This window comes from Alteromonas gilva, assembly GCF_028595265.1.
GTDB classification, from domain to species: Bacteria; Pseudomonadota; Gammaproteobacteria; order Enterobacterales; family Alteromonadaceae; genus Alteromonas; species Alteromonas gilva.
In genome coordinates, this window is sequence record NZ_JAQQXP010000001.1 from 1786900 (window position 1) to 1844570 (window position 57671).

General features: G+C 50.1%; 50 protein-coding genes (2 of these 50 only partly in view). 26 read left to right on the forward strand and 24 right to left on the reverse strand.

The annotated features are described in order from the left end of the window. From OIK42_RS07920 to OIK42_RS07930, 3 genes are all read right to left on the reverse strand, one after another. A protein-coding gene (locus tag OIK42_RS07920) for a PepSY-associated transmembrane domain-containing protein (RefSeq protein WP_273639605.1) crosses the window boundary here: on the reverse strand, positions 1-634 show its 5' portion. The gene continues 71 nt to the left of window position 1, outside the view; the window shows 634 of its 705 coding nt (coding positions 1-634); it begins with the start codon at positions 632-634; the stop codon falls past the left edge of the window. Between the two features lie 57 nt (positions 635-691). Beyond that, complete coding sequence (gene dld / locus OIK42_RS07925; RefSeq protein WP_273639606.1) at positions 692-2395, reverse strand: D-lactate dehydrogenase; 1704 nt, start codon at positions 2393-2395, stop codon at positions 692-694. A 288-nt stretch (positions 2396-2683) separates the two neighbouring features. After that, positions 2684-3361, reverse strand: a complete 678-nt coding sequence (locus OIK42_RS07930; RefSeq protein WP_273639607.1) for a hypothetical protein — start codon at positions 3359-3361, stop codon at positions 2684-2686. A 477-nt stretch (positions 3362-3838) separates the two neighbouring features. Here OIK42_RS07930 and OIK42_RS07935 point away from each other — a divergent pair, with 477 nt between their 5' ends. The 7 genes from OIK42_RS07935 (at position 3839) to OIK42_RS07965 (ending at position 10627) form a co-directional block, all read left to right on the forward strand. Beyond that, positions 3839-4375: a hypothetical protein gene (locus OIK42_RS07935; RefSeq protein WP_273639608.1), complete on the forward strand. Its 537-nt coding sequence runs from the start codon at positions 3839-3841 to the stop codon at positions 4373-4375. A gap of 131 nt (positions 4376-4506) precedes the next feature. Next, complete coding sequence (locus tag OIK42_RS07940) at positions 4507-5073, forward strand: BON domain-containing protein (protein ID WP_273639609.1); 567 nt, start codon at positions 4507-4509, stop codon at positions 5071-5073. A 69-nt stretch (positions 5074-5142) separates the two neighbouring features. Beyond that, positions 5143-5505 carry a hypothetical protein gene (locus OIK42_RS07945; RefSeq protein ID WP_273639610.1) on the forward strand — a complete coding sequence of 121 codons (363 nt, stop codon included), beginning with the start codon at positions 5143-5145 and terminating at the stop codon, positions 5503-5505. After that, positions 5495-6391 (forward strand): MlaA family lipoprotein, encoded by an 897-nt coding sequence (locus OIK42_RS07950; RefSeq protein WP_273639611.1) that lies wholly within the window; start codon positions 5495-5497, stop codon positions 6389-6391. Before OIK42_RS07945 ends, OIK42_RS07950 begins: the two co-directional genes overlap by 11 nt. Then, complete coding sequence (locus OIK42_RS07955) at positions 6366-8831, forward strand: efflux RND transporter permease subunit (RefSeq protein WP_273639612.1); 2466 nt, start codon at positions 6366-6368, stop codon at positions 8829-8831. Before OIK42_RS07950 ends, OIK42_RS07955 begins: the two co-directional genes overlap by 26 nt. Beyond that, positions 8821-9282 (forward strand): hypothetical protein, encoded by a 462-nt coding sequence (locus tag OIK42_RS07960; protein WP_273639613.1) that lies wholly within the window; start codon positions 8821-8823, stop codon positions 9280-9282. The genes OIK42_RS07955 and OIK42_RS07960 overlap by 11 nt, the downstream gene beginning before the upstream one ends. Before the next feature lie 160 nt (positions 9283-9442). Continuing rightward, positions 9443-10627 carry an endonuclease/exonuclease/phosphatase family protein gene (locus tag OIK42_RS07965; protein ID WP_273639614.1) on the forward strand — a complete coding sequence of 395 codons (1185 nt, stop codon included), beginning with the start codon at positions 9443-9445 and terminating at the stop codon, positions 10625-10627. Between the two features lie 187 nt (positions 10628-10814). Here OIK42_RS07965 and OIK42_RS07970 read toward each other — a convergent pair whose 3' ends face one another. Both OIK42_RS07970 and OIK42_RS07975 read right to left on the reverse strand, forming a co-directional pair. Next, a complete protein-coding gene (locus tag OIK42_RS07970) occupies positions 10815-11015 on the reverse strand; it encodes a hypothetical protein (RefSeq protein WP_273641554.1) in 201 nt (66 codons plus the stop codon). A gap of 29 nt (positions 11016-11044) precedes the next feature. Continuing rightward, a complete protein-coding gene (locus OIK42_RS07975) occupies positions 11045-11221 on the reverse strand; it encodes a DUF1328 family protein (RefSeq protein ID WP_273639615.1) in 177 nt (58 codons plus the stop codon). A gap of 254 nt (positions 11222-11475) precedes the next feature. On the opposite strand from OIK42_RS07975, the gene yfbR reads away from it, so the two are divergent. Then, complete coding sequence (yfbR, locus tag OIK42_RS07980) at positions 11476-12123, forward strand: 5'-deoxynucleotidase (RefSeq protein ID WP_273639616.1); 648 nt, start codon at positions 11476-11478, stop codon at positions 12121-12123. 207 nt (positions 12124-12330) lie between these two features. Here the strand turns inward: yfbR and OIK42_RS07985 are convergent, their stop codons facing one another. The 9 genes from OIK42_RS07985 to OIK42_RS08025 form a co-directional block, all read right to left on the reverse strand. Beyond that, positions 12331-12741 carry a hypothetical protein gene (locus OIK42_RS07985; protein WP_273639617.1) on the reverse strand — a complete coding sequence of 137 codons (411 nt, stop codon included), beginning with the start codon at positions 12739-12741 and terminating at the stop codon, positions 12331-12333. A 58-nt stretch (positions 12742-12799) separates the two neighbouring features. Further along, complete coding sequence (locus tag OIK42_RS07990; RefSeq protein WP_273639618.1) at positions 12800-13399, reverse strand: CC0125/CC1285 family lipoprotein; 600 nt, start codon at positions 13397-13399, stop codon at positions 12800-12802. A gap of 224 nt (positions 13400-13623) precedes the next feature. Then, entirely contained in the window at positions 13624-15579 is a 1956-nt protein-coding gene (locus OIK42_RS07995; RefSeq protein ID WP_273639619.1) for a response regulator, read from the reverse strand. 10 nt (positions 15580-15589) lie between these two features. Continuing rightward, on the reverse strand, positions 15590-16009 hold the full coding sequence (locus tag OIK42_RS08000; protein ID WP_273641440.1) for a response regulator: 420 nt from the start codon (positions 16007-16009) through the stop codon (positions 15590-15592). A gap of 19 nt (positions 16010-16028) precedes the next feature. Continuing rightward, positions 16029-17543: a sensor histidine kinase gene (locus tag OIK42_RS08005; RefSeq protein WP_273639620.1), complete on the reverse strand. Its 1515-nt coding sequence runs from the start codon at positions 17541-17543 to the stop codon at positions 16029-16031. Next, positions 17540-17773 (reverse strand): hypothetical protein, encoded by a 234-nt coding sequence (locus OIK42_RS08010; RefSeq protein ID WP_273639621.1) that lies wholly within the window; start codon positions 17771-17773, stop codon positions 17540-17542. The genes OIK42_RS08005 and OIK42_RS08010 overlap by 4 nt, the downstream gene beginning before the upstream one ends. Positions 17774-17777: 4 nt before the next feature. Beyond that, complete coding sequence (locus tag OIK42_RS08015) at positions 17778-19121, reverse strand: sigma-54-dependent transcriptional regulator (protein ID WP_273639622.1); 1344 nt, start codon at positions 19119-19121, stop codon at positions 17778-17780. A 79-nt stretch (positions 19122-19200) separates the two neighbouring features. Further along, positions 19201-20115 carry a LysR family transcriptional regulator gene (locus OIK42_RS08020; protein WP_273639623.1) on the reverse strand — a complete coding sequence of 305 codons (915 nt, stop codon included), beginning with the start codon at positions 20113-20115 and terminating at the stop codon, positions 19201-19203. A gap of 78 nt (positions 20116-20193) precedes the next feature. Further along, positions 20194-20541, reverse strand: a complete 348-nt coding sequence (locus OIK42_RS08025; protein ID WP_273639625.1) for a rhodanese-like domain-containing protein — start codon at positions 20539-20541, stop codon at positions 20194-20196. Positions 20542-20778: 237 nt separating this feature from the next. Between OIK42_RS08025 and OIK42_RS08030 the strand changes: the two genes are divergently transcribed. Beyond that, on the forward strand, positions 20779-21075 hold the full coding sequence (locus OIK42_RS08030) for an ArsR/SmtB family transcription factor (RefSeq protein WP_374211844.1): 297 nt from the start codon (positions 20779-20781) through the stop codon (positions 21073-21075). Positions 21076-21128: 53 nt separating this feature from the next. On the opposite strand, the gene OIK42_RS08035 is transcribed toward OIK42_RS08030, so the two are convergent. Further along, the gene (locus tag OIK42_RS08035; RefSeq protein ID WP_273639627.1) at positions 21129-21806 is read right to left on the reverse strand and encodes a PRC-barrel domain containing protein; all 678 of its coding nucleotides are present in this window, start codon (positions 21804-21806) and stop codon (positions 21129-21131) included. A 153-nt stretch (positions 21807-21959) separates the two neighbouring features. After that, positions 21960-22316 carry a MaoP family protein gene (locus OIK42_RS08040; protein WP_273639628.1) on the reverse strand — a complete coding sequence of 119 codons (357 nt, stop codon included), beginning with the start codon at positions 22314-22316 and terminating at the stop codon, positions 21960-21962. A gap of 399 nt (positions 22317-22715) precedes the next feature. Here OIK42_RS08040 and OIK42_RS08045 point away from each other — a divergent pair, with 399 nt between their 5' ends. From OIK42_RS08045 to OIK42_RS08065, 5 genes are all read left to right on the forward strand, one after another. Continuing rightward, positions 22716-22886 (forward strand): hypothetical protein, encoded by a 171-nt coding sequence (locus tag OIK42_RS08045; protein WP_273639629.1) that lies wholly within the window; start codon positions 22716-22718, stop codon positions 22884-22886. Positions 22887-22982: 96 nt separating this feature from the next. After that, positions 22983-23825 (forward strand): LysR family transcriptional regulator, encoded by an 843-nt coding sequence (locus OIK42_RS08050; protein ID WP_273639630.1) that lies wholly within the window; start codon positions 22983-22985, stop codon positions 23823-23825. Positions 23826-23867: 42 nt separating this feature from the next. Next, a complete protein-coding gene (locus tag OIK42_RS08055) occupies positions 23868-24224 on the forward strand; it encodes a DUF2750 domain-containing protein (protein ID WP_273639631.1) in 357 nt (118 codons plus the stop codon). A gap of 168 nt (positions 24225-24392) precedes the next feature. Further along, entirely contained in the window at positions 24393-25787 is a 1395-nt protein-coding gene (locus OIK42_RS08060; RefSeq protein ID WP_273639632.1) for a ribonuclease J, read from the forward strand. Between the two features lie 378 nt (positions 25788-26165). Further along, positions 26166-30275 (forward strand): EAL domain-containing protein, encoded by a 4110-nt coding sequence (locus OIK42_RS08065; RefSeq protein WP_273639633.1) that lies wholly within the window; start codon positions 26166-26168, stop codon positions 30273-30275. A 14-nt stretch (positions 30276-30289) separates the two neighbouring features. On the opposite strand, the gene OIK42_RS08070 is transcribed toward OIK42_RS08065, so the two are convergent. Both OIK42_RS08070 and OIK42_RS08075 read right to left on the reverse strand, forming a co-directional pair. Then, entirely contained in the window at positions 30290-32548 is a 2259-nt protein-coding gene (locus OIK42_RS08070) for a xanthine dehydrogenase family protein molybdopterin-binding subunit (RefSeq protein WP_273639634.1), read from the reverse strand. Beyond that, on the reverse strand, positions 32545-33003 hold the full coding sequence (locus OIK42_RS08075; protein WP_273639635.1) for a (2Fe-2S)-binding protein: 459 nt from the start codon (positions 33001-33003) through the stop codon (positions 32545-32547). The genes OIK42_RS08070 and OIK42_RS08075 overlap by 4 nt, the downstream gene beginning before the upstream one ends. A 230-nt stretch (positions 33004-33233) precedes the next feature. Between OIK42_RS08075 and OIK42_RS08080 the strand changes: the two genes are divergently transcribed. Continuing rightward, on the forward strand, positions 33234-34907 hold the full coding sequence (locus tag OIK42_RS08080) for an AMP-binding protein (protein ID WP_273639636.1): 1674 nt from the start codon (positions 33234-33236) through the stop codon (positions 34905-34907). Between the two features lie 99 nt (positions 34908-35006). Here OIK42_RS08080 and OIK42_RS08085 read toward each other — a convergent pair whose 3' ends face one another. Further along, the gene (locus tag OIK42_RS08085) at positions 35007-35663 is read right to left on the reverse strand and encodes a dUTP diphosphatase (RefSeq protein WP_273639637.1); all 657 of its coding nucleotides are present in this window, start codon (positions 35661-35663) and stop codon (positions 35007-35009) included. A 589-nt stretch (positions 35664-36252) separates the two neighbouring features. Here OIK42_RS08085 and recC point away from each other — a divergent pair. Genes recC through recD form a run of 3 tightly spaced genes read left to right on the forward strand, consistent with a single transcriptional unit; the run spans position 36253 to position 45082 of the window. After that, the gene (gene recC, locus OIK42_RS08090; protein ID WP_273639638.1) at positions 36253-39543 is read left to right on the forward strand and encodes an exodeoxyribonuclease V subunit gamma; all 3291 of its coding nucleotides are present in this window, start codon (positions 36253-36255) and stop codon (positions 39541-39543) included. Beyond that, positions 39543-43199 carry an exodeoxyribonuclease V subunit beta gene (recB, locus tag OIK42_RS08095; protein WP_273639639.1) on the forward strand — a complete coding sequence of 1219 codons (3657 nt, stop codon included), beginning with the start codon at positions 39543-39545 and terminating at the stop codon, positions 43197-43199. The genes recC and recB overlap by 1 nt, the downstream gene beginning before the upstream one ends. Beyond that, on the forward strand, positions 43196-45082 hold the full coding sequence (gene recD / locus OIK42_RS08100; RefSeq protein WP_273639640.1) for an exodeoxyribonuclease V subunit alpha: 1887 nt from the start codon (positions 43196-43198) through the stop codon (positions 45080-45082). The genes recB and recD overlap by 4 nt, the downstream gene beginning before the upstream one ends. Positions 45083-45127: 45 nt before the next feature. Here recD and OIK42_RS08105 read toward each other — a convergent pair whose 3' ends face one another. Together OIK42_RS08105 and OIK42_RS08110 are read right to left on the reverse strand one after the other, a co-directional pair. After that, positions 45128-46159, reverse strand: a complete 1032-nt coding sequence (locus OIK42_RS08105; protein WP_273639641.1) for a M14 family metallopeptidase — start codon at positions 46157-46159, stop codon at positions 45128-45130. Between the two features lie 2 nt (positions 46160-46161). Further along, the gene (locus tag OIK42_RS08110; protein ID WP_273639642.1) at positions 46162-47628 is read right to left on the reverse strand and encodes a glutamate-cysteine ligase family protein; all 1467 of its coding nucleotides are present in this window, start codon (positions 47626-47628) and stop codon (positions 46162-46164) included. A 369-nt stretch (positions 47629-47997) separates the two neighbouring features. On the opposite strand from OIK42_RS08110, the gene OIK42_RS08115 reads away from it, so the two are divergent. Next, complete coding sequence (locus tag OIK42_RS08115; RefSeq protein ID WP_273641442.1) at positions 47998-50295, forward strand: zinc-dependent metalloprotease; 2298 nt, start codon at positions 47998-48000, stop codon at positions 50293-50295. A 140-nt stretch (positions 50296-50435) separates the two neighbouring features. Here OIK42_RS08115 and OIK42_RS08120 read toward each other — a convergent pair whose 3' ends face one another. Continuing rightward, complete coding sequence (locus OIK42_RS08120; RefSeq protein ID WP_273639643.1) at positions 50436-51566, reverse strand: M14 family metallopeptidase; 1131 nt, start codon at positions 51564-51566, stop codon at positions 50436-50438. A 15-nt stretch (positions 51567-51581) separates the two neighbouring features. Beyond that, the gene (moeB, locus tag OIK42_RS08125; protein WP_273639644.1) at positions 51582-52337 is read right to left on the reverse strand and encodes a molybdopterin-synthase adenylyltransferase MoeB; all 756 of its coding nucleotides are present in this window, start codon (positions 52335-52337) and stop codon (positions 51582-51584) included. 80 nt (positions 52338-52417) lie between these two features. On the opposite strand from moeB, the gene moaB reads away from it, so the two are divergent. Genes moaB through OIK42_RS08160 form a run of 7 tightly spaced genes read left to right on the forward strand, consistent with a single transcriptional unit; the run spans position 52418 to position 56702 of the window. After that, complete coding sequence (gene moaB, locus OIK42_RS08130; protein ID WP_374211845.1) at positions 52418-52930, forward strand: molybdenum cofactor biosynthesis protein B; 513 nt, start codon at positions 52418-52420, stop codon at positions 52928-52930. After that, positions 52931-53407 carry a cyclic pyranopterin monophosphate synthase MoaC gene (moaC, locus tag OIK42_RS08135; protein ID WP_273639645.1) on the forward strand — a complete coding sequence of 159 codons (477 nt, stop codon included), beginning with the start codon at positions 52931-52933 and terminating at the stop codon, positions 53405-53407. It abuts the gene before it with no gap. 11 nt (positions 53408-53418) lie between these two features. Continuing rightward, positions 53419-53661: a molybdopterin converting factor subunit 1 gene (gene moaD / locus OIK42_RS08140; RefSeq protein ID WP_273639646.1), complete on the forward strand. Its 243-nt coding sequence runs from the start codon at positions 53419-53421 to the stop codon at positions 53659-53661. Further along, positions 53661-54143 carry a molybdenum cofactor biosynthesis protein MoaE gene (locus OIK42_RS08145; protein WP_309568757.1) on the forward strand — a complete coding sequence of 161 codons (483 nt, stop codon included), beginning with the start codon at positions 53661-53663 and terminating at the stop codon, positions 54141-54143. Before moaD ends, OIK42_RS08145 begins: the two co-directional genes overlap by 1 nt. A gap of 2 nt (positions 54144-54145) precedes the next feature. After that, a complete protein-coding gene (gene modA, locus OIK42_RS08150) occupies positions 54146-54997 on the forward strand; it encodes a molybdate ABC transporter substrate-binding protein (RefSeq protein WP_273639647.1) in 852 nt (283 codons plus the stop codon). Positions 54998-54999: 2 nt separating this feature from the next. Further along, a complete protein-coding gene (gene modB / locus OIK42_RS08155; protein ID WP_374211846.1) occupies positions 55000-55674 on the forward strand; it encodes a molybdate ABC transporter permease subunit in 675 nt (224 codons plus the stop codon). Further along, positions 55659-56702 carry an ATP-binding cassette domain-containing protein gene (locus tag OIK42_RS08160; RefSeq protein WP_273639648.1) on the forward strand — a complete coding sequence of 348 codons (1044 nt, stop codon included), beginning with the start codon at positions 55659-55661 and terminating at the stop codon, positions 56700-56702. The genes modB and OIK42_RS08160 overlap by 16 nt, the downstream gene beginning before the upstream one ends. A gap of 28 nt (positions 56703-56730) precedes the next feature. On the opposite strand, the gene hemN is transcribed toward OIK42_RS08160, so the two are convergent. Then, positions 56731-57671: the 3' portion of an oxygen-independent coproporphyrinogen III oxidase gene (gene hemN / locus OIK42_RS08165; protein WP_273639649.1), read on the reverse strand. It continues 430 nt past the right edge of the window; only the last 941 of its 1371 coding nucleotides appear in the window; its start codon lies beyond the right edge, outside the window; it ends in the stop codon at positions 56731-56733.

Genomic DNA, 57671 nt, shown 5'->3' on the forward strand with positions numbered 1-57671 from the left:
AGCCCAGTATGGCAATGGCGCGTAACAACAGGTTGGTCACATTTTCGCCGTCGTCGTAATCCATAATATGAAATCGCCATGCCCAGTCAAAGGCATGCCAGTAAGAATGGCGGCGGCGAACGATCTCGCCGCTGTGCTGATGGATATAGAACGTTGAGCGGGCAATGTCATCAAAGGTCACTATCCATAGCGAACGCTTGCCAGGCGCGGCCGGATTAGCGGGAATTTGCTGACGCACCGCATCAATATTGGCTGTGCCGGTAAATTGCTGACGGGCAATCATGGCAGCCTGTTGCTGCGAGATTGGCGGCAATACCCGGCCATTGTCAGCACTTACCAAATGCCAGCGGCCATTGACGGCCGGCGCACGAAAGCGGTAAACGGTTTGATCTAACAGCCGGGTCAGCACGACGTTTCCGGCATCCGGATAGTTGCTCAGTAAATCGGACAGCGAATAGTTCACCGAAGACAAGGTCAGCGTATCATTTTGACTATGGCTCAACGATTCACCGTGAATAAAGTGAATGTCCATAGCGACCATATATAAGCCCGTCAGGGACCATATCACAAACTGTAAGCCGGCGATTCGCATTAACCATTTATGCGAAGCTCGGGCTTTACCCATCGACAGCATTATGGGTTTCTCCTTTAACTGCTATTGTCGCGTTTTTACCTGACAACGCTTTTGTGACTAACAACAATGACAATTGCGTTTATGCTTTTCCATTTTACCAACGCCGGGATTAAAGGTGTTGGTCGGGTCGATATCACGATAAAACTGTGCAAGGCCTTCTTCGGCTTTATATAAATGCCCGACATTATGTTCAGCCGGATATCTGGCCCCGCGCTTATCGAGTAACGCCAACATTTCTGCTTTCACCGCACTGGCGTCAACGCCCTTTTTGAGAACGTAATCCTGATGAAAAACATGACAAAAAAAGTGACCGTAATACAGTGATTTGTCAATTTTATCCAGTAAGGACGGTGGTAGTTGTTCAACCCATTGTATGTCATTACGGCGCAGGGCAATATCCAGCGCCAGAATCTCCCCGGCAGTGTGTTTATGCATTAACTGGTAACGTATCGCGGCGCCGGCGGCGGCAAACCGATGTAAAAACGCGCTGCTGGATTCTTCACTGCTGCATTCAAAAAAGTCACCCACTGCGTTGTTATCGGCAAAAAACGCAGGTAAAAATGCCTGTGCTTCGCCAATCCCTTCATCGCTCATTTTGAGCACCAGGTGGTGTTCGTATTGTTTGCGAAAGTCCAGCATACGCCGGGGTAAATGCGGGGGCAATACCCTGGCAATGCCCTGCATGATCCGATCCGTTAAGAATTTGGGGAGCAAGGGCCATTTATTGAGCACCGCGTCAACCCGGCCTTTGATGGCAAACAGTTTAGGTAATCGGTCGGTACCCAGGTGTTTGACACTTAAAAACGTATCCTTGCCATACTGTTCAGCGACATCAAAACAGTCGCGGTGAATGTATTCGCCCACTTCAGGCAGGTTAGTAAACTCGCTAAGAATTCGCCGTCGCAGTTGAGTGAGTGTCTCGGGATTGTTGGTGCCTATATAAAATGTTTTTTCCTCTTTAGCTACCGCAAAGGTATCCAAACGCACTGCAAACACCGCCAGTTTACCAGCGCAGCCACTGGCCTCGTACAGGCGCGTTGGATCGGCATTAAACCGGCTTGGTGTGGGCGCGTCGATGTCGCGCAGTCGGTCAGTATAATCGGCGGCACTGGCGTGTTTGTCTGTGTTGCAACAGGTCTTGTCAAAGCGGCCATTTTCCAGATTGCTGAGTATCTCTTCAGGGGATTCGCCCAGCGCTATACCCAGATGGTTGACCAGTTCCAGTTGCCCCTTGGCGGTCACTCGCGCAAATAAGGCGAGTTCGGTGTATGCCGGGCCACGTTTGACCAGCGCACCACCGGAATTATTGGCGACACCGCCAACCACTGAAGCGCCTAAACAGGATGAGCCAATGACCGAATGCGGCGCGCGAGAGAGAGGCTTTAAGGTTGTTTCAAGCTTATGTAGGGTGGTGCCCGGAAAGCTCACTACCTGTTCACCCTGGCCAAGTACAATCAGCTTATCCATGGCCAGCGTATTGATCACCACAACATCGCGATCGTAATCGTTGCCGCTGGGCGTAGAGCCCTCCGTTAAACCAGTTTTCGCTGCCTGCATAATAATAATGCAGTTGTTATCTACACAAATTTGCAATACCTGCCACAGCTTGAGCAGGGAGTCGGGAAATAAGACAGCCAACGCACTACCTTGCCCGGAGCGCCAGCCTGAACGGTAGTGCTCGGTGCGCCTGTCACCGGTGGCAACTTGTGTGTCAGATAGCACCGTTAAGAACTGCGCTATGACAGGGTGATGATGGCTCATAATTAACTCCTGTGTTTGCTGCGAGCAGAACACGAAAACGGGTTGTAGGCGATACAACTATTTGCTTCTGGGTGACTGCATTGCTCAATAAAATAGGGCAGCGGGCGTTTACAGCATGTTTGCCGTTGGCAATGTAGATGCGTAGCATGCAATGAACTGCGGGAGTTATCAATACTCAGGCGGCAGGATATTTTATCGCTGTCGTAGGAGGGAGAAACGGGCAATGGCAAGCGGGCAGCAAAAAAGTAAAGCTAACTGCCCGGTAGGCAGTCAGCTTCGAGGGGGGAACTAGGCCTTTTTGCAGCGGATCCGGCGTAGAAACACCAATGAGAGTGCCGCTAATACTGCCATCAGCGGAGGCTCTGGCACTTCAACATTTACATCGGCAATATCGAATTCAAACAGGCGTGCTTCAAGTGAACCAAACGAGTAGCCTGCACCAAAACCCGAGGCCTGAATAACGCCTTGCGTGGTATTTAAAGTGGGTGACATCCAGGCAAAACCCGGTGATGAAAATGCACTTTGCACGTCAGTAAGTATGGCGTCATAGGTACCATCTTCGACGGCTGCGTAAACAGTATTAGAGCCTGTAAAATATGCTGTGCTGTCATACCCGGTCAGAAACGAAGCAATATCACTGCTCATACGCACTGACACTGAAGGGTCTGTCATATTTACGCCGTTGATTAAGCCGCTGATATTCTCGGCTTCCGTACCACCACCCATGGCCAGTATATAAAACTTATTATCTCCAGGTGCCACGTTAAACGTGAGGGAAGACAATTCGTTGATTTGTTCCGTCCAGGTGACATCGTTTTGATACAACAAGTGATGGATATTTGATTCTGTACCGGTAAATACAGCGAAATCATTATCAGCAACAATTTCAATTGTAAAAGGTGCGGCGATTGTGTTGCCTGCAAGCACAGAGGCACACAACATGATTGATCTTAAAACACGCTTCATTGTTAATCCTGCTTCCACGGTATTTAGTCCTTATTACACTAAGTCTCTATTATATTAAGCAGTTTTCAGGCCAATAATCTTCCGCGTTTTATGGTTTTCAACTAGCTGTTTTTAATGAGTTTTTAATTTTGCTCGAGAATTCATGTTATCGAAATGTAAAAATATCCGACACTTTATAAGTGACTTCCAGCTCATAGCGGTGTCGAAACGAGCGCCGCAAATTCAACGCAGAAGCGCATCGGTGATTACCTTAATGCTTGTCTGGTATGTGTCGGTTTTACTGATCTGGCACTTTTCCTCACAATAACAGCCAGGCTGTTTTTCCAGATAGGGTGACTACCATTGAGCCGGGAAATATCCGCAGCAATAATAGTTTGTGCTGCGCCGTCAATTAGGTAACATACTGTTAATCATGAACGAATTTAAACGCAGATAATTTAAAAAGTGAATAAACGCGCAGCAGTTACTCTATTTCAAATGGAGCCACAGGAATTAAAACACGCCAGAGTCATAGCGGGTGTATCGCCAGCGGTGTTAAGAAGAGTATTCGGATTTTGGGTATTATTTGTGGCGTCGATCTGCGGATTAGTCAGCGTCGCGCCTAATCTCTCGTTGTTTTTCGTCAGTATGACCGGCGCTGTGTTGCTATTGTTTACCGTTCTTATCTTCTATCAGAGTCGGGTTTCTGAGGGCTGGCCCGCTGTCATTCATTATCATAACCGCATAGGGGTTGTGCAGGAGCCAATGTTGCGGCAGTTTTTAATGGTCGACGACAGCATTGTTGTGGGGGCAGAGCCGCATACCCTTAAACCTAACAAGAATGCCGTGGCAATTACGATTGATGACTCGCAGTTAAGCGATGACGACAAAGCGCTCTTGCAGCAAGCCATATGGCCGGACGAAAAGCGTTTGATCGCATTGAGTTACTTTAAAAAGCGCGAGGATATATGTGCTGCGATCAGGCACATTGTCGAGACGAAACGGACACGTTCAGTGACCAATGCCGCTGGGTAAAATATTCAATGTGTATGGAAAACACTACACCTCAGCGTGCTACAAATTTAATAAAATCATTACAAAACAAGTGTTTAATTGTGGCCTGAATGTCGCATAAGTATCTTTGAACTCTCAATCGGAGATACGTTATGAAACGCTCAATACTTTCTGTAGTGGTTTTTGGCGCAATTACTTCATTCGCAGCGGCTCCTGCTTTAGCAGAATCAAAGTGGGAAGACACAGCCAAAGATGCCTGGATTGATGGCAAAGCCGAATCGACGCTACTGTTTAATACTCACCTGAATTCCTTTGATATTAATACCGACGTCCAGGATGGCGTCATCATCCTCACCGGTAAAGTGGATAATTCAGTAGATAAAAAATTGGCTGAAGAGCTGGTGGTAGGTATCGACGGTGTTGCCAGTGTCGACAATCAGCTCACGATTATCAGCAATGATAACGATGACCCTCTCATTGATGAACAAACCTCCGCCCAATTGACCGATGCTAAAATTGCCACTGTGGTGAAGTCCCGCTTGTTGATGGACTCAGACATTTCGGGTCTTGATATCGACGTAGATGTAACCGACAGCAATGTGGTGCTTAAAGGCACTGTAGAGAGCGAATCGGAGCGCGCTCTGGCAATCCAGATTGCTAAAAACACGGCTGAAGTGGCATCGGTCGACAACCAACTTACTGTAACCAAATCTGAATAAATTAGCGCGCAACGGCGCTTCGCACGGAGCCGTTGCCGTTTTTCTTAACACAGGTAAATGGGAATACCCATGCAAAAATTAACTAAATGGACATTAGGCGCCCTGGTGGTATGCAGCGGCGTTTTTGCTGGACCTCAAACAGCATCTGTGACGCGCCTGGTAAATAAGGAATCGGCGGCGCCTCTTAAATCACCGGATGAGCCTTATCGCAGCCCGGTCATAGTGCAATTAGAACAACAAGTTAAGATGACTCATTTTGATCCAAAGCAAAGGCTACACGGCTTACGTTTTAAGCGTATAGTGCATTATCTGAGTGAGGCGCGCGGCTACGATGAAAAGCACTCGATGTATAACCGTGACGAGGCATTAACCCGGGCGGCTAATATATTGCGCCACCATCAGGTAAAAACCGGACAATACTATGAATTATAAGTCGACGTTACTTACATTTTTATTGTTCGTCGTGGCCGGGTGCTCGTCAATACCGCCACCCGACCAAGTATCCCCAGTCAGTGTCTCAACGGCCCGGGCTCCCGGCGAAGCTCAGCAAGGCGTTTCTGACAAAGCAGAACAACTCAGCCAGGGAAAACCGGTGAGTATTGCCACCTCTCAGGGGCAGATAGATATCGAACCTGCTGTTGTGGCGGTAGCAAATGCCAATTCGGCCACTGACCCGGTGGTGCCCGCGCAGCCGGATTACTACGACCCGTGGGAAGGCTTTAATCGCTCTGTATTTGCCTTTAATCACAAAGCTTATGAGTACGTACTTATTCCTGTTACCGACGGCTACAAGGCAGTCATACCTTCTCCGGTGCGCGCTTCCGTTGGTAACTTCTTTGCTAACCTGCGGGAACCGTTAAACCTGCTCAACAATTTATTTTCCGGAGACGTTGATGATGCCGGCAGTAACTTAGGGCGGTTTTTAATTAACAGTACGGTGGGTGTGTTAGGGCTTTTCGACCCGGCCAGCAGTTGGTTTGATATTGACAAAAAGCGTCGTTCAATAGGCGACATGTTAGCTCATTACGGGGTAGGTTCCGGGCCCTTCTTAGTATTACCTGTGCTCGGGCAAAGTGATGTGCGCGGCGGCGTTTCAATATTAACGGAAGGCATAATTCATCCGGTGAATCAGATTGCCGATTCACCACAAAATTATCAGCTTCGAACGGTTGACGGTTTAGATGACTTTTCGTCGCAATCAGATACTTATCAGACGTTGTATAACGAAGCGCAGGATCCGTATTTGTATTTCAGGAACCAGTATTTACAAGGGCAGGCAAGGGATACGTTGTATGAAAATAAAAACGCTAAGGACTAGTCTGGCAAACGCCATTGTGAGCGGGCGATGGGCAATCATTGCCAGCTTTATAGTACTGTTGGTCGCTGCTGCCGCAGGGATCCCCAAATTTAAAATAGCCGCTTCTGCCGACACATTGCTGGTGAAAGACAACGAATTATATATTCAGACTCAGATGGCTGAGCAAACGTTCAGTCCTGATGAATTTATTTTACTGGCCTACGAGCCCACCGAACACGACGTTTTCAGTGAGCAGACGTTTAACGACCTGGCGATGTTATCGGATAAACTGAGTCAGATTGAACGCGTTGAGTCCACAACGTCAATCCTGAGTGTACCGCTCATCGACAACGCTGACGCTTTAACCGGTCAAACTGATGTGAGCGACCTCACATGGCTTAATCAGCGCTATGCGCCTGAAACAATGCGTGACTTAGTCAGTGGACATCCCATTTTTACTGATTTATTAATCAATCGCGATAACAGCGCTACTGCTATTCAGATTGTATTTCAATCCAACCCTGAACTGGTTGAGATAGAACAGCAAATCACCAATATCAAGGCAAACCTGCTTGACCGCGCGCTGACCGATGATGAGCAGCAACGCGTTGCGCAATTACAGTCGCAGGCAGAGCCTCTGCGCGCTGAGCTGACCCGTCAACGCAAGCAGGAAATTGCACAAATCAATGCCATTACCCAGCAAGTGAACGAACGCGCCAATACCTATTTAGGTGGCTCTTATGTGGTGGGACAGCACCTTATCGATATTATTCGTGCTGATCTGGTTGTTTTTGGTCTTGCTATTGCTGTTGTCATTGCCCTATTGCTGGCGGTGCTTTTCAAACGGATAAAGTGGGTGGTGTTTCCATTATTAAGTTGTGGCCTGAGTGTTATGTTAACTATCGGCGCTCTCGGCTGGTTTGATTTGCGTGCCACGGTGATCTCGGCCAACTTTGTGGCGTTGCAGATCATATTAACCCTGGCAGTGATGATCCACATGCTGGGCAGCTATCGGTATATTGTGCGTGAACAGCCTGAACTGAATCAACATGAACGGGTAAAACGCATGTTGGAAGACAAACTCGCGCCGTGCTTTTTTGCTTCATTAACGACCAGTGTTGGCTTTGCAGCTCTGCTATTCAGCGGCCTCGAACCGGTCATTTCCTTTGGAATAATGATGCTGATCGCAATGCTGATATCGCAGTTGGTCAGTCTGCTGTTATTCCCGGCGCTGCTGGCTTTGTTTCCCGCTGGTAGCGAAGCCACAGATTACCGTTTTATTACCCGTACGCTGGCTGTGTGTCGCTCACTTTCACTTAACCATCCGGGCATGACCATAATCACCGCGCTGGTGCTCTTTGCGGCACTTGGTGCAGGTATCACCCGACTCAATGTAGAAAACTCCTTTATTAACTATTTTGCCAAAGATACCCGGGTGTATCAGGAGTTGGCCTATATTGATAAGCAATTCGGCGGGACCACCGCCCTGGATATCATTATCGATGTGCCACAGCGGCCCGATGATCCGTCGCTGATGATTGGCGCTGACAGCGTAAACCAGCTGACTTTAGTACAAAGCGCGGTGACCGCATTTGAGGCAACCGGCAGTGTCACCTCGCTGGTTAATTTTACTGAGCTGGCAAAACAACTGAACGGGAACCGGCCGTTAACCGAGTACGAATTATCGAGTATTTATTACCTGTTAAATGAAAAAGTAGTCAATCAACTGGTGGGCGCATATTTTTCAGAAGAACACCAACAATTGCGTATTGCGGTAAGAATTCAGGATACAACCGAAGGGTTAAACCGCGAGCAGTTTATGTCGCAACTCAAAGAAGATCTGGCAACGGTTGGGGTGGCGCAAGACGGCTATCAGCTAACCAGTTTGTTTGTGCTCTATCAGGATATATTGAGTCGCCTGTTTGACTCACAAATTAATACTTTGGGGGTTGTTTACGTTGCGCTGGGCTTAGTGTTTTTACTCATTTTTCGCTCAATTAAAGTAGCACTTATCGCTTTGCTTCCCAATATTCTGACCACTCTGGCTATTTTAGGTGTAATTGGCTGGGCAGGGATCCCTCTGGATATTATGACTATCACGATAGCGGCCATTGCGATGGGGATAGCTGTGGACGATACCTTGCATTTTGTGCACTGCTACTTAGCGTCGCTGCGCGAGGAGGGGCATAGCCAGTCTGCGAATAAAGCGCAACAGGCTGCCAACTCTGCCTTTAAACACAGTGGTTTGGCAATATTAATGACTACCACGGTTATTGCGGTGGGGTTCTCCTTGTTTGGGTTTTCGGACTTTTTACCCAGTGTGTACTTTGGCTTACTCACGGCACTGGCCATGATAATGGCATTGGTGGCTGATTTAACCGTGTTACCGGCGTTACTCAATAAGTGGGTAGCACCAGACTATGAAACAAAAAATGAAACTGAGGGCGCGCGTGCAAACTAAAACTTTCTCTTTAAAAAACGTATCAGCCAGTTTTTTTGCCGGCTTATTTTTATGTGTTTCGGCCACAATGGTGGGCATGTCTGGGGTGCATTTTTATGCCGGGTTTGCTGACGAAATAGATTTTGTATCGGCGGTGATAAGAGCGGTGAATGACTTATTTATCGCCCTGGCCACTTACGAACTCGCGATGGGTATTTTTAAGGAATATCGCCACAGTGAAGAAGACGATTTGTTTTTGTCGATTCGTCGCACGGTCACGCGGTTTGTTAGTGTCGTCGTTATTGCACTGGTGCTTGAGGGGTTGATTATGATTATAAAATACAGTCAGCTCGATCTGGCCGGAAATTTGTTTTACCCGGTCGCCGTGGTCATTGCGGCCAGTGTGCTGCTAATATCACTGGGCGTGTTTTTGTACCTGACCGGCAGTAAACATGCACTACCGGCGGAATAACCCGCCGACGCTGCATTGATTAATTGAGCTCAGCTCGTTGCGTGATCTCGTTACAAGATGTCGTTATAAAATGTGAAGCGGGCTATTTACGTTCATTGACACTGTTTATTTGCAGTGTGTGAGGTAAACTGAAGCCATCATTTTCTGATGGCTATTTCCAATGAACAGGTCTGCTTTTACTGCATTTTTTATACTCATTTTTGCGCTCTTTTATGCTAGTGATTCGCACAGCGAGACCCTGCGTGTTGCGACGTTTAATGTCAGTATGGAAGCCAGTAATTATTCACAGGATGACACGGAAAACCCTGCTGGCGACATCTTGTTGACCCACCTGAAATCGGCACAGCATCCGCAAATTCGTAATATTGCCGAAATTATTCAGCGTACGGCCCCGGATATTATATTGCTGAATGAGTTCGATTATTACCCGAATGCATCACCTTCTGCTGCCGCATTATTTGTGACAAATTATCTCAATGTCAGCCAGCAAGGCCAGACCCCAATAGATTATCCTTACCAGTATATTGCGCCAGTGAATACCGGCGTGCCGACGCCTTTTGATCTGGATAATAATGGCGAAAAAACCGGGCACGGTGGCGATGCGTATGGGTGGGGGCTGTATCCGGGTCAGTATGGCATGGCACTGTTATCGCGATATCCCATTGATGTCGATGCAATCCGTACTTTTCAGCTGTTTCGTTGGCAGGATATGCCCGGTGCGCAGCAGCCTGTCGATCCGGTGTCAGGAGAAGCCTGGTATAATCAGCAAGAGTGGGCAGCGTTGCGATTAAGTTCCAAATCTCACTGGGATATACCGGTAAATGTAAAGGGTAAAACCGTGCATATACTCGCGATGCACCCAACGCCGCCAACCTTTGATGGCCCGGAAGACAGAAACGGCAAACGCAATCACGATGAAATTCGGTTGATGGCCGATTACTTGCTGCCATCAACAGCTGACTATATTTATGATGATACAGGTCGCGAGGGCGGTTTTACCGGCCAGCGTTTTGTACTGGCCGGCGATTTTAATGCCGCAGACACAGGCGATAAATACCGACCGGGCGTTATTGAGCAGCTCACCGAGCATCCGCTGGTCAATAATAGTGTCATACCTATCAGCGAAGGCGGTGCGGAGTCGCATAGCATGCACGAGAGTAATCGTTTTACAGCATACTGGGGCGCGCGGGCCGATTATGTATTGCCGTCGCAGTTTGGTTTTAAGGTGACGGCAGCCGGTGTTTTTTGGCCGCGTAAAAGTTCAGCTTTGTATCGACTGGTAAAAGACCGTCAAAGAAGCTCTGATCATCGTTTGGTGTGGGTGGATTTAGCGTTAACGGATTAATGATTTTAATCAATAAAGAGAATTATGCGCTTACGGGGAGGGCGATATTGAACCGGTTTATGGTGTCTTCATAACCCGTATTGCTAATGAAAAGTGGGTTTAGTTGTATATTTCCATAAAAAAGAGAGGCAATATCAAAAGATATTGCCTCTGCCGTCTTATATCAGTAGTGCTGATTTAACGTCAATTAGCAGTCGTCGTCTTCAGCTTCAACACCTTCTTTGACTTTTTCACAGGCATCCTCTACAGCATTACCTGCGTCGGTTACTGCCTCATCGATTTTTTCACCAGCGTCCTCGGCCTCGCCACCAGTACAGGCGATAACTGAGCACGCGAAAGCAGCGATGACGGTCATTTTTAATACTTCCAAAAACTTTAAATTCTTCATAATTAATCCTTAATATTGGGGTCTTTTGCCTAGGCTTTGGGGGCTTTGCCGCGTAAAGCGCCTGCCACCAGTGAGATAACAAGTAGCACTACAAATAAAAAGAACAGAAACTGTGCTATACCTGTTGCTGCACCGGCGATGCCACCGAAACCGAAAACTGCTGCGATAATTGCAATAATAAAAAATGTAATTGCCCAACCTAACATAATGTCTCCTTGTTTATTTCATCGTAAGTCACTAATGATTATGCGAGTCTTGTGCCACTACCTAAGTTGTTGTTTAATATGTTTTTAATTGTTTCTGAGCCATTTGAAGATAGTTGCTATGCTAGTTTGTTACCGCCTTTGTGCACATTTTACACGGCGGTTTCGACAGCCTTTGCTGCGCATAGGCTGACATTAGTAGCAATTAGGTTTAGGATCGCGTTTTAACGTCGCTTTTTAATTATCCGGAGTTCCCCATGGCCAATACTCACTCAGCGTTTATCGGGCTGATGCAACGCGCCCGCAACGTGAAACGCTGGCCGTTGATGGCGCAGTTTCAGTCTGAAATGTTATCGACGCATATTTACGAAGCATCCGTGATTGCACACATGCTTGGGGTGATTGCCAAAGAAGTGTATAACGAGGACATTAACCCTGACCGTGTGGCATCCATGGCCATTTTTCATGAAGGCAGTGAAATAGCCGGTATGAGTGATATTCCCAGCCCGGTGAAGTACCACGATCCTGAAACAACCCAGGCCATTAAAAAGTTAGAACGCCGGTTTGAACAAATGTTGATCAAAACGCTGCCGGAGGCGCTTCAGGCGAGCTATGAATCGCTCATTGTGCAGGATAAAAACGATGACCATGTGCGCCTGGCCAAAGCCGCTGATGTGCTGTGTGCTTATCTTAAATGCGATTATGAACTGGCTAAGTCTAATCATGAATTTTCTAATGCAATGGAGGAGATGGAAGTGCAGTTGGCTCGTTACCGGGAGTTACATCCCTGTGTTGACTACTTCTGTAAGGTCTTTTTAGAAGACGCTAAAGGTACACTGGATGAGCAAACCAAGGATCTGGACTGGGTAGAAAACGCCAATCAGGCTAATTTGAAATCTTCTTAGTTACCTTACCAGATACCACCCAACGCTGACGCGTCTTTCGTATGTACGGTAGTGTTGTCGGCGTAGTGTTTTAATTAACCCCACTAAAGTTCCGGTACGGATAAAGTAAGCAGCCGGCAACGGTGTCGTTACCATCATTTTTAAACATGGCCGCCAAACCATGCTTTGCGAAAGCGGTTACGGGCTAACACATTAATTAGATGGCTATTATTTGTTGAGCAGGGCAGTTAATTTTTCCAGACACTGCTGGTGACGGTTAGTGATCTGGCGCAATTTTAGCGACAGGCCAGACGGCTTCAATGACGACAGACTGTCGTTTAAGCAGGTCAGTAATTGCTGTTCAAGTTCGATAAAACCATCGATTTTATCGTGCGTTGAATAGTTACTCAGTATTGCCTGCAGACGCTCATTAAGGGGCTCGGTCAGGCCACTATCCTGCGTGTCATCGTCATCGGGTGTAAGCAATGCCAGGGCGCGTGTTTTTTCTTCTTTGAGTAATTTTAAGCAAGCCATTTGTTGGCTCGATGGCTTATCAGATGTGGCAGAATCATATAGCTCTGCGCCTTTACTAAACAGCGCTTGTAAGTGCTCAATGGTATTGGTCTTATCGTGCATCATAACTACTCAATAAATTAGGTGAATGAGACGAAAGGCTGCCTGGCTAATCAGTGTTTGGTTAGTCAACCACTATCGCTTGTTCGGGGGCCGGCTCATGGTGACCGAGTTGAATGGTCATGGTGTAGTACTTAGCCGGACCAGTATCCATTGTTGATACTGCACCAACAGGTTCTGGTGCCGTTACCTGCTCGCAGCCAGACACACTGCACTGTTGATTTTTGGGTAATGCCGTGGTGTTTACATCGCCTGTTGCGGCACCATCAACCGTGTTTTGCTGCGGCGCGGCCGTCATGATTTGTTGCTCATCCATGCCAGGTAGCATAACCGATTTGGCGGAGATAACCCGGTACCATGAAAAGCCTTTAGTCAGGGTGAGTTCGGTAGCACGCTGATGCGCATAATCAGCCAGTTGCTGGGCTGTTGTGGCTTCATTGGCTTTATACGTAATTTTATACTTTGACTCAGACAGACGGTGCGATGTATAGCCTTCACCGCCCGGGCTCTGCGCTGCTTTGTAGGGCGTAGCTACCAGTGCCTGACCCGCACATCCGGTCAAAATACAGGTGGTAAATGCCGTGACCAGCAGTGCTTTTGCCAATTGTGTATTGCTGAATAATTTAACCAGTAAGGTAAACTCAACGCTGATTATTGCATTCATTGCGGACAACTGCTTGAAAATTTGATGCATAACTATTTGCCTCATTCAGGTCGTTCAGGTCGACCCGAGTTGCTAATTAAATGATTCTGAACAGATAGAAGCAACGCTTATGCCATCGTTTTTGTTTTATTTAACTTGTTGTAATTAAAGAGGAAATAAATTTTCTGGCGCGAAATTGAAATGACCCGCGCCGGTGGCTATGTAAAAGTTGCACGGCAACGCTATCAAAAGTTCAAGGTGGCTAAGTCGTTTTTAGTAACCGGTTTGAGAAGGGTCTGGCTGACGGGTAAATCGGCGATACGCTGCTGATCCGGCTGGGCACCGCTGATAATGGTAAAGGTAAGCTGTGGTGCTATCTGCTGTAGTGCGGCAATGAGCTCGTAGCCATTGGTATCCGGCAGGTGCAGGTCCATCAGTACATGGCAATACAAATCAGGGGCCGCAGCGATTGTTTGCAAGGCTTGTTGACCGCTATGGGCGGTATCTGCCTGATGATTAAGGCTCTTAAGTAACACGCACATTAAGTCGGCCGCATCCTCATCGTCTTCAACCACCAGCAGGTGTTCACCACTATCGCTGTCGGGCTCAATATCGACCACGGGCAAGGTATCTTTTGCTGGTATCAAAAAGGTATCAAGGACTTCGCTTAATTCACGCCTGTCGACAGGTTTTGCAATTACATTATCGAACCCGTCACTGAGCAGAGACTCACGCAGGCCCTTGCGGCTTGCCGCTGTGACGGCAACTACTGGTGTTTGAATACCTTCTTTACGCAGCGCCCGCAAGCAGTCGATGCCATTCATCACGGGCATGTGGATGTCCATCAGAATTAAATGAAAGGGGCGTTTCTTTTGCTCTGCACTGCGCACCTTTTCCAGCGCATCAGTACCATTTTGAGCATACGACACGCTAGCCTGGCTCATGCCTACAAGTCTGCCGGTAAGACGACGTATTTCACGCAGGTCGTCAACGATCAATACTCTGCCATCAAGTCGCTGATTAATTTTAAATTGCTTGGCGCGTCGCACCGGCGCATCCAGATCCAGCGGTACAGTGTTGACCTGATTTACGTTACCGGTATCGATAGTAAACCAAAACCGACTGCCTTTGCCTTGTTCAGACTCTACGTCGATACGACCGCCCATAAGTTGCACCAGCTCATTGGAAATGGCCAGGCCCAGACCGGCACCGCCGTGGTTGGCCTGCATCAAATCCTCAATTTGTTCAAAAGGTCTGAAGATGGTTTGCAGCTTATCTTGCGGCATGCCAATACCGCTATCTTTCACCGTAAAGCAAAGTTGTTGGCTGGTGGCATCAAAATCAATATGAATATTCACCTCACCATTGTCGGTAAATTTAATAGCGTTGTTAGTGAGGTTAATTAATACCTGGCGCAGGCGGGTAGGGTCGGAGTTGATCGTTTCGGGCAACAGCGCATCCGCGGTAACCGTTAACAACAGGCCTTTTTCACTGGCTTGCATGACCATGAGGCTATACAGATCGGTTAAGAATCCGGTTAAATTAAATTCGGTCGGCACCAAATCAAGTTTATTCGCCATGATCCGTGACATATCGAGCAGATCGTTTAACAACGACAGCAAATGCTGGCCATTATTTAATATGGTCGATAGTTCAGGGGTAATATGCTCATTTTCAGGTGAGTCCAGTAACAGTTCGGTATAGCCCAGAATCGATGATAATGGCGTACGCAGTTCATGACCGAGATGCGCTAAAAATTTATCTTTTGCTCTGTTTTGCTGCTCCACCCGGTTGCGTTCAAGGCGCTCTGTTTCTATTTCCCGGCGCACCAGGGCATAGCGGATAGTGCGCATAAAACGGGGCGTGTCGACTTCGAGCTTGGTTAAAAAATCAGCCGCTCCGGCGCGCATTACCCGATCATCGACCACGTTGTCGGCCTGGCCGGTTAACACCACTACGGGAATGTTGACCGACAAGCCTTTAAGTTTAGCCAGCACGTCCATGGCATTTTCTTGGCCCAGCACATAGTCCAGCAAACACAAATCAAAAGATTGGTTTTTTAGTAACTCAATGGCTTCGGCACCGCTTTTGGCCCAGCTAAGTTCAAACCTCGGTGATGTACATTGTTCAAGGGAATCCGCGGTGAGAAAATAATCATCCTCATCATCTTCAACCAGAAGTATACGTACACTGTCGGTCATAGCCCTCTCATCAGGTGTTATTGGGGAGTTCAACGAATTCTATCCAGTAACGGCCAAGCGCCTGCATCAGATCAACCAGTCCTTCAAAATTAACCGGCTTGGTTATGTAAGACGCGGCGCCCATATCGTACCCGCGTAACATGTCTTCTTCTTCCTTCGAGGTGGTTAAAATAACCACCGGAATGCTGCGTAATTTAGGATCGGCTTTGAGTTGTTCGAGAGCTTCCCGGCCGTCCATGCGCGGCATGTTAAGGTCAAGCAATATCAGGCTCGGCCGTGGCGATGAATCAGGGTCAGCATACTTACCTTCCCGGCGCAGGTATTCAAGCAACTCAACGCCGTCTTCAACGCATTTGAGGTTATTCAGAATACGCCCTTCTTTTAAGGCGTCGACAGCAAGCAAACGATCGTCTTCATCATCATCTGCCATTAAAATGGTAATAGGTAAGCTACTGTTCGGCACGGCTTATTACTCCCTGTTGTTGCAAACTGGTAAACGGCTGTCCATCCTCTGGCAGGTAAATCTCAAACCTGGCGCCTTGTTGAGGCTCTCCGAAGGCCTGTATCGTGCCATTGTGGCGTTCGACAATGCGGCGGCAAACCGCGAGTCCAATACCTGTGCCCTGATACTCTGAACGACCATGTAAACGCTGGAATGGCGCAAATATCTTCTCTGCAAAGCTTTGTTCAAAACCAATGCCATTATCCTGCAGCGTTATTTTGAACCATTTTAAACCCGGAAGTAAATGCAAACCTTCAACATTGGTTTCATCGATGCTCGCATAGCGCACGCTGATGTGCGGCGTGGTGTCGGGTTTGACGAATTTAAGTGCATTGGATAACAAATTTAAAAACAACTGATTCATTTGGGTGGTGTCGGCCTGAATGGTGGGTAAATCATCAAGCTCAATGACTGCAGAGGTTTCTTCAATTTTGATTTCCAGATCGTCTAATACCGAGGCGACAATGGAGTTCAGATCCGTGCTGGTAAAGTCTTTACCCCGTGTGGTTACTCTGGAAAAGGCAAGTAAATCACTGATAAGCATTGACATTCTCTCGGCTGCATTGAGCATGCGACGTAAGAAGTCCTGCCCGCGTTCATCCATCACTGATTCATACCCGGTACTAATACGGTTGCCGAATGCACGGATTTTACGCAGGGGTTCCTGCAAGTCATGGGAGGCGACAAACGCAAAATCTTCAAGCTCGCGGTTACTGCGGGACAGTTCTTCGGCAAAGACCTGAAGTTCGGCGGTGCGTTCTTTGACTTTGGACTCAAGCACCATATTGTGTTGCTGTAAATCGCGCTGGTAACTGATGGTGTCGCGAATATTCATACGCAACAAAAAGAATATACCAACGATGAGCAGTGTGGTGGTAACCGCAGAAATAATCAGATTGGTGATGGAGTCTGCCCGTAATTTCATCAGCGAATCAATATGCTGATTTTGCAACTGACGTTCTTGTTGGTCGATTTCAACAAACAGTGTCTCAAACTCATCATACAACAACAGGCCACGGTCGGTAGAAAACAGCGTCATTGCCTGATCGAGCTGGCCTTCTCGGGCAAGTTCGACGACTTCTATTAACGCTTTTAATTTCACTTTTGACAAGTCAATAAGCTGTTCCAGACGTGCTTCCTGGACAGGGTAGTCTGACGTGATCGCGTTTTCCTCTACCTGTTCAATTAACCGGTTGACGCGATTTAAGGTTTTTTCATAGTCACTAAGATAGTCTTCTTGCTGGGTTAAAAGATAACCCCGTTGGCCTGATTCTGCGCGCAATATTGCCACATGGAGGGTGTTAATGGAGTTGATGACTTTATTGGTGGTAAACAGTCTTCTTTCCAGTGACTCCAGCTCGCCAAGGGTATGGATTGTATAGGCAGAATTGGCAGCAATAACGATGACAACAAGGCAAATTAGCAGTACCCAGGAAGCCGTATTGCGCAGAAAGTGGCTCATTCATTGTTGCCTGTGTTAGTGGGATTAAAGTTATCGACGATTTGACTGAGACTGTCGCTGCAGTCCTGGCAACCCGCAATGATTTTATCCAGCGCGGCCAACGCCTTATCAGGTGGAATAGCGCCCTCTAGTGCAAGCTTGATTAGCTCTGCCTGCATTGTAATGCGGTTGAGGGGGCGCCTGGCGTCGTGCACTGCGGTTTGTAGGGTGGCAAATTGTTCGTCATCCATAGTGTTAATGTCCGTTGTCTGTCGTGATGTCACCATAAGCGTGCAGACGGTTGTAGAGTGTCTTGGTGCTGATACCGAGCATTTCTGCCGCGGTCGTCTTGTTGCCATCTACTTTTTCCAGGGTGGCGTAGATAAGTTCTTTCTCGACATCTTCAATGGTGCGACCCGCTTTGAGCCCCGACGACAACGTTTGCTTTTTGGCAAAGGGTGACTCAATGGTTTTCGGCAACTCAATGTCCACGCCCTCCGGATCGCTCATGATGGCAGAGCGATGGACAAAATGACGCAGTTCCCGAACGTTGCCTGGCCAGTCGTAGGCCTGAAGCTTTTCGAGCTGCTCAGCCTGCCAGCGGAATTGACTATCGTTTTCGGCGTTTAACTGGTCAATAAAAAAACTTGCCAATAACGGAATATCTTCCTTGCGTTCGCGCAAGGGCGGGATAGTAATGGGAAAGACCGCCAGGCGGAAATAAATATCCTCGCGCAATACTTTGCTTTCAGCGAGTTCTTCCATGCTACGGTTAGAGGCCGAAACAACCCGGCAATTAACGGGAATTGCTTTGGTGCCACCGACGCGGATAACCACTTTATTTTCCAGCACCCGCAGCAGGTTAGGCTGCATGTCGATGGGCATTTCGGTAATTTCGTCAAGAAACAGGGTGCCGTTTTCGGCCTGTTCAAAGACGCCGGCTTTACGGCCTATCGCGCCGGTGAAGGCACCTTTCTCATGACCAAAAAGTTCACTACCAATCAGCTCTTTGGAAAACGCACCGCAGTTAGTTGCCACGTAAGGGCCTTCACAGTCTGCCGCCGCATGAATCGCTGCGGCAACGACCTCTTTACCGACGCCACTTTCACCTAACAGCATAACGTTTGCATTGGTTTTACTGACCCGGCTGATGAGTTTGTAGAGTTCCTGCATGGAGGCCGACTCGCCAATCAGATGGCCAAAATGCTGGGTAATGGCCTGCTTGGCAGACTTTTTCTGCGCTGACTTTTTTGGCGGCTGAAGCACCGCTTCGAGCTCTTCACGCTGAATAGGTTTCACCAGATAGTCGACATTCTCACCGCACATGTCTTTGATGATGCCTTTTACCGAAGGGTGTCCGGTGATAAGTGTCACGCGCGGCCGTTTTTGCCCGGCGTTAAGCTCTTCCAGCAAATGCAAACCTGAGCCATCCGGTAACATAAAATCCAGTAATATATGGTCGAAGGTCTCTTTGCTCAGCCAGTCTCTGGCTTCGGCAAGGTTGGCCGCAGTAAGTACTTCGTGACCTAAAAATTCTATTATGGTGCAGGCGACATCCGTAAACTCGGTGTCATCATCTACGAGAAGAACTGTTAACAATGTATCGTCCTTTTAACTATGATCATTTGCGTAGTGGCTGAGCTCTCACCACTACGTTGTAAAGCTGTTCAATGTTTTTTTACTGGCTGTCACTGAGCGACGGTGCATCGGGTAAAGACATTGTCTGATAACGTAACTCACCAATAAATGCTCTGGCCGCAGGACCGAGACGGTCACCATCTGCAAAGCACAGATGCACGATAGATTTACGCAACCCGCCTTGCTCCAGAGGCAGCGGCTTTAGTGTACCATCTTCTAACTGATTTTTAATGATGGCAAAGGGTAACCAGGCAAATCCTAAGCCCTGACTAATGATATCAATTGAGGTGCGCACATGGCTGACTGTCCATCGCTGCTCAGCCCCTAACCATCCTGAGTCTGCTTTTCGATCGGCAGAGGAGTCGCGCACCACTATTTGCCGGAAGCTTTTCAGATCAGCCAGGGTTAAGGTACGGTTGAGGGAATGTAAAGGATGTGATGGGTGAGCAACGGCAATGAATTCGATATCACACAAATCCTCGCTGAATCCGTTGTCGTAAGAAAAAGGTGAAATAGCAATATCAACTTCGCCCCCTTTTAGCAGGGTATTGGCACCGTTGAGCACCGTTTCCATTAACTCTATTCTTAACAGCGGGTATTCCTGTGAGACTTTGTTGAGTGCTTCATAAAGCATCTCCGTCGGAAAAATAATATCGACAGCAATACGCAGATAGGTTTCGATTCCCGAGGTGAGGCTGTTTGCGACGCTCTCAATTTTGTGGGCTTCTTCGAGCAAAAAGCATGCGCGGCGGTACATCAATTCGCCGGATTCAGTGAGCGTAACCCGGCGGCCTTCGTTATTAAATAGCGTCAGTCCCAGTGCATGCTCTAATTTTTGCACAGCATGGTGAATACTGGACTGACTCTTATGAACCTGCTCCGCTGCCTGGTTAAACCCTCCGGCATCGACGACAGCTTTAAACATCCGCCACTGTTCAAGGGTTGCTTTTAACATGTAATAGGCACTCCACAATACTGCCACGCCTGGTTTATGGCGAATCGGTAATGCGTAGAGGTTACACCTATTATTTAATTAGTTAAATGCCTTTTGAATAGTAGGGATGTCGCAGCTCATAACCGCTACATCCTGATAACCCATTTTGGCCAATTGCTCAGCAGCGAGCATGGCGCGAGCTCCTGATGCACAGTGCAGAATAATGGTTGCACCGGGGTCGGTGACTAACTCCAGTATTTTCATTTCGAGGAGACCACGCGGAATATTAATGGCGCCTTTGGCTGGTGAGCTGGCATGTTCAGAGGGCTCTCTGACATCAATGACAAAACACTCGTGTTGGGCTTTTTCGGCGGCCGCTTCGGCAGCAGTAATTTTTTTGGGAGCTGGGTCAATAGCAGCTAAACGTTCTTGTAGGCTAAGTAACATAAATGGGTACTCGTTATAGCTTAAAATATAAATTAAATCTAATATTGGGGAGGTGATCTGTCAACTTGTATTCGGTGTCGCAGGCGCACTTGCTGGTGTGCAAAAGTCACATAATATTACATTGTCGGCAGTGTATATTTCTTGCTAAACGCCCCGGATTAACGTTCAATATATGGCGTAGCGTGTAGTGGTACTTAGGCGTCATGGTAACGCCCTAACAACTAAGGTTAATAAGCTATGGATCCCAGCCAAATAATGACCAGAGCAGCAGATGCTGAACAATTTCTAAAACAACTTTCAAACAAAACACGTCTCATGGTGTTGTGTTCCTTACTTGAGGGAGAGCGATCGGTCACGGAGTTGCTCGACAGCGTGCCGGTAACGCAACCGGTCTTATCGCAGCATTTAGCGCTGCTGCGCGAGGCAAAGCTGGTTGCCCCCCGCCGCGCCGGACAAACCATATATTACCGACTGGCCGACGAGCGGATCAGGCAAACCATGCAATTACTGTATAGCTTTTTTTGCCAGGACTGAGAGCAACATCGGCTAAGTCAGCAGCCCTGGTAAGGTGCAATAATTCCCATTAGCTAATCATCCGCATCAGGGGCGTTTTCTAATTCGGCTTTATTCATTTTCAGCGTCAGGCTGTGTTCGGCCCAATCGATGCGTTTAATATGCTGCGTCTTAACTTTGACGTGCTTACCGCCTGGTAACCAGTCGTTCAGGTCGATGATCAGGTGCGACACTGACCAGTCCGGAAGCTGCACAATAAAGTCATCAACATGTCCTGTTTTGCCATCGCTAAGGACCACGGAGTAGCCACAGAGCTCGTCGCAGGAACGTAAGTGTTCATGTTTAGCGGGCTCGGCTGTTTGAATGTCCGGGCTGGCGTCGGCTAACTCCAGCGGGTGGGCATACTCGCCCCAGGCGCCCGGGCCGGTCCAGTAGTAACCGTAACCGAAGTACCTGAACAATAACGATTCATACTCACGTGACACAGGTTGATGCGCCTCAAGGGGCGGCCCGTTTTTAACGTCCTCCTGGCTAAGGCTAACGTGCAGTTTCTCATTGGCGTCATCGACATTGTCAATTGATACCGGGGTAATCACCACTTTGCGACTCAGCGGCAACCATTTATTGGTGTCGGCTACCAGATACCTGACAATCCATTGTTCGTCGTCAATCAGGACATCCTCACAACCGCCAATATCACCGTCGGTGGCATGAATATCAAAGTGTTTAAGGTGGGAGAAACGAGTTTCCATGCTGACCTCCAATATGCCATTGCTTTTCAAGGCTTCTAAGTCATAGCATGGCATCAAGATCAACAAACTGCGAGTTTTGGCAATAATATCTCCACAAGTCGGCGCTGAATTACGGCCGACTTGCGAGGTTAACAGGGATGAAATTTACTCTGATCAGGCGACGTCAAACTCTTCGTCTGAGTACTCTTCATCGAAATCAGACTGATTACTTGCTGAACTATGCAGCGTGTAAAACTGCTTTCGGTTACGCGCCAGTTTAATGTACTTTAACCACGCTTTTTCGATTGTACTTGAGGCTGGTGTTTCGCCCTTGAGCACATCAATAAAACGTTGTTCTTCGGCATTGTCAGGTTCAATTTCGCCTGATTCCAGTGCTGCCAGGGTTTTACCGTAACCAGTTAGAATATCGGCTTCAGTAATGCTGAAATCGCCCGACTTGCGAAATCCGTAAGGGAAATGCTGACGGTCGATAAATTGCTTTTGGGGTAAACGAATATCTGTCGTCTTCATAGTGATGCTCTCGTCGTTAGCTGGTTGGTTTGCGATAAATTAAACAACATGTTTGCACGGCTAATTTGGTGTGCTTATTTTCAGTGCACTTTTAATTTATAAATAGCGAAATGAAAAACAAAAAATTTTTCTCATCACAATAAAAAAAATTGTTTTACACAAGTGACATATTTTATGTCGCGGATTTATGTGTCCAGCATCTGCAGAGCTCGATATATAAAGCCCTTGGTTACGAGTGGCTGGGGCTAAACGCGAGGTCGTGTTAGCAGGTTGCGCAGTGTTGTTGCTCAAAAAATAGCCATCAATAAACTTTGTCGTAACGATAAAAACTATTCATTTCCCATTTTCTGTAGGGAAGGAATAATAATCAGTGAAAGTTCGTAACCACCAGAGAAGACAATGAGTAAAGACTATCGTTACCAGAGGGAAGAATGGGACTCGGTAGATGACGAGGATAATGTTGACGATCCGCGTAAAAGCCTGAAACGTCAGCAGACCGTTAAGAATAAAAAGAAGGCGATGCAGCAACGCGACAAACAGCGTCGGGCGCAGTTCGATAATTTTGAATAGCGCCGGCTAGTCGTGTTTTGTACACGTTTTTAATTTACATTACGGTAAACTTGTGCCAGCTTATACGTATGGACGAGAGTCATAGTACGTATAAGCATGGACATTCGTTTTCTGACGACATTTGTAGAAGTAGTTAAAACACGTCATTTCGGCAAAGCTGCCGAAAATCTTTATTTGACGCAATCTGCGGTAAGTGCGCGGATTAAGCAGCTCGAAGAGTATTTCCACACCACATTATTTGTGCGACATCGCAATAGCATTCAACTGACACCGGCAGGTGAACGGTTGTTGCCTTATGCCGAGCAATTGAGTGCTACTCTGCAGCAGGCTAAACAGGAATTGCAACGCGAGGCTGGCGAGTATCTGGTGTGCGGGGCTGGTCAGCTGAACAATGAAATTTGGATGCCCGATCTGTTAAAGCATATTCACAGCGCTTTTCCGGAGTGGGCGATTAAAGCCGAAGTATTGCCCTCTGAGCAAATATCCCGCCAATTGCATGATCGCAGCATTGATATCGCTTTTTCCAGCGAACCGCTCAAGTCTGAGGAGTTCACCGGTCAGCTATTAAAAGCCGTACCGCTGGGATTGTTCAGTATTAATCAGGCCACCGTCGATACGTCACCGTCACAGTTCGTTTCTATTGACTGGGGCAGTAAAGCACGTGATGAGTTGCTTACCCGGTTTGCTGAATACCGCGACGCAAAATTTACCACCAATTCACTACGTTTGGCGTTAGCCACATTGCAACAGGAAGGGGGCATTGCGGTGCTGCCCGTCGGCCTGGCCTGGCAACAGTGGGGGCTGGAAAATGTCCGCTGTATTGATCATTTTACAACGGCTCAATGTAAACTCTATATGTACTTTATGAAATCAGTCAGACGCGCTATTGTGCCGGATGTTGTCAAAGTGGTTAGCCAAAACTTTGCAACCGATGGTTAACGCCTGCCAATTACAGGCTGCGTATTGATAAAGAGAACAATTATGATCACCGATAATGATTTTTTTAACCTGAAGCCCGAACAACGTCTGGCTGTTTTTTTCTCTACCGTTAAAGAGCAGGGTGAATTATTTATTTTAAATGACGAGCATGGTTGCGTCATGCTTACTTCCGATGAAGACGAAGAAGGTATACCGGTATGGCCAACGGCGAGTCTTGCCAGTATGTGGGCCGATCAGGAGTGGGCACATTGTGAGCCCAAAGCGATTAGCCTGGACGTCTGGAAGGAACGTTGGACAAGCGGTATGTCGAAGGATTTGTTGCACGTTATATTAGCCCCGGTTCCCGGCGAGGAGAGCGAGCTAATGCTACCAGAAGATTTTGCAGAAAAGCTGATTTAACCGTCAGCAACCTTTTATAAGGCGCCCCAATACAATCAAAATTGGGGCCGCTTACGTATAATGTAAATATGTCAAAACTCCGTCCAGTCCGGTGTGCCTTAATACCGTCGCTGTAGCAATTTTCGTCATTGACTATTCGATAAGCCAGCGTAGTCAGAGGTAGTCATCATGAGCAAGGAGAATACGATTTCAGCACTCGTCCCCGGGGATGCAGATTTTTGGTTTTTACCGCTTGGTGGAACCGGGGAAATTGGCATGAATCTCAATTTATATGGGCATGCCGGCCAATGGTTAATGGTTGATTGTGGTGTCACCTTTGATGAGTCTTTACAGGCTCCATACCTGGACAATACTGCGACAACCACCGACAAGCATAGTATTGTTGCCCCCGATCCTGCTTTTATTGTGGAGCAACGAGAGCGGCTCGCGGGGCTGGTTTTAACGCACGGTCACGAAGACCATATCGGAGCTGTTGCGGCTTTGTGGCCGCGGTTACGCTGTCCGGTGTATGCCACCCCGTTTACGGCTGAAATCCTGTATCGTAAATTGGGTCAGGCGGGATTAGTTGGCAAGGTGCCTGTGCAAGTGGTAAACCCCGACGATAACGTCAAGGTGGGTCCGTTTGTCCTCAGCTGGCTGGATATTACCCATTCTATCCCCGAACCTCAGGCACTGTTAATTGCCACCGACGCTGGTACAGTTTTGCATACTGCCGACTGGAAAATAGACGCACAACCGATTACGGGTAAACCCTTTGATGCGGCGCTGTACCGTGAATTAGGGCAACAAAACCTGCTGGCATTAGTCGGTGATTCAACTAATGCGCTGAAACCTGGTTTTTCGATTTCAGAGCGGATCTGTGCTGAAGGGCTCTCAACGCTTATACGACAATGCCCGGGGAGAGTTGTTGTCAGTTGTTTCGGCAGCAATGTCGCGCGACTGATTTCCATTGCCCGCATTGCCCAAAAAACCGGCCGCTATCTTGGCTTGCTGGGGCGATCGCTGGAAAATATGTTAGGTGTTGCCCGAAAGACCGGTTACTGGCCCGAGGATCTGGAGATCATTGACCGCCAACATCTTGGTTATCTGCCGCCCAACGAGGTACTGGTGGTTGCGACGGGTAGTCAGGGAGAGTCCCGAGCTGCGCTTAACCGGTTGGCTATTGACGGCTCCCCTTATTTTGAATTGGCAGAAGGGGATACGGTGATCTTTTCCAGTATTGTTATTCCCGGTAATGAAACCGCCGTAGAACGCTTAACCGAAAAGCTCAAAAAGAAGAAAATAAACGTGATTCAGTCAGAACACAGTGAAGTGCCAATTCATGCCAGCGGTCACCCTTGCGCAGAAGAACTGAAACTGATGTATCAGTGGACCAAACCGGGTATGGCGATTCCTGTGCACGGCGAGCCAGAGCATTTGCAGGCCCATGCCGACATAGCCCGGTCGATGGGTATTCGACGCACCTATGTGGGCCGTAACGGCGACTTGTATTTACTCGCTCCACAACCGGGTATTCGTCGTCAGCGTGTGCCTGCCGGACGCATTGCACTCACGCAGCGCTAACGCCGAGGCAGGCTGTCGTTAGTCAATTTAGCCGCACACCTGCAGAGAGTACAGGCAGTCTCCACGGCGTAATTAAAAGCGGCGCACGCCAAGCGTGTTTTTGCCTACCCTGAAAAATAGTTCAGGCAGGGCAGTAACAGGGCTAATAAATAGCTGGTCCGACATACAAATTGAGTTAGTTTTGTGCTATTAATTACAGTAATTTTGCAATGCACTTCTAGCAACGAAACCCTTGAGAAACAGGGAAGGCTAAAGATATTAATGAGTAGTGGTTCATCGTTCCCTTTCCTAACCCGATATCTGTTGATAATGATATTCAGTTACACACTGACAGTATCGGCAGACGAAGGTGCATTATCGCCCCTCATAAAGACCCCAATGACGTCAGTGTTGTCTACCCAGCAAGGGCTGGTTCAGGACAGTGTTGCCGATATTCTTATTGATAACGACGGTTTTGTGTGGATTGCCACTGACGGCGGCCTTGACCGCTACGATGGTTATCGGGTTGAACATATCACAGGTAACAATGATGAGCTGGCATCGACTCCCATCGAAACACTCTTTTTAGACAGTAATAACCGGCTGTGGATTGGTACGCAGTATCGCGGTGTATACATGCTCGATTTGAACACAAGTGCGTTGCAGGAGATGTCAAAAATCCCGTCACAGGACTTTCCCGACTATTTCCAGCTTATCGAAAAATTCTTTGAGTTACCCGATGGCAATTTATTGATGCTCAGTCGCGAGCAGCTGATTCGCTTTGACGTAAATACCAAAGAGCATAAGGTGCTGCATAGGGCCGAATCACGGATTGAAGGCAGGGCGCCATATCTGCGCGACTTTATCCTGACAGATGGTCTGCTGGTGTTGGCGACGTCAGAGGGGCTTTACACCGCAGACTATTCGTCGGAGTTAGCCTTTCACCGGGTTGAGCACCGTGCAGGGGTTGAGCGCACTATCGATAATGCCAATACGAAAAAAATCGTGTTAAACGATGACACGCTATGGGTCGGCACGGTGACAGGGTTATTCAGTTTACCCTGGGACAATGTTAAACAGGCTCACCGGACCAGTATAACAACCGTTGCAGGTGCACAGCTGATTGTTAAGCAACGCAATATCTGGCAAATACGCAGCCAAAGCAGCGAGCTGATTTGGCTTGGCACTGACATAGGCCTGTTGCGTTTAAGCCGTGAAAAGGGCATCTGGCAATGGCAATATGTGCTTCAGCCTTCTACTGACGGTATTGCATTTTCACACCAGAATATTCGTGCATTGGTTATTACGCCATACAATGATTTGTGGCTAGGGTCTTACTTTAATGGCGCTATTTTCTGGTCACCTAAAAGTCTGTATTTTAAGCCGGTACAAAATTATACCGGTGAAGCCAAAGTCCTCAGTGACAATGTGGTGTGGGCTATCTATGAAGATGAGGATCGAACACTCTGGGTGGGCACCGACAATGGTTTAACACACTACAATGAACGCACCGGAGAAAGCGAATTCTATATTGTTAATCCGGGCAGGACAGAGCAATACAGCATTCACAATATAACCAAAATTATTCCGCTTCCCGATGATAAATTATTGCTGTCAACGCTTGCCGGTTTATTGTTGTTTGACCGCCAAAGTAAGACGTATGAGCGTCTTGAATTCGGTTTAGAAGAAGAAGAGGTTATATACCTGGCAGGCCCGGCTCTGGATAGCAGCGGTCAGTTATATTTTTTTGGCGATAACTTTTATCGTTACGACTTTAACGACGGCAAGCTGCAGCAGTTAGACGAGCTTGAAGCGCAGATCCCGTTTCAAACGATCTCTAATTTTATTGGGCCTAACCCCATACACACAGACGAAATGTTAGTCGCAACCTATGATGGCTTGTGGTCTTTTAATACTGTGACCCTAAAGGCAAAACAGATTCATCGTTTACCTGAACGCTTAATCAATACGGACTTTTGGCCCGACAAAGTGAAGCTGGCAAACGGCGTGTTATGGGTCGTTTACCCCGGTTACGGATTGGTCGGGCTGGATGCACAAACTTACCAACAACTTTTCCATTATGGTCACAAGGAGCTCGGCCAGGGCGCTGTCATGTTTGATTTATTAAGAGACGATGACGGCTATTTTTGGTTTAGTTCATTAAATGGTATCCATCGCTTTTCTGCAGAGGAGCGTTTGTTTGTCCGCTATGAATATGGCCGCGAACTGAGCATTGCAGAATTTAACCAGGGCGCTAATCAACGCTTACGTGATGGGCGTATTGTGTTCGGTTCACCCAAAGGGTTACTGTTTTTCGATCCGCAAACGATCAACAAAATTACCCAACAACAAAGCCTGCAACGGCGCCTGCAGGAAATGGTAATAACGGGCGTGAATCTTGCGTCAAGGCAATTGAACTTGCCTAAAAAAAATCTGGCGAATACCCACGTTCATTTAAACCATGATGACTACGGGTTATCCATTGAGTTTTCGGGAATGGACTTTTATGGTGCCAGAGACACCAACTTTAAATACATGTTGCGCAAGAATGGCCAGGTCATCAGCGAAGATGTGACCCGTGATACCAAGGTGATATTGCCATCATTAGCGGCTGGGGAATATCGCTTTGACGTGTTTCCGGTGTCACAATTTACCCAATCAAAACGGTTACCCGCCAGCCTGTCGATTACCATGGATTACCCGCCTTTTTTATCACCCGTGGCGTATACGCTTTATGCGGTGATCATTGTGACCCTGATTGGCGCGTATCTGTTTAGCCGGCACGTACAGTTGATGCGCCTGCGGCAAGCCCAGCAACAAGTGAAACTATTCGGCAATGCATTCCGGCACACCAGCGACTGGGTGGTGATATTCGATGAACAACACAATCCGGTAGCGGCAAATCCGGCGTTTGAACAAGCTTTTGGGCTAACGCCACGTGAAAGTCTCGATCGCCAGCTGTCGCGTTTATATCAGCAGGTGCCAAAACTTGAATCACAGCTTTCAGGCCAGCTCCACATGCTGGTTGACAATCAAGAATGGAAGGGTGAAGAGCGAATTCAAATGCCCGATGGGCGTGAATATGATGTGTTGGTTGATATCAATCGCATGAGCGAAGATAACGATTCAAATGATACCCATTATCTGGTGGTCATTTCTAACATTACCGAGCAAAAAAATGCCGAGCGTAAACTGGTTAAAATTGCTAATTACGACAACCTGACGGGGTTGGTTAACAGAAGCTTACTGCTTGACAGGCTGGAGCATGCAATCAGTTCGGCAGACACACACAATTACCTGATTGCTGTGTTATTTGTTGATCTTGACAGGTTTAAGGGAATTAACGACTCGCTGGGACATGACTACGGCGATAAGCTGTTACGTGTGGTGGCCAACCGCATGGTTAACCAGGCGTCAAAAAGTGACACGGTGGCCCGTTTAGGCGGCGATGAGTTCGTCATTGTCATGGAAGAAGTGGAGCAGGAGTCAACGGTATCGAGCTTTGTGTCGCAACTTATCGAGTCAATTGAAACGCCGATTTCATTGGGTAAAGAAGTACTGCGGGTGTCCTGTTCGGTAGGTATCTCATTTTATCCTAATGATGGTGCAGAGCCGGCTGAGTTACTCAAACAAGCCGATGTTGCCATGTATGCTGCGAAGAAAAGTAACGTTGCAGCCTTTACGTATTTTACTAAAGAAATGAATGAGCGGGCGGTACAACGCCTCGAACTTGAAAACATCGTTAAATCAGCCTTCGAGCAAAAAGCATTTCAAAATTTTTATCAGCCGATTGTAAACCTGGCCACCGGCAAAACCGAAGGTGTCGAACTGCTAATGCGTTGTCACTTCAATGATGAGTGGATACCACCAGCGGCGTTTATTCCTGTGTTAGAGGAACTACGTCATATTATTGAGCTCACCCGTGCCTCCATTGCCACGGCAGTAACCGATTTACGAGACTGGTATGCGCAGGGTTTCGAGGGGTATGTGTCGATTAACCTGTCGGCGCTGCATTTTAAAACCCACTTTGATTTGGATTACATTGAAGAACTGCTGAGGCATTACGACTTGCCGCATAGCGCGTTGCGTTTTGAAATTACCGAAAGCGTGCTCATGGATAAATCTGACGGTGTATTACATGAACTCAACCGTTTTCGCGATGCGGGCTTCAAACTGGCGTTGGATGATTTCGGTACCGGATATTCGTCGTTAAGCTATTTGCGCCGGTTTCCTCTCGATATCTTAAAAATTGATAAGTCATTTATTGATGATGTGAAAGTCAGTGAGGATGAAAATGCTCTGGTCCTGACCACCATTAACCTGGCGAGCAGCCTGGATATGGACTGTATTGCAGAGGGCATTGAACATCCGGAGCAGGTGCGCTTTTTACTTAATCACGGCTGTCCGCGGTTACAAGGTTATTATTTTTCGCATCCGGTGGATAACAAAACAGTGCAGCCATTGCTGTTTGAGCAATGGCTGCCACTGGTAGACAAACTCATACCCTAAAGTCGGTATGGCAATCAGGCTGTATTAATATTAAGCGGGATAGGCAGATTCCTGAACCGTTGACCGGTTGCCGCAAACAGCGCATTGGCCAAAGCGGCGGCGGCTGGCGGCGTCGGCGGCTCACCTACGCCACCGGGTAATGCGTCACTTTGAATGATCTTTACGTCAATGTTGACTGGTGTTTGCGGCATACGGGCGACCTGGTAATTATGGAAGTTACTTTGGGTTACTTCACCATTGAGCGCCGTAATTTGACCGATGGCACAGCTGATACCATAAATCAGACCGCCTTCGCATTGTGCTTTAACGTGATCCGGATTAACCACCGTACCGGCGTCCAGCACAATATAAGCATTGGGGATAGTCCACTCGCCACGGTCGTTAATCTTCACCTCAATAACGGCTGCGGCATAACTTAAAAACGAGCGGTGTGCTGCCAGTCCCAGAAAGCGCCCTTGTTGCGCACGGTTGTCCCAGTCTGCCATTTGGGTAACTTGTTCAACAACGTGTTTAAGCCGTGCGGTATCGACCGGGTAATCGCTAAGGTCATCACCATAATTAGAGTATTTGGCATTGCTTTGGCTAAAATCAATATGCCGATCGGGGCCAATTAAGTTAAGTAAAAAGGCTTTGTGATCGGTGTTTGTCTGGTGTGCCAGTTCGGCCACAAAAGACTGCGTAGCAAAGGCATGATAAACATTTGCTACGCTGCGCAGCCAGCCTATTCTGACGTGGGCCTCAGCCTCACCGCGCTCCATTTGTAAATTAGGAACGGCAAAGGGCGTATCAATAAGCCCTAAATCTAACTCACCATCGCTCGGTTTGTTGGCGTCGGGATTAAACGTTGAGCCAATGGGCGGGAATACACTTTTGTGATACCAGCCGGTGACCTTTTTACTCTCATCCAGTGTGGCACTGAGGCGCTGGGCACTGACCGTATGATAATAACCATGCTTAATGTCGTCTTCACGGCGCCATATGACTTTTACCGGACGCCCGGCAGCCTTGGCCAGCAAGGCGGCTTCGACAACAAAGTCGGGTTTGGCTTTGCGGCCAAACCCGCCACCAAGCAAGGTGACATTAATGGTTACGGCCTCCAACGGCAGTTGAAGGGCATTGGCTACCTGTTGGCGGGCACTTTGCGGAGACTGCACACAGGCCCAGATTTCGGCACTGTCAGCGCTGACTTTAGCCGTTGCCGCAGGCGGCTCCATCGGCGCCTGGGCCAGATGCGGCGCATAGTAACTAGCATCAATGACGCTGCTTGCCTGTTCGCTGGCTTGTTTAAAGTCACCTAACTTGCGCACAACTTCGCCGGGTTTGCTGGCTTCTTCCAGTAGCGATTGTTGATAGGTGTCTGAGTTGTAGCTGGCATTGGTGCCGTTGTGCCACTCTGTTTTCAACGCATTAACACCTTGCCACGCAAGCCAGGTATTGCTGGCTAATACTGCAATACCGCCTAATGGATTAAACAACGCAGGGGCCGAGGCTTCAGGCAAATTAATAACGTCAATCACGCCGGCCATGTTTTTTACTTCATCCTGATTGGACGATTTTACTTTACCAAATAAAACAGGGGGGCGTTGAATAACCGCGAAACACATATCGTCCAGCACCACGTCCTGGCCATACACGGCATTACCATTGGTCATGTCTTTAAGATCGACACTGGGAACGGCTTTACCTATTTGATTCCAGTTCTGGCGTGGTTTAAGTTTGAGTTTGCTGGTGTCTGGCAGGGTAAGACCGGCTGCAACACTAACCACTTCAGCAAAGGGCACACGTCGCCCACTGGGCCGGTGAACGACATGGTGCGCTTCGGTATAGCATTCGTCAGGCGCTACTTTCCAGCCTTTTGCCGCAGCGGTGCACAGCATTAATGCCGCGGCCGCACCAGCTTCGCGTAAGCGCTTAAAATTGCGCCGGATACTGCGTGAGCCATCGGTATTCTGATCGCCATATTTGGCGTCACCAGTGGCCTGATTAATTGTCACATATTGCCAGTCAGCGCCCAGTTCCTCCACGATTAACTGGGGAACACTGGTGCGTATCTGCTGGCCCATTTCAGAGCGGTGACAGGTAATTTCGACGTCGCCGTTGTCGGCAAAGTGGATAAAAACATTGGGGGTAAAGCCACTCTCGCTGGCACCATCGGCAAACATGGCGCGTGCCTGAGTCCCCGGCAGGAGTGATAAACTTAAGGTAAACCCCGAAGCGGTAATGCTGCGCTTTAAAAAAGCCCGGCGAGATTGAGAAAGGGTATTATTACTCATTTCACCACCACCTTTTGAGCCGCGGTTTTCACTGCTGCACGAATGCGCGGATAAGTACCGCAGCGGCAAATATTGCCGGCCATATGGTTCTCTATATCGGCATCTGAAACGGCTTGTTTTTTATCAACCAGGGCAGCGGCTTGCATCATTTGACCACTCTGACAGTAGCCACACTGTGGCACATTATGTTCGCGCCACGCCTGTTGAACAGGGTGCGACGCGTCCTTGGACAAACCTTCTATGGTGGTAACAGACTTGCCATTAGTGGCGTTCATAGGGAGCTGGCATGAGCGTGTTGGTTCGCCGTCGATATGCACAGTGCAGGCGCCACACAGGGCCATACCACAGGAATACTTGGTCCCGGTCATTTTGAGATCGTCGCGAATAAACCACAACAGGGGCATGTCAGGGTCACCCTGGTAGTCAAACTCCTGTTCATTAATGATGACTTTCATAGCTTTCCTCATGTCTGTATGGTGCACGCTTTTACATCATCAGATTTTACCCTTTAAGACAATGCATAAGGGCCCAAAAGCGAACTTTAACGATAAATACCGCTATTCAATTCATTTAATGTTAGCGCTTTTCTACTACACTTTGTTAGATTTATTTCGATGTTAATGTAAACTACTTGTTAATATGGGCAATTATTCAAAATAGTTAATGATTACCGGTGGATATCAAAATGCCAGAGAAGTCAGTAGTACCCCAGCCTGATTCGAGTAACAATCTGTTAGCGTGTCTGTATCACTGGGAGCAACACACCCCGGATAGCCTGTTTATGGTGCAACCGGTCGACGGGCATTATCACACCTATTCCTGGGCGACCGTCGCTACCACCGTGCGCAGTCTCGCGCAGCAGTTAATTGACATGAACTACGAGCCTGGTAGCCGGGTTGCCATATTGTCGAAAAATTGTGCTGAGTGGCTGATGGCTGATCTGGCGATTATGATGGCGGGTTATGTTTCGGTGCCGATATTTTCCACTGCCGGCACTGACACCATAGAGTATGTGCTTAAGCATGCCGAGGTGAAGCTGGTATTTGTGGGTAAACTGGATGAAACTGAAAAACAACTCAGCGCTATTGCCGATGACATTACAACGGTGGCCTTTCCTTACCCTAACATTACAGCTGACTATAACTGGGAGCAATTTACTGCCGCCGTGCCACTGAAGAGCAATACGCAGGTTGAGCCAGATGCACTGATGACCATTATTTATACCTCGGGCAGTACCGGCAGCCCTAAAGGTGTGATGCACACTTATGGATCGATGGCGTGGGCGGGTAACCAGGGCATGACGGATTTACACCTGGGTACACAAGATCGTCTCCTGAGTTATTTGCCGTTGGCACATATTACCGAGCGGGTGTTGGTAGAAATGACCGGCTTTAAAGCGGGATTAACAATACACTTTATTGAATCGTTAGAGACGTTCCAGCGGGATGTGCAGCACTGTGAACCGACGTTATTCGTGTCGGTGCCGCGTTTGTGGTCTAAATTTCAGTTGGGTATTTTGCATAAGTTACCGCAGGCAAAACTCAACCTGCTGTTAAAAATTCCGCTGGTTAACACACTGATCAAAAAGAAAATTCGAGCTGGTCTGGGCTTGAGTAAAGCGAAATTGTGCGCCAGCGGCTCAGCCCCGCTGGCACCGGTTATTACGGCCTGGTTTGCCAGGCTTGGCATAAACATTAGCGAAGGGTGGGGCATGACCGAAAACGCCGCGCTGGGTACCGCCAGTTTGCCATTTAATGCCGATAAGATTGGCTCGATAGGCAGGCCCTGGGGAGGGGTATCACTGCGCCTGTCAGAACAACAGGAATTACTGACCAAATCACCGGGCAATATGCAGGGTTACTACCTTGATCCGGAGCGCACTGCCGAAGCCTTTACCGAAGATGGTTATTTACGCACCGGTGACAAAGCCGCTGTTGATAACGATGGTTACTATTTTATTACCGGGCGAATTAAAGAAATCTTTAAAACAGCAAAAGGTAAATACGTAACTCCGGCGCCGATCGAAGCCTTATTGATGGAAGACAATCATATCGAACAGGTGTGCGTGACCGGCGCAGGTTTACCGCATCCTGTTGCGCTATTAGTGTTATCCGAAGAGGGCCAGGCGCAAAGCGCCGACGCTGTTACGGCCTCGCTGCGTGATACGCTTAAAAAGGTCAATGCAAATCTTGAAAGCCATCAGCGCCTGGGTCATTTGATTGTGATATCAGAGCCCTGGACCATTGAGAATGAGTTACTTACGCCCACCTTAAAGGTTAAGCGGCACGTGCTGGAGAAACGCTTTAGCGAGGTGATCGAGCAGGACTACAGCGACCCCATCGTGTGGCATGAGCGCTGAGGCGAAAGTCGTGACAGGCAAGTGATGTGGAGCCGGTTTTGGCCTGATTAAACACTCAGGCAACCGGCTCCAGGCCGAAAGTGAGCCGGTATAGCTTACCTAGCTGGCGTAGCGTTGTTGTAGTCCCTGATAAACCAGGTCGGCATAATCAACAGCGTTAATATCCAGCGCTGCTAATACCTCTACCAGATGCTCGTTGTCTTCGCGACCCTGCCAGGTTTTTTGATACGTACCGGCTTTGTAGCCATTGTCCTGTCTGAAGAAATTGAGGATATTTTTACCCACATACTGACGATACAATTCGTCGCCGCTCATCTCACACTGCTCAACGATACACATAAACAGGGGAACGCTAAAGCGTTTGGCGGCACATAAACCAGCCATTAACTCCAGGTTATCCAGTAACGAGAGCGATGCCGGGGCATAATCTTTGCCATCAAAGGTGACAGACGGGTCTTTTTGTTGAGCGAGTTGGGCGGCCAGTGCGTGGGCCGTAGCGTCAATGTCGCCCTGATAGTCAATAATGCTGGCAGACAGTGCAAAATGCCAAATATCAACCAGTTCCATTTGCAACTGCGGTAAATCTTTTTGTTGTGCTTTCCACCATTTCCAGCCGTGGTGTTCAATTGCTTCCACCGACTCAACCATAGCCGCGCGTAAATAACCGTAACCGGCCGTGAGCCATTGAGGGTTGACCTTTATATTCATTTTGTTCTGCAGCGACAGCATTGTATTAAGTTGTTGTTGAGTCAGCATAAGTTACCTATTTATTGGACCATGACAGTGAGGTGTGGCTGAAAAATACACGCTGCCAGAGCAGAGGTCGTTATTCATCCTAAGCGGTAAAGTTTAACATGACCCGGCGCCAGATAAACACCATTACAGTGAACAACAGGTAGGAATAACGAAGAGGCAAAATGCACTTGTTTAATGCACTTTATGGGAGCGTATGCACCATATTGATGAGGTTGGCGGCGGGCCGGCTAACGGCGATATTGCTTAACTTACTGTTTTTATTGGTTTTAAATGTTGGCACTTTTTCTGCAATAACTACATTGTTAACTGCGTTACATGCTGGCGTTAACTTTAGCCGGTGCCAGGCAACGCCGGCCAGAGTTGTCAGTGTGTAGCCCGTAACCTTGCCCATACAGATTTTTCGTGTCCTGAGGTCTGTATGGGTTTTTTTATGTCTGTTATTTAATTGCTTCAATCCGACGCGCGCTACTATAAAATATTGTTGATATTTTCACCAGTCATTTTTCTGCTTATTTCTAATTCTTTGCTATCAGTGCATACTTAACCTCAGTTTGGATGTATGTACATTCGGTCAAAGGATACCTGCTAAGTGCTAACACTTTATCCCTCCAATAAGCTGGAACACCTGAGCTTTTTATTGGCAACGTTACTCGACCAGCAACCCGCCAAAGGCTTAGCGGCTGATATCGTGCTGGTTGAAAGCCCGGGTATGCAGCACTGGCTAAGTATGCAGCTGGCTGAGCAGCGCGGCATAGCCATGAACGTGTCGTTTCCGTTACCGGTACGTTTTATGTGGGACACGGCCCGGCAGGTGCTCGGTGAAGATGCTGTTCCCAAAGAGTCGCCGTTTCGGCGTGAAACGCTGCGCTGGCGTATTTATGCGCTGTTTTGTGACCCTGAAGTACTGGCTGAGCCAGCCTTAAGCCGGGTCGCCGGGTTCCTCACTCAAAGTCAGCAAAACGGCGGCGGGCAGCTGCAATGCTTGCAACTGGCCGTTGCTTTAGCAGATTTATATGAACAGTATTTACTCTACCGCCCCGATTGGTTACTGGCATGGGAGCGCCATGAACAGGTTACGGCAGGTGATGCCGACGAGGTATGGCAGGCGCAGGTATGGCGCAAGCTGGTCAGCGATACCCCCACACATCCGGCGCGTTTGCACGAACGTATGGTCGCTGCGCTCAAACAGCCGGATCAGCGACTGATCGAGGCGTTACCCGAGCGCATTATTTTATTTGCGATCAACACCATGGCCCCTCAGTTTGTGGCGTTTTTAGATGCGCTGGCCGCAATAGTCGATGTGCACCTGTTTCATTTAAATCCTTGTGTGAACTATTGGGGCAATGCCGCCGGTCGCGGTGAGCAGGCCCGTTTATTGCGTTCAGAAGGTATCGAAGCCTGGCTGACACAGTCTCAGGATAATCCGATGCTGGCAAATTTGGGCCGTCAGGGCCGTGATTTGTTTAATCAGCTTACCGAGCTGCAAAGTTACGAAATCAGCGCGTTTGATTTGCCGCCACCGCCGGAGCAACAGCCGGATGCTAGTTTATTAAGTCAGGTGCAGCAGGATATTCTGGAATCCACCACCGGCGAGAGCCATTATCAGTGGCAGGCTGACGACAACAGTATTTTGATTAACTCAGCCCACAGTGCACTGCGCGAAGTACAGTCGTTGCATGATTATCTGTTACGGCAATTCGATAGCGACCCGGATCTGCAGCCCCGCGACATACTGGTGATGTGCCCGGCGATCGAGCAATATGCACCGGCCATAGAGGCGGTCTTTGCCCGTGTGGGGCTCATGCTCGACGACGACGAGGTGTCGCCGCGGATCCCGTGCACTATTGCCGACCGCTCACCGCTGGATGCCGACCCCCTGGTCGCCGCGTTTTTATCGCTGCTGTCGTTGCCCGATAGCCGTTTCAGCGTCACACAAATACTCGAATACCTCAGCTTAACGCCGCTCCAGCGACGCTTTGGTCTCAGCGAAGAGAGTCTGACGGTCATTGAATACTGGCTGGAGCAGGCCAATATTCACTGGGGACTGGACGGTTCCCATAAAGCAGCCATCACCGCTGATGCCACCCACAGTGAGATGTTCAGTTGGCAGTGGGGGTTACAACGGTTATTGCTCGGTATGATCAGCGAAGACCACGTTCAATTGCTGGACGGTTGCGTGACAGTGCCCGATGTGGAAGGGCAGGCAAGTGCTGAGCTTGGCCGTTTAATGCTGGTCATTGAGCGGCTCATGCAACATAACCAACAGCTCGGCCATCCGCGCAGCGCCGAAGATTGGCAGCATTATCTGTACAATCTGCGCGATGACTGTTTTGCGCCCATCAGCGACGACACCGACAGCTGGGAAAGTATCGGTAAAGCCATCGCTGATATCGCATTGCAATGCGAACAGGCAGGCTTTACCGGTCAGCTCAGTCTGGCTGAGGTCCGTGACGTGCTAACCCGTCGGTTTGCCACACCTGATGCAGGTAATCACTTTATGACCGGGCAGGTGACGTTTTGTTCGATGCTGCCCATGCGCAGTATTCCGTTTAAGGTAATTGCTATTTTGGGCCTTAACGATGGCGAATTTCCGCGTACTAACCCGCCTGGCAGTATTAACATTATGGCGCGCCATGCCAGTCGTCTGGGCGACCGTTCGCGGCGCCAGGAAGACCGTTACCTGTTTTTAGAAGCCATTATCTCAGCCCGCCAGGCGTTGTATTTAAGTTATCAGGGACGCAGTGCGCTCAACAATGCCGAGCGTCAGCCCAGCCTGGTATTGCAGGAAATGATGGATTTTCTGCACCAGGATTATGACTGGGATGCCAGCCAGGCCGTCCGCCAACTGCCGCTACATCCGTTTAGTCCCGATGTGTTTCGAGGCCCGTGGCCAAGCTACGCGGCAGGCTGGCACCGCCTTGCACAGGCGGTCATTGCGCCGCCTACAACCGACGGACATCAGTTATTGTCATTCGACAGCGAAGAACATCGCACGCGCAGTCTGAGCAGTGTAGAACTGGGCCGCTGTTTTGATGATCCGCTGGCCTGGCTGGCCCGTCAGCTGGGGTTACGGTTAGAGATAGATAATCGTTTGCTGGAAGACAGCGAGCCATTTGAGAGTAATAAACTTACCCGCTATCGCTACATTGATGAACTGGTCGGCCGCGGCGCAACAGCCGGTAGCAGCGACGCCCTCACGCAACAATTTTTGCGCAGCGGAGATTTACCCGATACCCCGGTTAGTCTTAATGAATTAGCGCTATGGCAGGAAGCCGGGCAATTACTTCTTGATGCGCTGCCAATGGCAGCCGATGTTCAAACAACCCTCGCCACTCAGGTAGGGCGCTGGCACCTTTACGGCAGCTGTTACCAACTCGACAATGAGCTGGTCACTTATCATGTGGGTCAGCATCAGATCAGGCGCAGTTTTGTGGCCTGGATCACCATGCTGATAGCAAACAGTGAAGGGCTGACATTACCGCTTACCTTGCATTATATAGACTGGAATAAACAGCCTTTACAGCACCAAACGCTGGTCTTTGAGGCGTATACCAGCGAGCAGGCGCAGGCGTTACTAGCTCGCTTAGTCGCCATGGTAGAGCGCATTGAGCAACAACCCACACTAATGCATTTGGCGGTGGCTGAGGTGTTTTCTAAGTTTGCCGGCATGTCGGCTGATAATACCGACTGGTTGCAGCATGACGAACTGCCAAAGCGCTGGGAGGCGCTCACGGATGCCAACGATCCCTACAGTAAGCTGGGTAACAGTGCCTACTTTAACTGGTTCTTCAATGAATTACCGTCCGTATCAGATTTGCCGCTCACCGAGATGGCAGCGCTGTATTGCCCGTTTTTTAACAGTTTAGCGAAGGCAAAATAATGACCGCACAGCACTTAGACGTTATTCAAATTCCTTTGCGTGGTCGTCATTTAATCGAAGCGAGCGCCGGTACCGGTAAAACCTTTAATATTACCCGCATTTATTTGCGTTGCCTGTTAGAGCGCCAGTTAAGTGTGCAGCAGATACTGGTGATGACCTTTACCAAAGCAGCCACCGAAGAGATCCGCGGGCGGATTGCTGCGACCCTGCGCGATGCCTTGCACTACTGGCAGCAACGGGCGGCTAATCAGTCCCCGGCGCAGCCCGACCCGGTGCTCGATGCGATTTATCAACGCGTCGCGCCGCAGCAGGCTCTGGCACTCTTACAGGCGGCCCTGCTTGAGCTGGATGATGCGGCTGTGTTTACTATTCACAGCTTTTGTAACAAAGTACTGGCTGACATGGCTTTTACCTCTGCCGCGCCGTTAGAACTGTCGTTGGCCACCGATACACGAGCCCTGTACTTGCAGGGTTGTGAAGATTTTATGCGTAAAATTAGTCGTGACAGTGACGCCTTTGCGCAGTTGGTCGACAACAAATGGCATACGCCGGAGCGCTTTATGGCGCAGTTTAAAACACTGCTCGAATTCTCTGGCAGGCCGGTCATCCCTGAAACCGAACAAATCGAATATGAGTATGCTGAGGCGTTGGCGCAACTCGACGAACAGTTCCGCCCGCACACCACAAAACTCCTGCACGAGCTGGTCAGTAACGAGGCGTTGTTTCAGAGTGCTGTGATTGGTAATGATAAAGCCCGCGAACAGGAATGGCAGGTTATGCTCGACTGGCTGCAAAATGGCCCGCTGGCCGATACCCCGCCAGAAGTCGCAAAATTTGTTCATGGTAACCGTTACCGCGCCAAGCGTGAGGGTGTGGAGGAGGCCAAAGCGATTGTCGAGGCCTTTAAACCTTTTCGCAAGGCCCTCGATAAAGCCGTAAAGGGGCTTTCAAAGTCCAGACAAACCCTGTTGGATAAAGTGCCTGTGTATACCCTTGTGGCAGATGGGGTGGAATACGTACAGGCCCATGTAAAAAAACAAAAGCAACAGCTGAATACGGTCGACTTTAACGATCTAATTCGTATGCTGGCAAGCCAAATCAGTGGTCCGGATGCGCCGCTGTGTGAACAACTGCGAGGGCAGTACCCGGTTGCCTTAGTGGATGAGTTTCAGGATACCGACGCTGACCAGTATCATATTCTGGCCAATGTCTACCCGCCTGCGGGCCAGACACCATCTGAGCTGGAAAACACAGATGCTGTGCAGCCAATAAATGCCGACGCTACGCCAACGCTGATGATGATAGGCGACCCAAAGCAAGCGATTTACGGCTTTCGTGGTGGCGATATTTTTACCTATTTGCAGGCCGCCCGACAGGCTGAATACCGCTGGGTCATGGACACCAACTGGCGTTCGGTTGCGCCCCTTGTATCGGCGTATAACCGTTTGTTTTGGGGCGCAGAACTGTCGCAGCCAGCGCGTGATTTATTCGACTTTGACATCCGCTATGAGCCGGTCAATGCCAGTGACGGCGCCAAAGCGGCCGCTACGCCATTAACCGATCCGGCCGGCGATCGCTGTGCTCTGACGTTTTTATGTGACAGTCCGCTCCCGCAGGACAGTGACAATAAAGGCGCAACACGCCAGCGACTGGCCCGTTTGCTAAGCCTTGAAATCGTGCGTTTACTGGCTGAGGCGAAGTTAGGCGACAACCCCGTGCGACCGGCAGACATTGCCATTTTAGTGCAAACCGGCAGTGAGGCGAAAGTCATTCAGCAGGCCCTCAACGAGGCGGGTTTACCGGCGGTGTATTTGTCTAACCGTAACAGTTTGTTTGCCAGCAATGAGGCAGGCGATCTGCTATTGGTATTAAATGCTATCTGGCACTCCCATGATCTGCGTTTGGTCAACGGCATTATCGGCAGTCCATTGCTGGGCCTCAACCCGGCGCAGATTCAGGCGATGTTAGTGGACGACAACGCCAGTGACTGGGATACCTTACTTATGCAAATAGCCCGGTGGCGCGATATTTGGCTGCGTCGCGGCATAATGTCGTTGGTACTGGGCCTGTTGCAAAACCATTATTTGCCGACTCGCGGCGAGGCAGAGCGCAGCCTGACTAACTATCAGCATCTGGCAGAGCTGTTACAGGAAACAGCCAAAACATACCCTCAGCCGGGCCACTTACTTAACTGGCTGCATCGGCAGGTGCAGGCCCCGGAACAGGCCGAAGAGCATATTCAACGGCTGGAATCTGATGCCCGACTGATTCAAATTGTCACTCAGCATGGCTCGAAAGGACTGGAGTACCCCATTGTGTTTGTGCCCTTTGCCGGTGAGTACCGTGATCCGGTGAAATTTGGCAACCGTCAGGCTGAGGTATTGCGTTTTTATGATGAACACGCCGGCATGCAGCAAATGGCGCTGGGCGCAACACCGGCAACCGTCGCGCAGGTGACTCGCGAGGGCGATGCGGAGTCGATGCGGCTGCTGTATGTGGCGATTACCCGTGCCTCCCACCGCTGCTATCTGGGTACCGCAGAAGGTAAGCAAACTGAACAGTCTTCCCTGGGACGTCTTGTCAGACGGCCCGATTTTGATTCCTGGCAACAGGCGATAGCGCATTTTGCGGAGCAACCATTCACCCATGCAGCCCTGATTGAAGACGTAAAACCCGTTGATTATCATGGTAATAATGATGAGGCAGAGCCACTGACGTATCTGCCGTTTGCCCGTAAATTTGATGATAACTGGCGCTTGTACTCGTTTTCGGCACTCTCGCGTCAGGCCGCACACACCCAGTATCGTCAGCGCGAGGCTGAAGTTCCGGTTGAGACAACCCTGCCGGCCGAGCTGGCACAACAGCAATTACGCTACCAACTGAAAGCCGGAGCCCAGAGCGGTAACCTGCTGCATGACTTGCTGGAGGTGACCGATTTTACCGCACCAGACTGGCAGGAAAGCGGCGTACAGGTGGCTAAACGATATGGCATCGACGCGTCTCAACACGAAGCGCTGTTCAGCTGGCTCGACGAGGTATTAGCCACGCCCATGGCATTATACGACAACAGCATGCTGCAGCTTAACCAGTTACCATCAGGTGATACCTTGCGTGAGGCCGAGTTTTATTTTCCCTTGCAGCAGGTTAATCGCGCTGCGCTGGTTACTATCCTGCGTGAACACCGCTTAAGTATGGGCCACGATGCATTGTCGCCAGCATTAGAGGGTGCCGCTATCGACGGTATGATGCATGGCTTTATTGATCTGATCTTCACTGCCCACGGGCGCTATTATGTGGCCGATTACAAGTCGACCTTTTTGGGGCTGTCGCCTGAGGATTATGACCCTGATGCTCTTAACCACAACAACCAGCAACATTACTATGATTTACAGTACCTGATTTACAGCGTGGCACTGCACCGCTTTTTAGCTCAGCGTATTGACGATTACGATCCGACGCAGCATTTTGGCGGCGTGGCGTATTTTTATTTACGCGGCATGGCGCCCGGCCACCCGCCGCAAAGCGGGGTGTTTTATCATCCCTTGTCGGTAACCTTACTGACCGATATGGAACGGGCATTAACCGGCAATGTAACCCGGTGCACCAGCACCGATAGCATCGGTGATGAGTCCTGCAGCGTCGGGGAAGACCAATGAAATACACTGACTTTGCCGCCTGTAGCGCACAATTTGCTAATATCGAAGCCATTGACTACTTTTTTGCCCGCGAGATGCTGCAGCGGGGCGGTGACACTCTGCCAACGGGCAGTGACGAGGCAATTTTTTGCCTGTTACTGGCACTCAGCGCTGCGCAACGAGCCGGTAACAGTTGCCTGTCACTGACGGATATAGCCGAAACTCGCTGGTTTGAGCATGCCGGACAGCCCGATACCGGCTGGCAATTTGGCGCGCTCGATACCCTTATACAACAAGCCACTGCGCTCAGTGCGGCAGCGCCACTCAATAACAAACTGATTTTACAGGACACACGGTTATATACCGCCAGGTACTGGCAGTTTGAACAGGAATTAGTGACCCAAATCAGCCAGCGCTGCCAACCTTTAACGCTCACCGACCGCCAACAACAGCAGCTAAAAGACGTGTGGCCGGTATTGTTTTCAACTGTGCAAAGCAATACTCAGGAACAAGACTGGCAACAGGTGGCCGTAGCATTATGTATCAACCGGCCGTTTGCAATGTTATCCGGTGGCCCGGGTACCGGTAAAACCTATACGATTGCGCGTTTGTTAATGGCGTTGCAGGTAGCCTGGCAGGGTGAATTGTCGATAGTGTTAACCGCGCCCACTGGTAAAGCCGCCCAGCGACTGAGTGAGTCAATGGATGCTGCGCTGGTCCAATTTTCCCGGTCACCTGCGCTGGCCTCCTATACTGCGCAGTTGAGCCAGCCGGCTATGACACTCCACCGTTTGCTCGGTATGCCGCGCTGGGGCATAAATAGCCGCCACAGTGCCAGTAATACCATTGCCGCCGATGTGATAGTGGTGGATGAAAGCTCGATGATTGATTTGGCCCTGATGACGCGTCTGTTCCGGGCGCTGGCGCCCCACACCCGGGTCATCCTGGTGGGCGATCCCAGGCAGTTACCCTCGGTGGAAGCCGGTAATGTATTAGGCGATATTATTGCCGCCTTTGGCCGCAGTGCACAGAGCGGTGTCGATGAGAGCACGGCGGCACAACTGGCCACCTTGTGCCCGCACTTACCGGCCTTAACGCGCCACACACAGCAACACCCGACGCCATTGGTGCACTTTGAACTTAAACGTGCCCAGCGCTTTGGTGGTCAGCTGGCAGCAGTGGCGGCGGCCATCAACAGCGGCGTTGTCGACGGATTATGGCAGCAACTGGGCAGCGCCGATGCGCGGCAAAAAGACGCGTTAAATGGTGTGGCGCAATGTGCGTTTAATACTATCGACGCGCAGTTTAATGCTATTGTCCGTGACTGGTTTGGTGGCATTGCCGGTGCCGCTACACTTGCCGAAGCCATGGCACAACTGCAGTCGGTGCGTTGGCTGACGCCGTTTCGTCAGGGTGAATATGGCAGTGAACAACTTAATAGCCGGATTGAGCGATTGCTTACACCCGGGGCGGCCCAACGCGGCATCTACCGCGGTCGGCCGGTAATGATCACCGAAAATCATCACGGACAGCGCTTGTATAATGGCGATGTAGGGCTGATTTGGCCGGACGAGCAAGGCGTGTTGAAAGCCTGGTTTGCCGGCGCTGAGCATCAATACCGCTCGGTTCCGCTGATGCGCTTACCACGTCATGAAACGGTTTACGCCATGACAATCCATAAATCCCAGGGCTCGGAGTTTAACCGTCTGATGCTGTTATTGCCGCAAGCGCCTTCTTATCATGCGGCCGGTATTTATACCCGCGAGCTTATTTATACCGGGCTGACCCGGGCGAAGGAGGGCGCTTTGTTAGTAACCAGCGAGACAATATTGCAGCAAGCGGTTAAACACCAGCAGCAACGCAAAACCGGTCTGGCTGAACGTTTACGTCAGGCTTTCGAATAACCCGTTGTTGAGTTACCTGTGGTGATTACCGGGCCTGACATGACCTTAGCTGCTATCGGTATCGACAAAGTAAAGCAGACAGTCTGACTCAGCGATGTCCGGACGCGTAGTGACCATAAACAGTTTTAATGGGCGGGCAACGGTGAGTGCATTGCCCTGCAAACGAAAGTAGTCATCGATAAATTCATTCGGTTGCTGGCCGGTAAGGCGAAAATGCGCGAGCTTATGATGGTCGAGCCAACCGAGTATGTCGCCGGGCCGGGTCACGCCAAAGTTATGCCGCTCGATATCCTGGTGCATGGTAACGTTGGCACCAAATACCGGCCGCTCAGCATAGGCCAGGCTCGTCCCGGGACAAATTTCCAGGCGTTTGGGCTGGCATAGCAGATCCATATCCTGTCGCGGCTGATACACATCCTCAGCGCTTAAAAAAGAGTGTAAACCATCAAACGCATTGGCCGTGGATTGTTCATCCATGGCACCGCCTGCCTCAATTGTGATGATGGGGCAGCAAAAAGGCACTTCCATTATCGATCCCAGTTCGATATCAGTGTGAATAAACCAGCGCGTGAAATGTGACGCCAGGGCTTGGTGTTGACGACTTTGCCGGGTCGCCACACTGAAGGCGGGTCCGCTGCCCGAGGTGTTGTGGATATCGACAATCGCGTGAGGACTGAGATCTACCAGATAATCAAGAATTTGCCTGGCTAACAGGCCGGGGACGTCGTTGTAAGGCGGCCGGAAGCAGCGGTTAATATCACGGTTTTCAGGCAGTGCCCGATGCGTAAATACCGGCTCTCGCAGGGCCGCCTCAACAGAAACAATAATAAAGGTTGTGTCGGCGTAGGGTTTAAAACCCGCGCGAAGTAAGCGGTGAATAGCTTGAAAACCTGATGGTTCGTTGCCGTGCAATAAGGTTGTCACAGCGCGTTTGGCGCGGGTCTGGCCGGGCACGGTAATAATGCTCGGCTGGCCAAGCTGGTGCAAAAAGGCCAGGCTGGATTCTGCGATGTCTGCCGGTGTGGGGGCCTTAAGCACCTTAAAGCCGGGCAATGCCATGAATGTAGCCGTACTCATTGTTATGGTGACTCCCACTGGGCTACAGGTTGACCGCTGTGGCTTAACTGATAATAGCGTCGGCACAATTCCACCAGGGCTGCTTGCTCACCGTGCTGTTCGGTTAACGCCTGATAAGTATTCAGCTGCCATGTGGCGCCGGTTTGACGGGCGGCCAGCCGATGCTCTATGAGACCCAGATAATAATCCCGCTCCGCCCGGCTGATCCCTATCCTGGCCAGCCCCTCGTCGGCCAGCGGCAATAAATCAGCCAGAATATCCGTGACCCGATGTTCCTTCAGACTGCGCTGTTGTGGGTGTGGCCAGAGTATTTTGGCGTTCAGACCCGACTGGGCACAGCGGTAAAAATTGTATTCGGCATACTGAAAGGGCAGGCGTTGTAAGTACTCTTCGCAGTGCGGCGACAAGGCTTCAACCAGACCAATTTGCAGCGCTGCATTGGCGAGCATATCCTGATTCGTCGGCCCGGCCGGTAAACTGCGGTATTCGATCCGCACATGGCCCTGTTCGCCGGGCTCAAACACGGCGCGGTTCCAGCTCCACACGGTACCATGGTGAAGATTGAGCTCGGTAAAGGGGGCTGGCGGGGCATTGAGCCGTTCGCTGAGCACTGGCAATAACGGCGGATATAACGACACGCTTTCAGTAAAGCAGTCGGTGATACCGTTGCGCAGCCAGCCATGTCCGTAAGTCACCCGGGAGGGCTGGCGCCATTCGGTGGCATTGGTATGGCGATAATCAATGGACTGTTTAAACAGCGCAATCCGGGTTTCCTGCCATAACCGTTTACCCATAAAAAAGGGCGAGTTACCGGCGATGGCTAACACTAGAGGCGTCACCAGCTGGGCGGTATTAAACGCATCGGTAAAGCGCGTTAGCGGAATTTTATGGTGCAGTTGAAAAGAGGTGTTTGCGCCTTCCATGGTAACATCATCGCTGGTGGTTTTGACCACGTCCTGGCCATGAATATCAATGTCAAAAGGGGCTCCCCGCTGTTGGGTTAACTCTCGTGTAAGCGCCTGATAACGAGGCCGGTTGGTCATGTAGGTGTCGGTCAGGTGGCTGCTATCCAGAGTTGGTAATATGCCAATTGACAGTGCATGACCGTCGTACAGCGCCGCGGTCTGGTCGAGCGTTTGCGAGGCCTTATCTAACTGAGCCTGAAGCGCTTTGAAGGCCGCCTCGCCGGCGTTAACCGGTTTGAGGTTAAATTCGATATTGTATTGGTTTAACTCTTCCTGCAGGCCTTCCATGCGGGCCTTTTCGAGCATCTGCTCAATTAAAGGGGCCGGCGTGAAATGCTGGTTTACCAGGTAAAGTTCCAGCTCCGCGCCGATACTGACCTGCGGGTTGTTATAGCAGGGCCGGGTGAGTTCAGCCGTCATCTCAGACAGTTGCTGATGCACTCGCTGATTGAATTCTGCACGCTGTTGATCAGTAAAATCATGTTGTTCAAAGTTTATGCCCATAACATCCCGGTAGGTACTCTAATCAGTTAATGAATTTTGTCGACCTGTTAAGTGTAGAAGCAGGATGTACAGAGTACTAGTAAACTGTCTGGTGACGTTGATGCAGATCAATCGCGAAAAGACTTAATTTGTATTTAATATAGGCACTTGCGCTCGATCAACCGTTGGTCGTTTATCGGTGTTGTTGGTAGTTTGGTCAGGTGTCACTGGATTTACCCGTCTCGATTAGGTAGCTTAACAGTACTGCCGTTTTGTTCAGCATTATTATTGGAGGACGCTCTGTTGCGAGTATTGGTATTGGTTGTGAGCCTGTTGATAACAGGGTTTTCACCGGTTAAAGGAGAGACGATTGCCTCCTTTACCGAAGGCATGAAAAAACAAGCGGGTTTTATACCTGTTTATTATGACAGCAGCGAAGATAAAGTGTTTTTGCAAATTGACGCCACGGACCAGCCGCTGTTGTTTCAGTCAAGCTTACCGCAAGGGGTAGGCTCTAACGATATTGGCCTGGACAGAGGCCAGTTGGGCGCAACCCGTCTGGTGCAGTTTGAACGTTACGGGAATAAAATTTTACTTAAACAACTCAATACCGAATACCGGGCCAGTGCCGACAATCCGGCCGAAAAAGCCAGTATCGATGAAGCCTTTGCCGACTCGGTGATTGCCGGTTTCACCATTGTAGCGAGTAACGATGACTCGGTATTGATTGATTATACCGCGCAGCTTTTCAGCGACATTCACGGTATTGCAGAACGTCTTAAGTCAAGCAATCAGGGCAGCTTTAAACCCGATGCCAGTCGCAGCGGTGTTTATATGGAAAAAACCAAAGCGTTTCCGCTCAATACTGAGCTGGAAGCCCTGGTGACCTTTGGTGGTAACGGCACCGGTAGCTACCTGCGTTCGGTCACTCCCGATGCAGACAGTGTCACCGTGCATCTGCATCATTCATTTGTTGCTTTGCCTGATGATGGCTATGAACCGCGGGCTTTTCATCCGTTTTCGGGCTACTGGAAGCACAGTTGGCAGGATTATTCGGCGCCGATTACCGAGCCTCTTGAGCAAGCGTATATACGTCGTCACCGACTGGCCAAGAAAGATCCCGGCGCTGCGATCAGCGAAGCCGTTGAGCCTATTGTTTATTACCTCGATCCGGGTATTCCCGAGCCAGTGATGAGCGCGTTAAAAGACGGCGCCAGCTGGTGGAATCAAGCGTTTGAAGCAGCAGGCTATAAAGATGCCTTTCAGGTAAAAGTGCTACCACCAGATGCCGACCCGATGGATGTACGATACAACGTCATCAACTGGGTTCACCGTGCTACGCGGGGCTGGTCGTACGGCTCTTCGGTGGTTGACCCGCGCACCGGTGAAATCATTAAAGGTCACGTTACCCTGGGCTCGTTGCGGGTAAGACAGGATTACCTGATTGCGCTGGGGTTAACCAGTCCTTTTGGTCAGGATAGCAACGCGACGACAGCACAAAAAGAAATGGCGCTGGCGCGCATTCGCCAGTTATCGGCTCACGAAGTAGGCCATACACTGGGTATTGCCCATAATTTTGCGGCCAGCGAAAATGGCCGTGAGTCGGTGATGGATTATCCGCACCCGAAAATCGATATAGAAAACGGTGAGTTATCACTGGCTGATGCCTATGACGTTGGCATGGGGCAGTGGGATAATTACGTTATTGCCTATGGTTATCAGGATTTTGCTGACGATACCAATACCCGTGAAGCCCTTGAATCAATGGTGGTCGCGGCCCGCGAACAGGGCTTAAAGTATAAGTCGGACGCCGATGTACGTGCGTCGCGTCACGCATCGGCCGATGGGCACTTATGGGACAACGGCGAAAATCCGCTGGCGCAATACGACCACCTCATGCAGGTACGTAAGCTGGCCCTGAGCAACATGGGGCTGGATACGCTGCAAACCGGCGAGAGTCTGTCGTCACTGGAAAACGCCTTAGTGCCGGTGTATTTGCTGCACCGTTTTCAGCTCGAGGCCGTGGCCAAACAGGTCGCCGGCATTCATTACCAGTATGAAAACAAAGGCGACTACGCGAAGCCCCGGGGCGTTAAAATGGTAGCACCCGAGACCCAGGTGGAGGCCATGACCCGGCTTATCGATGCCTCAACGGCACAGGTGCTGGCCATGCCGGATGCGTTGTTAGATTTAATTACGCCGCCTGTTTTTGCCGAAGCCGAAACCCGCGAGCAGTTTAATGGCCGCATGGGTCGCGTATTTGACCCCATTTCAGCGGCCGAAAGCGCAGCCGCTTTTAGCCTGCAACTGTTATTGCACCCAGAACGCCTTAACCGCTTGGTATATCAGCATAGCCGCCAGTCAAGTGTGCCTGGCGTGGATGATTTAATTCGTAAAATCTTTTCGGTGCATTTTTATCGCCAGCAGCGTGCCAACAGTAATCTGATTGCGCGCTTGCAGCTGGTGGCGTTACAAAGTGTTATGCAGACCTTGCAGGGCAAAGACACCGCGCCTGAAGTGAAGCTGGCAATCACGGCTGAGTTAATGACGTTGACCGAATGGCTCGAAGATGAAGATGATGTGCCGGGTTACCGCGCACTGGAACACTATCTTGAGCATTACTGGGAAACCGGTGAATGGCCGTTAGCGTTTAGTGTGAAACCACTTCCGCCGGGCTCACCGATTTAAGCCTGACAATCCAACTCAAACCCCGGCATCAGGCCGGGGTTTTTGTGTTAACGCTGATCGCAACGATGAGCGACAAAAAGTGTAAGCTGCGTCAAAACTTTAAAGCGTCAACGCGGCAAACCAGGCAAGTACCGGTGGGGTTAGCTGCCTTCGCTCAATGTAAAGTAGTTGGTAAAACACTTATACAACTGGGTACCGCTGAGTACCGATGCTGACGGGAAATGCAGCATCGGGATTAAATCACAGGGGGCATAAACAGGTTTGCTGCCCTTGTCATTATCCAATTCATCAATATTGAGTACCCTGGCCAGCAGCTCGCCCTCCTTAACGTGTTGACCCGGTCTGGCGCAATATTCCACCATGCCGCCCCAGTCGGTATACAGGGTTTTGTAATCCGCCAGCGCGACGCCTATACGGGTCATGTTGGCAGGGGTTACTTTGCTTTCCGGCAATAACCCTTTAGCGGTGAGGTAGCTGATGATACTGGTGGCATCAATTTCGCCTTCGGCAAAATCAATCACCTCCTGACTGCCCATCTCCAGGGTAAAGGCCTCTACACCAAAATCCAGCGTGCGCTGGTCGCGCGCGTTAAGCAAATCGGTCAGTGTCCACCAGGGGCAGAATGTGGCTTCATCGAGGGCGCCGGCAAACGCGTTAGGAATAAATATGCAATGGGGAAAGTTGAATGCCAGCGCGCTGTCTTTGGCGTATTGCGGAATATAAATATGCCGCGTCGATACCGGACCATTATGTAAATCGAGCACGTAATCGGCATCAACTGCCAGCTGTTGTAAACGCAGGTTGAGCTGTTGGGCCAGACCCAGCCCCCAGGGGCTGGCCAGCTTTTGGGCGATGGCCTGCTGCCAGTGCGCGCGAAAGCGTTGTTTTATGGAGGCGCCTGACTCCTCATCGGTAACGCTTTGGGCAAAAAGCTGAATTTGTTGCTCGTCGTAATAGTAGCCCCGGTTCCAGTTGGTGCCGTTAACCGGGTCAAACCGGCCCAGGGTGTATTCGCCGGCTTTAATGTTAGTGCCAACCGGGTTGCAGTTGGGTACCAGAATGATTTCGCCACTCACAGGTGTATCCTGTAGCCATTGTATGAGGTGGTAAATCACCACGTTACCCTGCACTTCGGCGCCGTGAATAGAACTTTGAATATACACGGTGGGGCCGGGCCGTTGTCCCTTAATGCGGTATACCGGTACGTTCATACTGCGGCCTGAGGCATTTTGTGCCACCCGGATATGTTGTTTACTGACTTGATTTAGCATAATGTTGGCTACTTATTATTGGTTGCTGCAAACGTCACAAAAGGGATCGGAGGGTACGCTAAAGCGTTGCCAGTTAAGCGTTTGGCCATCGTAGGTTAACAATTCGCCGGGCGTTAATACCGACGTTCCCATCAGCATGAGCAGGGCAATATGCGCCTGCTGAATACCAATGGTAGCCACCACAGGAGCAAAAATACCGGCCTCAACGCAGCTCAGGGGCTGCTCGGTTATAAGGCGGCTTACGCACTGGTAACAGGGGCTGTGGCTGGCCGGGTCGATCACCAGTAGCTGCCCCTCAAAGCGAATGGCCGCGCCGCTGACTAAGGGCTTTCCCTGGCTGTAACAAACACGGTTTATTTGCTGGCGGCTGGCGCTGTTGTCGGTGCAGTCGAGCACGATATCGTGGCGTTTGACCAGGGTTGCCAGGGCGTCGTCATCAAGCCGCTCATTAATGGTGTTAATGCAACAATCCGGGTTGAGCTGATGCAGACGGTCGCGCGCGGCGTGCACCTTGAACTGGCCGGTTTGCCCGGCGCTGAACAGGATCTGGCGGGGCAGGTTAGAGCGCTCAACGGTGTCATCGTCAACCAGGGTTAAATCCCCCACACCACTGCTGCATAATAACTGCGCTGCCGGGCAGCCTAAACCGCCCATGCCAATCACGAGTACGCGGGCGTTAAGCAGCGCCTCCTGGCCGGCGAGGTCGACCCGGGGTAAAACAATATGCCGGTTAAAGGTCACGGCTTGAGCATAACTTAAGGTATCTGGCATAGTTAGCGCTTTGATCCTATTGCGATTCAACGCATAATGTACCAATTCGACAGTCTCGTCGCAGCAGATTTTTAAGGAGCATGATGACTACTGCCTCTGAATCCCTGGCTATTGCCATTCTTACCGTGTCTGACACCCGCACACTGGACACCGATACCTCCGGTCAGTATCTCGCCGATGCGATAGAACAAGCCGGCCACATCCTTGCCGATCGCCAACTGGTGGCCGACGATATATATCAGCAGCGCGCGATTGTGTCGGCCTGGATTGCCGATCCTGATGTCGAAGCCATACTGGTGACCGGTGGTACCGGCTTTACCGGCCGCGATTCAACGCCCGAAGCCCTGAGCGTATTATTCGATAAGACCGTGGATGGTTTTGGTGAGCTGTTTCGCCATTTAAGTTACCAGGAAATTGGTACCTCGACGATTCAGTCGCGGGCACTGGCAGGTTTTGCCAATGCCACGGTGATATTTTGTTTACCGGGCTCAACCGGTGCCTGTAAAACTGCCTGGCAGGGGATTATTCAGTCGCAGCTCGATTCAACCTTTAAACCGTGTAATTTTGTTGGTCACCTGAAAGGGTCTCACTAGATGGCGCTGTCACACGTTAATCAGCATGGTGAAGCCAATATGGTGGACGTCAGCGACAAGGCCGTTACCACACGGGAGGCGGTGGCAGAAGGCATTTTAAGTTTATCTGCCGAGGCGCTTGAACAGGTGCAAAACAATACCGCTGCCAAGGGCGATGTACTGGCGGTAGCGCGTATTGCGGGCATACAGGGGGCCAAACAATGCGCTAACCTTATCCCGCTTTGTCATCCGCTGGCGCTCAGTAAGGTCGACATAGAATTTACCATTGATACCGCTAAGTCGCAGATTATTACCCGTTGCCGGTGTAAATTAAACGGCCAGACAGGGGTCGAAATGGAAGCCCTTACCGGGGTTAACGTCGCGTTGCTAACCCTGTTTGATATGTGTAAGGCCGTGGATCCGGCCATGACCATGAGTCATATTCGGGTACTGCAAAAACAGGGCGGTAAAACCGGTCACTGGCACCGCAATGAATAGCAGGAGTGGTGATGAAAGTTAAATTTTTTGCCCAGATCCGGGAGCTGACCGGGGTTGATGAGCTGGACTGTGACGTGCCGGTGCCGGCCACCATTGACGGCTTGCGCGAGCAGTTAATGGCGCGCGGTGCACACTGGCAGCAAGCGCTGCAAACCAATGTGCTGTGCGCCCGCAATCAAACCTTGTGTGAGGGCACAACCCCTGTCAGCAACGACGATGAAATTGCCTTTTTTCCGCCGGTCACCGGAGGCTGATGATGTTTGTTGAGGTAGGCCCGGACGATTTTAGCCAGCAGGCTTTGTATGACCGGCTGTGTGAAACCGATAGGGCCAGTCAGTCAGGTGCTGTGGTGACCTTTACCGGCCGTGTCCGCGACTACAATGCCCAGGGCCACATTGAGGGGATAGAGCTGGAATACTACCCTGGAATGACCGAGGCGGCGCTGCAGCAGTTACTGAAGCAGGCGCAGCAACGCTTTGCGCTCACTAACGCAGGCATTGTGCACCGGGTTGGGCGGCTGGCGAATCATGCTCAGATCGTGTGGGTAGGTACCTGTGCTGCGCATCGCAACGACGCGTTTAATGCAGCCAGTTACCTGATGGATATGCTCAAACAATCGGTACCTATCTGGAAAAAAGAATGGGCCAATGGCGAAGCCGAATGGGTGGCGGCGAAAACCACTGACAGTCAGGCCGCCATGCGCTGGTTGCAAGAAACTGACGAACCCGGGGCCTAGCATTGACTCTGCTTCAACGCTTTTGGGTAGCCGTGTGCTTAGGAAACTTGTGGTGGGGAATAGCCACCGCTGAACCGTCCGGGGTGGCGATGTCACTGACGCCCGCTGTACAAAATGCGGCGCAGCAGCCGGTAGAAGCCCCTGATGGCGCGGTTAAACCACCGCTGAGCATTGCGGTAGCGGCTAATTTTGCTGGCCCCTTACAGGTTTTATTACCCGCTTTTGAGCAGGCAAGTGGCATTAATACCCGCGTAACAGCCGGGTCAAGCGGCGCACTTTACGCACAAATTCAGCATGGTGCACCCTATGATGTGTTTTTGTCGGCCGACAGTATGCGGCCCCGGGCGCTGGTAAACAGCGGCAAAATATCCGCCGACGCTGTTACTACCTATACCATTGGTCAGTTGGCCCTGGTGGGTAATGTAACAGGGCTGACTGATGCGGCATTGCTGACCGATACCGTGCGCATTGCCATCGCCGATCCCGGGTTAGCGCCCTATGGCCGCGCGGCGCAAGAGCTTTTGGAGGCGTTGGGCATATGGTCGGCGTTACAATCGCGCCTGATCCGCGGCAATAACGTGCAACAAACTCTGCAGTTCTGGCAAACCGGTAACGTGGATGTTGCCCTGATTGCCGGCTCGCAATGCATTACCTATCAACTGGACTGCAAACCGGTGCCTGCGCTATACGAACCGGTTGTGCAGCAGATGGCCGTCGTCGCTTCCAATCAGGTAGCGCAGGCCGAAGCGGCGCGTTCACTCGCCCGGTATTTACGCAGCGAGGCGGTGCAACAGCAACTGACTGCGATGGGCTACCGGGCGGTTACGGATATCACCAGTCGGGGCGGTTTATAATCGTGGATACCACTGCCGTCTTTCTCACCCTAAAACTTGCCGGGTTGTCGACGCTGTTGTTGATGCTGCTGGCGGTGCCGGTGAGCTGGGGGCTGAGCCGCTGGAACAGCCATTTTAAGTCTGTCGTGCAGGCCATCGTGGCGCTTCCTTTAGTCTTACCGCCTACTGTACTGGGATTTTACCTGCTGCTGGCCTTTGCACCCAACAGTGTAATTGGGGGCTGGTGGCTTACTCTTACCGGCGAACGGTTGGCGTTTACCTTTGAAGCACTGGTTCTCGGCTCGGTTATTTACTCATTACCTTTTGCGGTGCAGCCGCTGTATGCAGGGTTTTCCCAGCTTCACCCGCATTATCTGCAAACCGCCAAAATGCTTCACTTGCCCTGGTTTACCCGGTTAAAGGTGGTAGTTCTGCCGGCCATTAAACCCAGTTTATTAATTGCAGCAGGCCTCAGTTTTGCCCACACCATTGGCGAGTTTGGCGTGGTGTTAATGATTGGTGGCAATATTCCCGGTGAAACCCGGGTGGTGTCCATTGCCTTATTTGATCATGTCGAGTCGCTCAACTACGCCAGCGCCCATCAACTCGCCGCGCTATTGCTGATCTTTTCGCTGTTGTTGCTCATTGCACTTTACTGGCTGCAGGGCAAACGGAGGCTTAAATGGAATGTCATGTAAGCCAGCAAGCAGGGGCTTTTACGCTGCAGGCGAGCCTGTTATTACCCGCCGAATGCCACTGGCTGGGCCTGTTTGGGCCCTCAGGAGCGGGAAAATCCACCTTATTGCGGGCGTTAGCCGGTCTGGAGCGAACGGCTGAGGTCAATGGGCAATGGGGTGAGGTCGTACTACCTGATGCCCGGCAATCGGTATTGGTGAGTGCGCAAACGCCGTTGTTTCCGGCGATTTCTGTTGCCCAAAATTTGCATTTGGTGGCCAGTCACAACCAGCAATCTGCGGCGCAGACCGACTGGGCGATTGATAATTGTGAATGCCGCCAGCTACTCAGTAAAATGCCCGGGGCGTTATCCGGCGGCGAATTACAACGGGTAAAGCTGGCCAGGGCGTTATTGGCTAACCCTACATTACTGCTTCTCGATGAGAGTTTCAGTGCCATGGACAGCGCGTTAAAGCAGCGTATTCAGTGGCGGTTGCGCTATGAGTGGTCGGGCTCTGCGCGGGTTATTATGGTGAGTCACGATATTAACGACATGATCCGCTGTTGCCAGCAAGTGGCATTAATTAGCGCTGGCAGCGTGGTTAGCCAGGGGGATATCGCCACCATACTGGGCGGCCAACATGCGTTGGCACAACCAGATAAACCCGGTGAGCAGACGCTGCCCCTCGCCAGTGTGCTCAAAGGCCCCTTTTATGCGCAGGGAGATGCGGGGATTCAGTTTAAAGTGGGGCAAACGATTGTTAACAGCAGCGATGCCGCCGTGCGCGATAATACCAATCAAATCGCCATGCTGGTGCCAGCCTCCCAGGTGGTGCTGAGTCAGGGCGACGAGACATCGCTGAGTCTGCCGAATTGTCTGACCGGCAGGGTAACCGCGATTGAGTCAATCAATGACCTGCAGCATAAAGTGTCGTTACTCTGCGCTGACCAACAGCTCATTGCGGCAGTGGATACGGTCATCTTAGCGCAAATGGGACTGCACAGCGGTGACACAGTCCACGCCCACTTTGCCAGCCGCTTTTCGTTATAGCGGGCGTTACTGCAGCTAATGCGGGGCGCTATATGACCCTTGAATAGCGTTGTCGATGCACTTGTTTGCCAAGATAAGCATCAAAGGCCATACAGATAGTGCGAATAAGTAACCTGGCTCTGGGAACAACTTTTATATGTTGCCTGGTGACCGATACCAACGCATCGTCGATGAAGGGCCCAAGGCTGTCTATGGCCTCGGCAAAGTATTCGTTAAAGTTAATATCCCATAAAGATTCGATATCGCAAATTGCCAGATTCAGGTTACACATTAACTGCATGATCACGTCGCGGCGTAGCATATCATCACGGCTGAGCATAACACCTTTACAGGTCAGGCTGGTTTGCGCATCAATGGCGGCATAATACTCGTTGAGCGTTTTAGGGTTCTGACCGTACATATTATGCACGGCCGATATGGACGACACGCCTATACCAAGTAAATCCAAGTCACCGCGTGTGGTATAACCCTGAAAGTTACGATGTAATACGCCGTCGCGCTGAGCCACAGCCAGTTCATCATTGGCTTTCGCGAAATGGTCCATACCAATTAACTGATAACCCACTTGCTGCAGACTTTGCATCGCGTTTTTCATCAGCGTCAGCTTGGTTTGCGGAGAGGGCAGCCATGCATCTTTTATTTTGCGCTGGGCGGCAAAACGCGCTGGCAGGTGCGCATAACTGAATAACGACACGCGCTCTGGATCCATGGCTTTTACCGCAGCCAGGGTAGTATTAAAAGTCTCGGCAGTTTGATGTGGCAAGCCGTAAATCAGATCGAGGTTAACCGATTCAAAGCCAACGCAGCGGGCGTAAGTGATTAAATCGGCAATGTGCTGGGTGCTTTGTAAACGGTTAATGGCTTGTTGCACCTTGTAGTCAATATCCTGAACGCCAATACTCAGACGGCGGTAGCCGATGTCTGCCAGGGCTGACAGGTAGGTGTTGTCGACCCGCCGCGGATCGATCT

Excerpts from the sequence above, each read along its gene's own strand:
- OIK42_RS07985 (WP_273639617.1), bottom strand. The coding sequence starts at position 12,741 with ATGATGCACGATAAGACCAATACCATTGAGCACTTACAAGCGCTGTTT.
- OIK42_RS08110 (WP_273639642.1), bottom strand. The coding sequence starts at position 47,628 with ATGGGCATAAACTTTGAACAACATGATTTTACTGATCAACAGCGTGCA.
- OIK42_RS08080 (WP_273639636.1), top strand. The coding sequence starts at position 33,234 with ATGCCAGAGAAGTCAGTAGTACCCCAGCCTGATTCGAGTAACAATCTG.
- OIK42_RS07975 (WP_273639615.1), bottom strand. The coding sequence starts at position 11,221 with ATGTTAGGTTGGGCAATTACATTTTTTATTATTGCAATTATCGCAGCA.
- recB (WP_273639639.1), top strand. The coding sequence starts at position 39,543 with ATGACCGCACAGCACTTAGACGTTATTCAAATTCCTTTGCGTGGTCGT.
- OIK42_RS08010 (WP_273639621.1), bottom strand. The coding sequence starts at position 17,773 with ATGGATGACGAACAATTTGCCACCCTACAAACCGCAGTGCACGACGCC.
- OIK42_RS08145 (WP_309568757.1), top strand. The coding sequence starts at position 53,661 with ATGATGTTTGTTGAGGTAGGCCCGGACGATTTTAGCCAGCAGGCTTTG.
- OIK42_RS08035 (WP_273639627.1), bottom strand. The coding sequence starts at position 21,806 with ATGGAAACTCGTTTCTCCCACCTTAAACACTTTGATATTCATGCCACC.
- OIK42_RS08120 (WP_273639643.1), bottom strand. The coding sequence starts at position 51,566 with ATGCTAAATCAAGTCAGTAAACAACATATCCGGGTGGCACAAAATGCC.
- OIK42_RS07965 (WP_273639614.1), top strand. The coding sequence starts at position 9,443 with ATGAACAGGTCTGCTTTTACTGCATTTTTTATACTCATTTTTGCGCTC.
- moaD (WP_273639646.1), top strand. The coding sequence starts at position 53,419 with ATGAAAGTTAAATTTTTTGCCCAGATCCGGGAGCTGACCGGGGTTGAT.
- OIK42_RS08040 (WP_273639628.1), bottom strand. The coding sequence starts at position 22,316 with ATGAAGACGACAGATATTCGTTTACCCCAAAAGCAATTTATCGACCGT.
- OIK42_RS08105 (WP_273639641.1), bottom strand. The coding sequence starts at position 46,159 with ATGAGTACGGCTACATTCATGGCATTGCCCGGCTTTAAGGTGCTTAAG.
- OIK42_RS08030 (WP_374211844.1), top strand. The coding sequence starts at position 20,779 with ATGGATCCCAGCCAAATAATGACCAGAGCAGCAGATGCTGAACAATTT.
- OIK42_RS07970 (WP_273641554.1), bottom strand. The coding sequence starts at position 11,015 with ATGAAGAATTTAAAGTTTTTGGAAGTATTAAAAATGACCGTCATCGCT.
- OIK42_RS07940 (WP_273639609.1), top strand. The coding sequence starts at position 4,507 with ATGAAACGCTCAATACTTTCTGTAGTGGTTTTTGGCGCAATTACTTCA.
- OIK42_RS08055 (WP_273639631.1), top strand. The coding sequence starts at position 23,868 with ATGATCACCGATAATGATTTTTTTAACCTGAAGCCCGAACAACGTCTG.
- OIK42_RS08065 (WP_273639633.1), top strand. The coding sequence starts at position 26,166 with ATGACGTCAGTGTTGTCTACCCAGCAAGGGCTGGTTCAGGACAGTGTT.
- OIK42_RS08160 (WP_273639648.1), top strand. The coding sequence starts at position 55,659 with ATGGAATGTCATGTAAGCCAGCAAGCAGGGGCTTTTACGCTGCAGGCG.
- dld (WP_273639606.1), bottom strand. The coding sequence starts at position 2,395 with ATGAGCCATCATCACCCTGTCATAGCGCAGTTCTTAACGGTGCTATCT.
- OIK42_RS08000 (WP_273641440.1), bottom strand. The coding sequence starts at position 16,009 with ATGGCAGATGATGATGAAGACGATCGTTTGCTTGCTGTCGACGCCTTA.
- OIK42_RS07950 (WP_273639611.1), top strand. The coding sequence starts at position 5,495 with ATGAATTATAAGTCGACGTTACTTACATTTTTATTGTTCGTCGTGGCC.
- OIK42_RS08075 (WP_273639635.1), bottom strand. The coding sequence starts at position 33,003 with ATGAAAGTCATCATTAATGAACAGGAGTTTGACTACCAGGGTGACCCT.
- OIK42_RS08045 (WP_273639629.1), top strand. The coding sequence starts at position 22,716 with ATGAGTAAAGACTATCGTTACCAGAGGGAAGAATGGGACTCGGTAGAT.
- moaB (WP_374211845.1), top strand. The coding sequence starts at position 52,418 with ATGATGACTACTGCCTCTGAATCCCTGGCTATTGCCATTCTTACCGTG.
- OIK42_RS07955 (WP_273639612.1), top strand. The coding sequence starts at position 6,366 with ATGAAAATAAAAACGCTAAGGACTAGTCTGGCAAACGCCATTGTGAGC.
- OIK42_RS08025 (WP_273639625.1), bottom strand. The coding sequence starts at position 20,541 with ATGTTACTTAGCCTACAAGAACGTTTAGCTGCTATTGACCCAGCTCCC.
- OIK42_RS07935 (WP_273639608.1), top strand. The coding sequence starts at position 3,839 with ATGGAGCCACAGGAATTAAAACACGCCAGAGTCATAGCGGGTGTATCG.
- OIK42_RS08050 (WP_273639630.1), top strand. The coding sequence starts at position 22,983 with ATGGACATTCGTTTTCTGACGACATTTGTAGAAGTAGTTAAAACACGT.
- OIK42_RS07945 (WP_273639610.1), top strand. The coding sequence starts at position 5,143 with ATGCAAAAATTAACTAAATGGACATTAGGCGCCCTGGTGGTATGCAGC.
- OIK42_RS07995 (WP_273639619.1), bottom strand. The coding sequence starts at position 15,579 with ATGACCGACAGTGTACGTATACTTCTGGTTGAAGATGATGAGGATGAT.
- OIK42_RS08005 (WP_273639620.1), bottom strand. The coding sequence starts at position 17,543 with ATGAGCCACTTTCTGCGCAATACGGCTTCCTGGGTACTGCTAATTTGC.
- moeB (WP_273639644.1), bottom strand. The coding sequence starts at position 52,337 with ATGCCAGATACCTTAAGTTATGCTCAAGCCGTGACCTTTAACCGGCAT.
- OIK42_RS08070 (WP_273639634.1), bottom strand. The coding sequence starts at position 32,548 with ATGAGTAATAATACCCTTTCTCAATCTCGCCGGGCTTTTTTAAAGCGC.
- OIK42_RS08085 (WP_273639637.1), bottom strand. The coding sequence starts at position 35,663 with ATGCTGACTCAACAACAACTTAATACAATGCTGTCGCTGCAGAACAAA.
- OIK42_RS07990 (WP_273639618.1), bottom strand. The coding sequence starts at position 13,399 with ATGAATGCAATAATCAGCGTTGAGTTTACCTTACTGGTTAAATTATTC.
- OIK42_RS08115 (WP_273641442.1), top strand. The coding sequence starts at position 47,998 with ATGAAAAAACAAGCGGGTTTTATACCTGTTTATTATGACAGCAGCGAA.
- yfbR (WP_273639616.1), top strand. The coding sequence starts at position 11,476 with ATGGCCAATACTCACTCAGCGTTTATCGGGCTGATGCAACGCGCCCGC.
- recD (WP_273639640.1), top strand. The coding sequence starts at position 43,196 with ATGAAATACACTGACTTTGCCGCCTGTAGCGCACAATTTGCTAATATC.
- moaC (WP_273639645.1), top strand. The coding sequence starts at position 52,931 with ATGGCGCTGTCACACGTTAATCAGCATGGTGAAGCCAATATGGTGGAC.
- OIK42_RS08020 (WP_273639623.1), bottom strand. The coding sequence starts at position 20,115 with ATGTTAAAAGCAACCCTTGAACAGTGGCGGATGTTTAAAGCTGTCGTC.
- OIK42_RS08060 (WP_273639632.1), top strand. The coding sequence starts at position 24,393 with ATGAGCAAGGAGAATACGATTTCAGCACTCGTCCCCGGGGATGCAGAT.
- OIK42_RS07930 (WP_273639607.1), bottom strand. The coding sequence starts at position 3,361 with ATGAAGCGTGTTTTAAGATCAATCATGTTGTGTGCCTCTGTGCTTGCA.